The sequence below is a fragment of the Thermocatellispora tengchongensis genome, assembly GCF_014202315.1.
In the GTDB taxonomy this organism is placed as follows: Bacteria; Actinomycetota; Actinomycetes; order Streptosporangiales; family Streptosporangiaceae; genus Thermocatellispora; species Thermocatellispora tengchongensis.
Map to the genome: position 1 here is coordinate 413881 of NZ_JACHGN010000005.1, position 54825 is coordinate 468705.

Sequence of the window (54825 nt, forward strand, 5' to 3'; positions counted from 1 at the left end):
GTTCGCGATCTTCCCCGTCTACTGGATGGTCGCCACCGCCTTCAAGCCGACCGACGAGATCTTCTCCACCGAGTTCCAGCCGATCCCGCTCAACCCGACCCTCGACCACGTGGAGCGGGTGTTCACCAAGGGCGTCGCCGGGCACTCGATCTGGACGTACCTGTTCAACAGCGCGGTCGTCGCGCTGGGCGCGGTGCTGATCGGCGCGGTGATCGCGCTGCTGGCCGCGACCGCGGTCGCCCGCTTCCGGTTCAAGCTCCGCACCTCGTTCCTGATCCTGCTGCTGATCGTGCAGATGGTGCCCGCGGAGGCGCTGCTGCTCCCGCTGTTCCTGATGGTGCGCAGGCTCGGCCTGTACGACCAGCTCCTCGGCCTGATCGTGATCAACGTCGGCCTGACGCTGCCGTTCTCCGTCTGGATGCTGCGCACCTTCGTGGCCGCGGTTCCCAAGGACCTGGAGGAGGCCGCCTGGATCGACGGCGCGGGCCGCTGGGCCACCTTCTGGAAGGTGCTGTTCCCGCTGGTCGCGCCCGGCCTGGTGGCGACGAGCATCTTCTCCTTCATCACCGCGTGGAACGAGTTCGTCTTCGCGCTGACGCTGCTGGACGACCCGGCCAAGTTCACCATGCCGAGGGCGCTGCAGTTCTTCATCGGCCTGCGCTCCACCGACTGGGGCGCGATCATGGCCGCCTCCACGCTGATGACGATCCCGGTCCTGGTGTTCTTCCTGCTGGTTCAGCGGCGCATGGTCTCCGGCCTGGTGGCCGGCGCCGTCAAGGGCTGAACCGGCCCTACCCCCGGCACGTACGCCACCCGCCCACCGGGCGGGCGGCCGTACCGGCCCTGCCCACACATGACCCCCTACACAACCTGAGGAGCCATGGCTGACTACCCGGCGCGTGCCGACGACGACCGCGAGCTGTACCGCCTGGCCGCGGGCACGCTGCTCGTCGCCTTCCAGGGCACGACCGCGCCCGGCTGGGTCCTGCGCGAGCTGGAGCGGGGGCTCGGCGGCGTGACGCTGTTCGGCTTCAACGTGGCCGGCCACGAGAAGCTGGCCGAGCTGACCGCGGCGCTGCGCACCGCCGGCGAGCCGGTCGTCTCGCTGGACGAGGAGGGCGGTGACGTCACCCGGCTCGCCTACCACGAGGGCAGCCCCTACCCCGGCAACGCGGCGCTCGGGGCCGTGGACGACGTCGAGCTGACCCGCGAGGTCTACCGCTCGATCGGCGAGGAGCTGGCGGCCTGCGGCGTCAACCTGGACATGGCGCCCGACGCCGACGTGAACACCGCCGACGACAACCCGGTGATCGGCACCCGCGCGTTCGGCAGCGACCCGGCCCTGGTCGCCCGGCACACGGTCGCGGCCGTGGCGGGCCTGCAGTCCGTGGGCGTGGCGGCCTGCGTGAAGCACTTCCCCGGGCACGGCGCCACCCGGCAGGACTCCCACCTGGAGGTCCCGCTGGTGGACGCGGACCTGGAGCTGCTGCACGAGCGGGAGCTGGCGCCGTTCCGGGCCGCGATCGAGGCCGGGACCCGATCGGTCATGACCGCGCACGTGCGGGTGCCCGCGCTCACCGGAGACGCCCCCGCCACCCTCTCCCCCGCCGCGCTGACCGAGCTGCTCAGGGGCGAGCTCGGCTTCGACGGAGTGGTGATCACCGACGCGCTGGACATGCACGCGATCACCAAGAGCGTCGGCCTGGTCGGCGGCGCGGTGCGCTCGCTGGCCGCGGGCTCCGACCTGCTCTGCCTGGGCCCGCTGCCGACCTACGACGACATTCAGGCGATCATCGCCGGGATCGTCGCGGCGGCGCGCCGGGGAGAGCTGCCGGTGTCGCGGCTGGAGGAGGCGGCGGCGCGGGTGGCGAAGCTGCGCGCCTGGATGGGCGAACCGAGGCCGGGCGAGGCGGGGAACGGCGTCATCGGCCTGACCGCCGCCAGGCGCGCGGTCAGCCGGTACGGCTCGGCGGCCCCGCTGGTGGACCCGCTGGTGCTGGAAGTGGAGACGCCGCCCACGATCGCGGTGGGCACGGTGCCGTGGGGTTTCGCGCCGTGGCTGCGCGAGGCGGAGGTGCTGCGCGTCGCCCCGGACGCCGGGCAGGTCGCGCCGATGCTGGAGCGGGCCGCCGGGCGGTCGCTGGTGATCGTGGTCAAGGACGCGCACCGGCACGAGGAGACGCGCGCGTACGTCACGGCGCTGCTCGCCGTCCGTCCGGACGCCACCGTCGTGGAGATGGGGCTGCCCATCTGGCGGCCGGAGGCGGCGGCGTACATCGCGACGTACGGGGCGGCGCGCGCCAACGCGCAGGCCGCCGCGGAACTGCTCGGAGCCTGACGCCGTTCGGCGTCAGGAGGCGAAGACCTCTTCCCTGGCCCGGTCCAGCGCGGCGAGCACGGCGCCGCGCAGGACCGGCCTGCCGCTCACCTGGCTGACCACCACCTCGGGCCGCACCGGGCAGATGCGGGCCACGGCCTCCTCCACCCGGGAGGCGAGCGCCTTGCCGCCGGCCATGCTCACCTCGCCGCCCAGCACCACCAGGCCGGGGTCGAGCACGACGCAGACCGAGGCCACGCCGAGGGCGAGCCGGGCGGCGATCTCGTCGAGCAGCGGCTCGCCGGGGGCGCCCGCCTCGACCGCGGCGGCCACGCGCTCGGCCTTGCTCGCGCCGGTGAAGCCGTAGGTCTCGGCCAGCTCGGCGACCACATCGGCGCTGATCAGCCGGCCCAGGCCGCCGGCCAGGGACGGCATGCGGCCGGGCACCGCGCGTACGTCCTCGGCGAGCGGCACGCCGGGGACCGGCAGGTAGCCGATCTCGCCGGCGCTGCCGGACCGGCCGCGGTGCAGCCGCCCGCCCAGCATGATCGCCAGGCCCAGGCCGCGGCCCACCCAGACCAGGACGAAGTCGTCCACGCCCTTGGCCACGCCCGTGGAGTGCTCGGCGACGGCGGCGAGGTTCACGTCGTTCTCGATGACGACCTCGCGGCGCAGGTCGCGGGCCAGCGCCTCGTGCACGCCCTCGTGCCAGCCCGGCAGGTCGAAGGCGAAGCGGACGTCGCCGGTGTTCGGATCGACGACGCCGGGGGTGCCGATGACGACCGCGTGCAGCTTCGACAGCGACATCTTCGCCGCCCGGCACGCCTTCACCAGCGCGCCGTGCACGACCGGGACGGGATCGTCGCTGCCCTCCTGCGAGACGGTCACCTCGGCGACGATATCGCCGTTGATGTCGGCGATGGCGGCCGTGACGAATTCGGGGGCGACATCGAGCCCGGCGACATATGCGGATGACGCGACGAGCGCATAAAGCGCCGCATTGGGCCCCCTGCCGCCGCCCTGCTCGCCGACGACCTCGACCAGCCCGCGCTCCTCCAGCCGGGCCAGGGTCTGGGAGGCGGTCACCTTGGACAGGCCGGTCAGCTCACCGATCTGTCCCCGGGTCAGCGGGCCCGAGGTGAGCAACAGCTCCAGGGCCGCCCGGTCGTTGATCTCCCTCAGCAGCCGGGGCACACCAGGACGTCGCTCCATATCAGTGCTTTCTGTCGGGGTATCCCGCCATATTCACTCAGCCGGGCGGGTCATTCAATCAATAAACCTTGCTGAAAGTTTAGCCTCCAGCCGAAGCCCTCGGTGAAACCGCGTCCCGTCCGGAATCGCGGAAAAATACGAGCCTCCCTCACCATCGTCGCCCTCACGCGGTGCGGGGCGCCGTGGCGGCGCGGCGCATGGCGCGGGCCCGCCAGACGGGATAGCCGATCGAGGTCACCAGGAAGAACAGCGGGGCCGGATGGCCGAAGACCAGCGTGGCCAGCAGGTAGTCCAGCACCGGCACCGCGAGCACGTACGCGGTGAACCAGGCGGGCGGCGCGGGCGGGGTGATCCGCGGCGCGGCCCAGGGGGTGCGCTTCCACGGCTTGGCCACCGACAGCCATGCCTGGAACGCGATGGCCGAGACCATCAGCAGGGTTCCGGTCAGCAGGAACGGGTCGGGCTCGGCCGCCCCCTCCGCGCGGGCCGTCAGGCGCGGGCTGAGCAGGAAGATCGCCACATGGACCTGCGACAGGGTGATGGCGAACTTCACCAGCACCCACCAGTACCTGAAGTAGCCCCATCTGGTCAGCGCCGACAACATCAGCCCGGTGAAGAACGCGGCCTCGGCGAGGTGCAGCAGCACGCTCTCGTCCAGGAACTCGGCCATGTCGTAGCCGCGCGGATCGCCGGTGGTGGCGCTGTACAGGCCGAGCGCGAACAGGCCGAGCGCCTGGCTCATCCACGCGACGGTGGTCACCACATGCAGCCACACGAGCAGGTCTCGCCAGGTCGGCGCCATCACGCCCCTCCTATGCATAGGCTGTCTACGTGTAGACAGCCTACATAAGTCGGTGAGCGCGGGAGCCGCCTAACCAGTGATGGCAGGCGGGATAATGGACAACATGCGCCTATCTGCTCGTGTTGACTACGCCCTACGCGCCGCCGCCGAGCTCGCCGCCGCGGGTGACGGCCCGACGACCGTGGGCGAGCTGGCCAAGGAGCAGGACATGCCCCCCAAGTACCTGGAGAACATCCTGCTGCAGATGCGCCGAGCCGGTCTCGTGCGCGGGCAGCGGGGCCCCGAGGGTGGCTACGTCCTGGCCCGACCGGCCTCGGAGATCTCGCTCGCCGACGTCATCCGCGCCGTGGACGGGCCGCTGGCCAACGTGCGCGGAGAGCGCCCCGAGCACGTCGGCTACCGCGGCGCCGCCGAATCGCTGCAGGAGGTGTGGATCGCCCTGCGCGCCAGCGAGCGCGCCATCCTGGAGGAGGTCACGCTGGACAACGTGGCCACGGGCAAGCTGCCCGAACGCGTACGCAAGCTCGCCGCCGACCCCGCCGCCTGGGACTGACCCTCCGCGCTCCGCCATGCCCGAGGGCGACGCCGTCTACCGCACCGCCGCGCGGCTGCGCGCGGCCCTCGACGGCCGCCCGCTGACCCGCTCCGACTTCCGCGTGCCCCGGTACGCGAGCGCCGACCTGTCCGGGCGCATCGTGCTGGAGACCGTCTCCATGGGCAAGCATCTGCTCACCCGGGTCGAGGGCGGCCTGACGGTGCACACCCACCTGCGCATGGAGGGGTCGTGGCGGGTCCTCCCCGCCGGCCGCCGCCCGCCCCCGGGCGACGTGGTGCGGCTGGTGCTGGCCAACGCGAGCTGGGTGGCGATCGGCGTACGGCTCGGCATGGTGGACCTGGTGCCCACCGCCCAGGAGGACCGCCTGGTCGGGCATCTCGGCCCCGACCTGCTCGGCCCCGGCTGGGACCCGGCCGAGGCCGTACGCCGCCTGAGCCGGGCGCCCGACACCACGATCGGCGAGGCCCTGCTCGACCAGCGCAACCTCGCCGGAATCGGCACCATCTACCGCGCCGAGACCCTGTTCCTCAGCGGCCTGTCACCCTGGCGCCGCATCCGCGACATCCCCGACCTCACCTCGGTCGTGACCCGCGCCCAGCGCCTCCTGGAGGCCAACAAGTCCCGCGCCGCCACCGTCACCACCGGCGACACCCGTCCCGGGCGCACCACCTGGGTCTACGGCCGGGGCTCGCGCCCCTGCCGCCGCTGCGGCACCCCCATCGCGACCGGCGCCCTCGGCGGCCCCGGCACCGCCGCCAAGGAGCGCCTGATCAACTGGTGCCCCCACTGCCAACCGCAGTGAGGAAGCCCGTCAGGTCCAGCACCACGATGTTCTCCTCCAGGTGAAGCGTGAGAGGAGGTGCCCAGGACGGCTGGCCTGACCGGCGAGTGCCCGACCAGCCAGGCGGGGCCACCTGGCCCCGGGTCCCGCCGTACCAGGCGGCGATCTCGTCGAGCGTGTCATGCTGCTCCGGCGACGGGGCCATGCCCGGACACAGCATCCCGGCCGCGAGCGGGAAGCACGCGGTGAAGGCGATCCCGCCGGCCTCGCACGCCGCCGGCACGCCCGCGCCGGAGCGGTCGAAGATGTGGAACCGGTTCTGCACCGCCACCACGGGGGCGGTCGCGCGCGCCTCGGCGAGCCGGGCCGTCGTCGCCCCGCTGAGCCCGAGATGGCGGAGGAGCCCACGCCGCCACAGCTCCGCCAGGCCCCCGAACGACTCGGCGAACGGCGTATCCGCCGGATACAGCGGCCCGGCGGCGCGACGGACGACCCTGCCGGGGCCGAGCCAGGCGGCATGCCGGATCGCCGTGTCGGGGCAGAGCCGGGGCGACCCTGCGCCGGCCGGGTCGGCGTCGTGCGGCAGAAGACGCGGTGTGCGCGCAGGGGGAGCCACGGTCAGGGCTCGGCGCGCCTCCGGGTCCTCATCGGCGGCAAGCGCCTCGCGGGGAGCGGGGAGCGCCCGCCGGCGGCGGCCACGTCGGGCATGGGAGGCGCGGCGGCCCTGTAGGGGGTGGGGCTGCGACGGCGCCGGACCGGGCACGGCGCCGAACCGGACACGGCCCGGGGCGGGCAGGGTCCCGCTGGGGCGGGTCGGCCGTCTCGGGGCAGGGCGGGATCGCCGTGTGGCGACCGGGATGGCGGGCGCGGCGGCCCCGCAGGGCGGAGGGCTGGGACTGCGCCAAGCCGGATATGGCGGGGCGCGCACGGTCCCGCTGCGGCAGGCCGACCGTCCTGGGGCAGGACGGGATCACCATGTGGCGACCGGGCGTGGGGGGCGCGGCGGGCCCTGTAGGGCGTGGGGCTGGACTGCGCCGGGCCGGGCATGGCCGGGGCGCGCGTGGGCCCGCTGGGGCGGGCCGGCCTTGTTGGGGCAGGGCGGCATCGCCGTGTGGCGACCGGGTGGGGGACGGGGGTGGGGCGTGGTGCAGGACGCCCTTGCCCGAGGGCTTGGCGGGGGCGGCGCGTGTGGGTGCGCGCGCCGGGGGCCGTTGCCCTTTGGTCACGGTCGCATGCAGGGCTGGGGCTCGGGCGGCGATGACCGAGCGGGTGCCCGGGTCAGGCCGCGACCATGTCCTTTACTTCGGGGAACACGGAGTCGGAGATCGCGCCCGGCACGGCGTCGCCCAGGGGCAGGCGCTCGCGTTCGGGGACGTCGGCCATCACAGGGGCGGCCTGGAGTTCGGCCAGCGCGAACTGGTCGGAGACCTCGCGCAGGACCTGGGACAGCGGCACGCCGAGCGCCCCGCAGATGGAGGCGAGCAGCTCGGACGACGCCTCCTTCTGACCGCGCTCGACCTCGGACAGGTAGCCGAGCGAGACGCGGGCCAACGTGGACACTTCTCTCAGAGTGCGGCCCTGCCGCACCCGCAGCCGCCGCAACACGTCACCGAGCAGCTGACGCAGCAGGACCATCTGTCGCTCCCTCCCCGGCGCGGGTTCCTTCACCACGCTCCGCGCGATCGGTTCGTGCCGCCCGTTCTTCAACCTACCTTGGTGCATACTCCTCGCCGTCATCACCGTCTTCGTGGGCCCGCCGGCCGGGCTCCCGCTGTATTCGCTTCTCGCCGATGGCTTACGGACCTCACTCACAGCTCCACCGTACCCGTATCCACCGACAGCGCGGCAGACCGCGCGGACCATGTTCGCTGGTGACGTAACACGGTAATCATCCGGAATGTTCCCTCATGTTCGCTTGGACGACGGCAAGGAGAAGATCGACGGCCTCCTTTACCGTCTTTACCCGAATCTGCTCCCGTGATCCGCTCAACCTCACATCCCGGTGGGAGATTTCGCCGCCGGGGCCGCAGGCGGCGACGTGCACGGTCCCCACGGGCCTGCCGTCCTGCGGGTCGGGCCCCGCCACGCCGGTCACCGCGAGCCCGTACGTCGCCCCCGCCAGCGCCCGTACGCCCGCCGCCATCGCCGCCGCCACGTCGGGGTGCACGGCGCCCTCGCGGGCCAGCAGGTCGGCGGGGACGCCCAGCAGGCGCTCCTTGAGGTCGGTGGCGTAGGCGACGACGCCGCCGCGGAACGCGGCCGAGGAGCCGGGCACGGTGGTGATGGTGGCGCCGATGAGGCCGCCGGTCAGCGACTCGGCCACGGCGAGGGTCGCCTGACGGCGCACGAGGAGGGCGAGCAGTTCGGCCGCGACCTCGGCGGCCGGGGCGAGCGTCATGTGTCCTCCTGCTATTCCCCTCGGGCCCGCTTGGCCACCTGGCGAAGACGGATGGCCCGTACGACGTAGTCGGCGCCGGTGCCGACCGTGACGATGAGGGCCGCGCCCATGGTCGCCCAGCGCAGCGGCTCCCAGACCCCCGGCAGGATGTACAGCCCGATCGCGACGATCTGCAGCACCGTCTTGACCTTGCCGCCGTAGCTGGCCGGGATCACGCCGTGCCTGATCACCGCGAACCGCAGCGCGGTGATGCCCAGCTCGCGGCCGACGATCACGATGGTCACCCACCACCACAGGTCGCCCAGGATGGACAGGCTCACCAGGGCCGCGCCCATCAGCGCCTTGTCGGCGATCGGGTCGGCGATCTTGCCGAAGTCGGTGACCAGGCCGTAGCGCCGGGCCAGCTCGCCGTCGAGCAGGTCGGTGAGCGAGGCGACCACGAACACGACCAGGGCGGTGATCCGCCAGCCGGTGCCGGGCAGGAACAGGCAGGCCACGAAGAACGGGACGAAGACCAGGCGGACCACGGTCAGGACGTTGGCGATGTTCCACGGGCTGGCGCCCCTGCCCTTCGCCGACGAGGTCGCGCCTGGTGTCTCGGTCATGGACCGGCCTTGATCCGCGCGATCAGATCGACGCCCTCGGCGTCGACCACGACGGCACGCACGATCTGGCCCGGCACCAGGCCGATGCCCTGCACGGTCACCGAGCCGTCCACCTCGGGCCCCTGGTGCGCCGCGCGCCCCTCGTAGCCGCCGTCGCCCAGGTCCTCCTCGATCAGGACCTCGACGTCGGTGCCGATGCGCTCCTCCGCGCGCTGCGTCGTCAGCTCCTCGGCCAGCTCGGTGAGCACGGCCACGCGCTCGTCGATGACCTCCTGCGGCAGCTTGCCGGGCAGGCGGGCCGCCTCGGTGCCCTCCTCGTCGGAGTAGCCGAACACGCCGGCGACGTCGAGCCTGGCCTGCTCCAGGAAGCCGACCAGCTCGGCGAACTCCTCCTCGGTCTCGCCGGGGAAGCCCACGATGAAGTTGGAGCGCACGCCGGCCTCGGGCGCCTGCTCGCGGATGCGTGCGAGCAGCTCCAGGAAGCGCTCGGGGTCGCCGAAGCGGCGCATGCGCCGCAGCACGGTGCCGCTGGCGTGCTGGAAGGACAGGTCGAAGTACGCTGCGACGCCCTCGGTGCCGGCGATGGCCGACAGCAGGCCGGGGCGCAGCTCTGCGGGCTGCAGGTAGCTCACCCGCACCCGCTGGATGCCCTCGACGGCCGCGAGGCGCGGCAGCAGCTTCTCCAGCGCGCGCAGGTCGCCCAGGTCCTTGCCGTAGGAGGTGGAGTTCTCACTGACCAGGACCAGCTCGCGCACGCCCTGCTCGGCCAGCCAGGCGGCCTCGCCGAGCAGCTCCTGCGGCGGCCGGGAGACGTACGCGCCGCGGAAGGCCGGGATGGCGCAGAAGGAGCAGCGGCGGTCGCAGCCCGAGGCGAGCTTGAGCGAGGCGACCGGACTGTCGTCGAGCCGTTTGCGCAGCGGACGGGGGCCGCTGGCGGGGGCCAGCCCCTCGGGAAGCGGGTCGTGGCCGTTGCCGGAGGAGGCTCCGTGGCCGTTGCCGGAGGGGGACCCGTGGCCGGGGATGTGGGCCTTGGGCGCGGCGGCTCGGGCTACCGGCGAGATCGGCAGCAGGGTGCGCCGGTCGCGGGGGCTGTGCGGCACCAGCGGCCGGCCCGCCACCACGTCGTCCAGGCGCTCGCCGATCTCGGCGTAGTCGTCGAAGGACAGCACCGCGGACGCCTCCGGCAGCGCCTCGGCGAGCTGCTCGCCGTAGCGCTCGGCCATGCAGCCCGCGGCGACCACCTTGGCCCCGGAGTCGGCGGCGGCCAGCAGCGTGTCGATGGAGTCCTTCTTCGCCGAGTCGATGAAGCCGCAGGTGTTGACGACGATGACGTCGGGGTCGTCGTCGCCGACCTGCCAGCCGGCAGCCTCAAGTCGCGCGGCGAGCTCTTCGGAATCGACCTCGTTGCGCGCGCAGCCCAGTGTGATCAGCGATGCGGTTCGGCGGGTTGACATGGTGCACACTACGGTATCGGCACTCGGCCACCACCGAAGCACCCGGGCTGTTTTTCGCGCTCAGCGCGCCGGGTCGGCCGGGCCGAAGGTGCGGCGTACGGTCTCGCCGTCGCGCCCCAGGGTGCCGAGGTCCTTGCCGTTCACCTCCAGCGAGACGGCGCCCGCGTTGCCGATCGTGACCTTTACCTGCTTGCGGGCCTTCCAGGTGGAGGTCTTGCCCGCCTTGAGGGTGCCGTTGAACAGGCGCTTGCCCTTGGAGTCCTGGACCCGTACGAAGGACGACTCGCGGGCCTTCATCCGGATCTCCACCACATCGCCGCGCTTGGGGATGGCCACGGCGCCGCCCGGACGGGGCGCCGGGCTGCTCGTCCGGCGCGGGTCGGCCTGCTGGCCCGCCGGGACCGAGGCCGGGCGCACGTCGGAGGCGCGCCGCTCGCCGTCGCCGCCCATCACCCGCACCACGCCGAAGACCACCACGATGGCCAGCGCCACGCCGAGCGCCATCGACCAGTTGGGCGAGCGGCGCTCGCGCAGCTTGATCGGGTTGTCGGCCTGGAACACCCGAGCGGCGCGCACCGACGGCGGCTCGCCGCCCAGGCTCTCGTCGTAGCGCTGCGCCATGGCGTCGGGATCGAGCCCGAGGGCCTTGGCGATGCTCCTGATATGGCCGCGGGCGTAGAAGTCGCCGCCGCACACGGCGAAGTCGTCGCGCTCGATACCGTAGATCAGCGCCTCGCGGATCCGCGTCCGCGCGCTCAACTGCCCCACCGTCAGCCCCGCCGACCGCCGCGCCTCGGCCAGAATCGAACCGATCGTCTCACCACGCGCACTCATGGCCACGCCTCCCGCCCCCCGACGTTGCGTAGTGAGTCACATTCAATCAGTAATCGGTCGTAGTCCGCACACTGGGGTCACCCTGTGCCGGGAATCCGTTACCCTTCGCCGCGCAACTGGGCGAGCAGGCCGGGCAGATCGTCCGGCTTGACCAGAACCTCACGCGCCTTGGAGCCCTCGCTGGGGCCGACGACCTCGCGGCTCTCCAGCAGGTCCATCAGCCGTCCGGCCTTGGCGAAGCCGACGCGCAGCTTGCGCTGGAGCATCGAGGTGGAGCCGAACTGGGTGGTCACCACCAGCTCGGCGGCCTGGATGAGCAGGTCGAGGTCGTCGCCGATGTCCTCGTCGATCTCGCGCTTGGCGCCGGCCGGGGCGGAGACGTCCTCGCGGTACTCCACCTGCATCTGGCTCCTGCAGTGGTTGACGACCTCGACGATCTCCTTTTCGGAGATGAAGGCGTTCTGCAGCCGCATCGGCTTGCTGGCGCCCATCGGCAGGAACAGCGCGTCGCCCTGGCCGACCAGCTTCTCGGCGCCGGGCTGGTCCAGGATGACCCGCGAGTCGGAGAGCGAGGAGGTGGCGAAGGCGAGCCGCGAGGGCACGTTGGCCTTGATCAGGCCGGTCACGACGTCCACGCTGGGCCGCTGGGTGGCGATGACGAGGTGGATGCCGGCGGCGCGGGCGAGCTGGGTGATGCGGACGATGGAGTCCTCGACGTCGCGCGGGGCCACCATCATCAGGTCGGCCAGCTCGTCGATGATCACCAGCAGGTAGGGGTAGGGCTGGTAGACCCGCTCGCTGCCCGGCGGCGGCACCAGCTTGCCCGCGCGCACCGCCTTGTTGAACTCGTCCACGTGCCGGAACCCGCTGGCCGCCAGGTCGTCGTAGCGGCGGTCCATCTCGCCGACCACCCACTCCAGGGCCTCGGCGGCCTTCTTGGGGTTGGTGATGATCGGCGTGATGAGGTGCGGGATGCCCTCGTACACCGACAGCTCGACCCGCTTGGGATCGACCAGCACCATGCGCACCTCGTCGGGGGTGGCGCGCATCAGGATCGAGCTGATCAGGCCGTTGACGCAGACCGACTTGCCCGCGCCGGTGGCGCCGGCGATGAGCAGGTGCGGCATCTTGGCCAGGTTGGCCACTATGGTGCGGCCCTCGACGTCCTTGCCCAGGCCGACGATCATGGGGTGGTGGTCGGCCTGCGCGACCTGGGAGCGCAGCACGTCGCCGAGCGCCACGAGGTCCTTGTCGGTGTTGGGGATCTCCACGCCGATCGCCGACTTGCCGGGGATCGGCGACAGGATGCGCACGTCGGCCGACTTCACGGCGTACGCGATGTTCTTGGTGAGCGCGGTGACCTTCTCCACCTTGACCGCGGGCCCCAGCTCGATCTCGTACCGGGTGACCGTGGGGCCGCGGGTGAAGCCGATCACCTGCGCGTCGATCGCGAACTGCTCCAGGACGCTGGTCAGCGCGTTGACCACGACGGTGTTGGCCTTGGTCTGCGGCTTGGGCGCGGAGCCGGGCCGCAGGATCTGCAGGTCGGGCAGCGCGTACGGCCCCGCCTGCGGCGACAGCACGAGCTGCTCCACCTTGCGGGGCGCGGGCGTCGGGTCGGGCGGCTCGGGGCGGCGTTCGGCCACCGCCGGGGACGCGGCGACCGGCGGGGCCGCGTCGTCGTCCACCAGGCCGGGCACGATCTCGGGCGAGTGCTCGTTCTGCTTGTCGGTGAGCACCGGCGTGTCGTACGGCTTGACGGTGTCGCCGCCGTCCTTGGAGTCCTCGCCCGGCTTGGGCTTGCGCTTACGGGGCGCGCGGGGCTTGGCGGTCCCGGGCTTACCGCTCCCGCCGCCCTTGGTGAACAGCATGTGCTGGATCTCGGCCAGCCGCTCGGGGATGCGGTGGACCGGCGTGGCCGTGATCACCAGTACGCCGAAGCCGGACAGGATCAGCAGCAGCGGGATCGTGATGAACGCCGGCAGGATGCTCGCGGGCGGCGCGGACACGATGAAGCCGATCATGCCGCCGGCCGCGGAGATCTTGTCGATGCCGTCGTTGGGCCCGCCCGACGGGTACGGCACGTCGTGCGCCACGTGCACGATGCCGAGGACGCCGACCACCAGCGCGCCCCATCCGATGGACATCCGGCCGGTGTCGGCGCTCTCCTCGGGGTGGCGCAGCAGCCGCCAGGCCAGCAGGGCGAGCATCAGCGGCAGCGCCCAGAACAGCGAGCCGAACACGCCGCGTACGACCGCGTTGACGACCTCGGAGAAGGTGTTCTGCGCCTCGCGCCAGGTCAGCGAGGCCAGCACGATCGCGCCCGCCAGCACCGCGAAGCCGAGCCCGTCGCGGCGGTGGGCCGGGTCGAGCTCGCGCGCGCCCTGGCCGAGCGCGCGCACCGCGCTGCCCACGCCGTGGGCGAACAGCAGCCACACGCCGGCGAACAGCCTGCCGATCAGGGTGAACACCATGCTGATGGGGTCCTGGTGCAGCGGGCCGCCGCCCCTGCGCGAGGGGGACGCGCTCTTGGCTTTCCCGGTGGACGCCCGGCGCGCGGCTGCCGGGCGGGCGGAGCCGGTTCGCTTCGCCGGCCCCTTCTGCGGGCCGTGCGACGCGCCCTTGGACGTACGGGTGGCCATGATGACCAAGGTACGCGGGAGGCGCACCGGGAATCACGCAGGCTCGCCGGAATGCCCGCGGCGGCCGGCCCGGGTCAGGAGGGCCGGCCGCCGCGGAGTCCGGCGGACGAGGTGCCTCAGATGGAGATCCGGCCCGCGCCCGCGCCCGCGGTCACCCTGTCCTTGACGGTGCTCGGGGTGTCCAGGGTGTAGGGGTACGGGATGGAGCCGACGCTGCCGCCCGCGTCGCCGGCGCCGGAGTTGACGAAGTGGTTGTTCCGCGCGACCAGGTTGGCCGGCGGCGAGTCGCCCTCACCGCGGTGGTAGGGGTCCTCGGTGTTCTCGAAGTAGTTGCCCTCGACGAGCACGCCCGCCTCCATGGTGGACGCCACGCCGTAGCCGGTCACGCCGTCGTAGTAGTTGTTGAAGACGTGCACCGGGTTGCCGAAGCGCACCCGTGGGTGCCGCTGGTTGGTCCCGTCGAACCAGTTGTGATGGTAGGTCACGCGCAGGTGGCCGCGGTCCTCCGAGCCGTTGCCGTCGTCGTGGCCGAGCAGCATCGACTTGTCGTGGTCGAAGATGCGGTTCCAGGAGATGGTCACGTAGTCGCTGGCCCGCTTGACGTCGATGGCGCCGTCGCCGCCGTTGCTGAGCGTGTTGTGGTCGATCCAGACCCGGGTCGAGTACTGGACGTTGATCGCGTCGTCGCCCCAGTCCCTGAAGGTCAGGTTGCGGATGATGACGTTGGACGCCTGCGAGACGTTCAGGCCGCAGCCGGCGATCGTCGCGCCCGGGTTGCCGATGATCGACTTGTTGGAGCCGACGCGGAGCATGCCGGAGCACGAGATCGTGCCGGAGACCCGGACCACGGAGGCGGTGGTGCCGCTGATCGCGCTGGTCAGCTCGGCCGATGTGTCCACGGTGACCGCGGCGGCGCTGCCGCCGCCGGTGGTGCCGCCGCCCTGGGTGGCCCAGCCGACCAGGCCGGTGGGCGGGTTGGTCGTCGGGGTCACGGTGGGGGTGACCGTGGGGGTGACGGTCGGGGTGGGCCCGGAGGCGGGCGCCACGTTCCACTGCTTGGTTGCCACCGAGTCGCAGGAGTTGGTCTGCACGACCGCGCCGGAGGAGCCGGAGCTGTCCTTGATGTTCAGGCACTTGCCGCCGTTGGCGTTGACGATGCGCCAGTTGGAGCCCGAGGCGGTCATGGTCCAGGTCTGCGAGGCGGCGCCGGTGCAGCTCTCCTGCTGCACGGCCTTGCCCGCGGAGGTGCTGGCGTCCCGTACGCCGACGCACAGGCCGCTGTGCGCCGAGGTGATCCGGTAGCCGTTGCCCTGGGCCGACAGGGTCCAGCGCTGGCCGGCCGCGGTGCCGCAGGTGTTCTGCACGAGCTGCACGCCGGTGGCCGTGCTGCCGCCCGGGACGTCCAGGCACAGCCCGCTGCCGCCGTTGACCAGCGTGTACGTGCCGGGCGCCGGGGCGGCGGCCGCACCGGTCGCGCCGGCGACCAGGGCCCCGCACACGGCGAGCACCACGGTCAGGCCGGCCGTGAGCGCGAGGCCCGCACGCGTGCGGCCCCGCGCCATGGAGGTGCGTTGCACGGTGATCTCCTCTCTCGGAAAGCGCTTACCGGAGCCACAACATAGGACATCGTTCGATGTAATGGAACACCTCTGACTCGAAAACTTTCGCCGACCTCGGTCGCGGCGGTCAGATCCGATGAAACTTCCACGCAACAGACCTCGTGTCGTCCTATGTATTGACATGGTGTTCTATGTAGTGGAACCTCCTTGGCAGCGGTGCGTGAAGGAGGAGCCCATATGTCCGCACTCGACTGGTCGGTTCTCGGCGCGTACTTCCTGGTCATGATCGGCATCGGCATCTGGTCGAAGAACCGGATCAGGACGGTCATGGACTTCTTCACCGCCGGGGGCCATGTCCCCTGGTGGCTGTCCGGCATCTCCCATCACATGTCGGGCTACAGCGCGATCATGTTCGTCGCGTTCGCGGCCGTCGCCTACGAGTACGGCCTGGCGATGTACGTCTGGTGGGCCCTCACGATCGGGATCGGCGTGGGCATCGGCGCCTTCGTGTGGGCGGCCCGCTGGAACCGGATGCGCTCCAAACTGGGCGTGGCCTCGCCGCTGGAATACCTCGCCCGCCGGTACAACCTGCCCACCCAGCAGGTGCTGGCCTACAGCGGCGCCCTGCTGAAGGTCGTGGACATCGCCGCCAAGTGGGTGGCCATCGCGGTGCTGCTGCGCGGGTTCGCGGGCATCCCCATCCAGTGGGGCATCCTGATCACCGGCGTGGTGACGCTGGTCTACATCACGGCCGGCGGCCTGTGGGCGGACGTGCTGACCGACTTCGGGCAGTTCGTGATCCAGGGAATCGCGGGCGTGGCGATGTTCGTCGCGATCATGGCGCACCTGGACGGCGTGGCCACTCTGTGGACGATGTGGGACCGGCTGCCCGAGGGGCACGGCGACCCGTTCGCCGGGCCGTACACCGTGACGTTCTTCCTGGCGCTGCTGTTCATCAAGACCTTCGAGTACAACGGCGGCATGTGGAACCTGGCCCAGCGCTACATGGCCGCGCCGTCAGGCTCGGCGGCCAAGCGCTCAGCGCTGCTGTCCAGCGTGCTGTGGCTGGTGTGGCCGCTGATCCTGTTCATCCCGATGTTCGCCGCGCCGCTGATCGTGCCGGGCCTGGCGAACGCGGAGGAGGCGTACGTGCGGCTGGCCGAGACCCTGCTCCCGCAGGGCGTCATCGGGCTGGTCCTGGCCGGCTTCTTCTCGCACACCATGGCCATGGTCTCCTCCGACGCCAACGTGATCAGCTCCGTGATCACCCGGGACATCGCACCCGTCGTCGTACGCAAGGTGCGCGAGTTCTCCTCCGCCGCGCAGCTCACCTTCGCCCGGGTCACCACCTTCACCTTCGTGCTGATCAGCATGGTGATCGCGATCTCCACCGAGGGCCAGGGCGTGGTGCTGAAGATCGTGGTGGACCTGGTGGCGGCCACCATGGGCCCGATCTCGATCCCGCTGATGCTGGGCATGCTGCCCTGGTTCCGCCGCAGCGGCCCGACCGCGGCGATCGTCTCCTGGGCGGCCGGGCTGAGCGTGTGGGCGGTGATCAAGTGGATCATCGGCTCCACCGACCAGGCCATGGTGGTCGGCGTGCCGCTGGTGACCTCACTGGTGCTGTACGTCGCGATCGGCCTGCTGAAGCCGGAGGAGACGGCGCAGGGCGACGAGCTGATCGACACCCTCGGCACCGAGGAGGAGCGGGAGAAGGCCACGGCCTGAACCCTCGCGGAAGGGGAGAAGACGACGGTCCTCGCGGAGCGGGAGAAGGCGACGGCCTGAACCCCCATGGACCGGGCGCGGGCCGGGGAGGATGCCCCCCGGCCCGCGTCCGCATGCCCGCCGCGGCGCTACTTGTCCGACTCCAGCAGGCCGCCGTTCGCCACGTCCGACTTCTCGATCTCCTGAAAGACGATGCGCACCGACTCCTTGCGTGCCTTCAGGATGCCGACGGCCGCCTCGGTCACGGCGGACACGAACTCCCTGCGCTGGTCCATCGTGCGCCCCGACAGCAACTCGACGGTGATGTTCGGCATAATGGTCCTCCATTGGTGTCGTTGCATGACATGACACCATATTTCACTACATGGAACAAGGAGGGGCGGAGTGGACGTCGTTGTGCTCGGGGAACCGCTGGTGGAGTTCTCCGCGGAGCGGGCGCTGACCGAGGCGGACACCTTCCGGTTGTCGTTCTCCGGAGACGCGCTGAACGTCTCCGTGGCCGCGGCGGCGTGCGGCGCGCGTACGGCGCTGGTGACCCGCGTCGGCGCCGACGAGTTCGGCCAGCGGCTGGTGCGCTTCGCCGCCGAGCGCGGCGTGGACACCCGCTGGATGGCCACCGGCGAAGGCTCGACCGGCGCGTACGCCGTGGGCGCCGACCCGTCCGGCGAGCGCGCCTTCTGCTACATGCGCCAGGGCAGCGCCGCCTCCCGAATGGGCCCCGCCGACGTGGACCGTTCCCCCGCCGCCGAGGCCCGGGTGGTCGTGCTCAGCGGCATCACGGCCGCGCTGTCGGAGTCGTGCGCCGAGGCCGTGCGACACGCGGCGCGCACGGCGTCCGGCCGCATCGTGTACGACCCCAACTACCGCTCCCGCCTCACCGGCCCCGAGCCCGCGCGGGCCGTACTGGAGGCGGTCGCCCCGCACGCCGCGCTGATCAAGATCTCCACCCCCGGCGACAGCGGCGCGCTGCTCGGCGTCACCGACCCGGGCGAGGCCGCCCGCGCCTGCCTGGCCCTGGGCGCCCCGGCCGTCGCGGTCACCATGGGCGAGCAGGGCGTGCTGCTGGCCGAGCGCGGCTCCGTGCCGGTGGCCGTGCCCGCCGTCCCGGCCGAGACGATCGTCGACCAGACCGGCGCGGGCGACAACTGGACCGGCGCCCTGGCCGCCTGGCTGGCCGCGGGCGCGCCCCTGACCGAGGCCGTACGCGCCGGCGCCGCCGCCGCGTCGATCAGCCTGGCCGGCCAGGGCGGCACCGGCAGGGTCGCGACCAGAGCCGAGATCGCCGCCACGCTCGGCCAATAACGCCCGACACCGCGGCCCTGCCCCCAGGCCCCAGGCCCCAGGCCCCAGGCCCCAGGCCCCAGGACACCAGAACCCAGGACACCAGAACCCAGGACACCAGGACACCAGAACCTCAGGACGGCTACACCGCGGGCGCGCCCTGCGCGATGGACACCTCTCGGGCGGCCTTGACGACCTCGGGGGCCAGGGCCTCCAGGTCGGCCAGGCTCATGTCCATGGCCAGCGCCGAGATCGAGATGCCGCCCAGCACCCGTCCGGTGTGGTCGAAGACCGGGGCGCCCACGCACAGGATGCCCGGCTGGTTCTCCTCGTCGTCGATGGCGTAGCCGGCGGCGCGCACCCGGGCCAGGTGCTCGAGCAGCGCGTCGGGCGAGGCGATCGTGTTGGGCGTCAGCCGGGCCAGCCCGGTGCGCGCGGCGATGGCGCGCACCTCGTCCTCGCCGAGCTGCGACAGGATCGCCTTGCCGATCGCCGTGGAGTGCAGCCGCAGGCTCATGCCCACCCGGGAGGGCATCTGGTAGGGCCTGCGGCCCTCCAGCTTGTCCACGTAGACGGCCTCGTCGCCGCTGCGGATCGCGAAGTGCGTGGTGTAGCCGGTGCGCTCGTGCAGGTGCCGCAGCGCGCCCGCCGCGGCCCGCGCCGGATCGAAGCGGGTCATCACCCGGCCCGCGAGGGTGAGGATTCGCGGGCCGGGCTCGTAGCCGCCCGCGCCGTCGCTGCGCGCGAAGCCCCACTCGACCAGCGACTGGAGGATGCGGTGCACGGTGGACTTGGAGACCCCGGTCACCGCGGCGATGTCGGTCACGCGATGGTGCTCGGCTATCGCCTCCAGCACCGCCAGCGCCTTGTCGATGGAACTGCCTTCCCTGACCACGATGAAAGCCTACTAACGGGCCAGCCACCCGCCATCGACCGCGAGGACGTGCCCGTTGACGTACTCCGAGGCGCGCGAGGCCAGGAACACCGCCGCGCCCGCGACGTCCTCGGGCTCGCCCCACCGTCCGGCGGGGATGCGGGAGACGATCTCGGCCGAGCGGACGCGGTCGGCCCGCAGCGGCGCGGTGTTGGCGGTGGCGATGTAGCCGGGGGCGATGGCGTTCACCTGTACGCCGTGCGCCGCCCACTCGCAGGCCAGCGCCCGGGTCAGCCCGGCGACCGCGTGCTTGGCGGCGGTGTAGCCGGGCACGTTGACCCCGCCCTGGAAGGACAACATGGAGGCGATCATGATGATCTTGCCCTCGCGGCGGGCCAGCATCGGCCCGCCGACGGCCTGGCTGAGCAGGAACACCGCGTCGAGGTCCACCGCGACGACCTCGCGGAAGTCGGCGTAGGAGTGGGCGGCGGCGGGGGCGCGGCGGATGATCCCGGCGTTGTTCACCAGGATGTCCACCCGGTGCTCGGCCAGCAGCTCGGCGGCGGCGCCGGGGATCGCGGCCGGATCGGAAAGGTCCAGCACCCACCGGACGCTCTGCCGCCCGCTCTTGCGCACCTCCGCCTCCACCTCGTCCAGGTCGTCGCGGTGCCCGTGCAGCACCAGATCGGCCCCCGCCTCGGCGAGCGCGACCGCCACCGCCCGCCCGATGCCCCCGCGCGCGCCGGTGACCAGGGCCGTACGCCCGGCCAGCGAGAACAGCCCGTTCTCGCCCATCAGCGCATCTCGGTGATCGCGACGGGCTCCATGTCGTCGTACGCCTGGTTCTCCCCGCCCATGGCCCACACGAAGGAGTAACTGCGCGTGCCGAACCCGCAGTGCACCGACCAGCACGGCGAGATGACCGCCTGCCGGTCGGCGACGATCAGGTTGCGCGTCTCGTCGGGCCGCCCCATGAGGTGCACCACCCGCTCGCCCTCGGGCAGGCCGAAGTAGAAGTACACCTCGGTCCTGCGCTCGTGGGTGTGGCACGGCATGGTGTTCCACATGCTGCCGGGCTCCAGCACGGTCACGCCGAGCACGAGCTGACAGCTGCGGATGCCCTGGGCGTGGATGTACTTGTAGATCGTCCGCTCGTTGGACCCCTCGCGCCCGCCCAGCCGCACCGGCTCGGCGTCCTCCATGGTCGCGTGGGCAGTGGGGTAGGCGGCATGGGCCGGCGTGGACACCAGGTAGTACGGCCCGCCCTCGAACACCACCTCCCGCGCGCCGCGCCCGACGTACAGGCACTCCCGCGCCCCCATCTTGTACGCCGCGCCGTCCACGCTGACGGTCCCCGGCTCCCGCCCCACGTGCACCACGCCGAGCTCCCGCCGCTCCAGAAAGAACCCGGCCCGCAACGCCTCCGGATTCGGCAGCCGCGCACTCCCGGCGGCCCCGCCCACGACGATCCGGTCCTCGTGCGAGTAGACCAGCCTCACCTCGTCCTCCCCGAACAGGTCCTCGACCAGGAACCTGTCCCGCAGCGCCCGGGTGTCCATCCCCCGCACCTGCTCAGGCGCCGTCGCATACCGCACCTGCATGCCGCCTCCGTTCCACTACACAGGACATCGGGTTACTACATAGAACATAGACGAACCCACAGGCAAGCGCCATCCGCAATCCCCAAGGGACGGGCCGGGTGCACCCCGGCAGCTCTCCGCCAGCCCGCCCGACGACGTGCACGAGCCGGCATGGGGAAGGCACAACACGCCGGGCCCCCAGTCCGGCCCCGCCGAGCAACGCCCCGACGCCGACCAGCCCTCACGCGAACGGCGCGCCCGCAGGCGCGTCCAGGACCGCGCCGCCACAGCCGACCGGCCTGATCACAATGGTCGCCGCTGTGATCGTCAGGCCATGAGCCCGCTTCGCGACGAGCTCCACACGCTCGTCGATCGGCTTCCCGAGGACCGGGTGCAACCGGTGCTCGCACTCGTGCGCGACAACCTCGATTCCGCCCGCCGCAAGGCGCAGGCCGCGGTGGATCTGGAGCGCATCCGGGAGCGGATGCGCGGGGTGACGGGCGTGGACGAGGAACTGGAGCTGCTACGGGGTGGACGCCCCGGAGCCACCCAGGCGCTCCGGCGGCTCACCTCCGACACCACCGCGAGGAGCCGCCGCGCCGATCGGCGGCGAGACCCACCCCCTCCCCCCTGCCAGGCGGTCAGCCCGGATAGGGGCTCCTCATCGCACCGAAGTAGACCTCAGGAGCCCCTTCCAGGTGCTGGGGCAGTTCCGTCATGAAGTCGCGCAACAGCGAGGTGGCGTGGTGCCGGTCGAGGTCCTCCTGCGACCGCCACACCTCGTACAGGAAGAATCTGCCGTCTTCCTGCTCATGAAGGTGATACTGCAGATTCCCCTCCCGCTCCCGGGACGGCTCGACGAGCCCCATCAGCAGCCTCCTGAGCTCATCGGCGTGTCCGGGCTTGGGGGTCAGGAATCCGTACAGCGAAACCGGCGTCGGTGTGATCGATGTCGTCATGCACGTCACGTTAAGATGTGACATCCATGTCACATTCAAGCCGCTGCCCTGTGAGGTGGGTCACATGAAAATCGGCGACCTCTCCCGCGAGACCGGCGTGCCCGTACGCCTCCTGCGCTACTACGAGTCGCAGGGGCTGCTCACCTCAGAGCGCACCGAGGGCGGCCACCGCCGCTACCACCCCGACGCGCCCATCACCGTCACCCGCATCCGCACCCTCCTCGCCGCCGGCCTCCCCACCCGGGTCATCCGCGACCTCCTCCCCTGCTTCGCAGGCGACGGCGTCGCCCTCCAGTCCTGCGTCCACGACCACCTCAGAACCCAACTGGCCGACCTGGACTCCCGCATAGCCGACCTCACCCAGGCCCGCACCGCCCTCAACGACATCCTCGAAGCCTCCACCCGAACCCTCACCCCCGCCTGACCGTCCGGGTCCACCGCCCCCTGCCGGATCGCGTCCACCGACCGCGCCGGACGTACTCCCGAGACAGTAGAGCCCACACCGGGTATGGTCGCGGTATGATACAGAAGTTCTCCGTCAGCCTGCCCGACGACGTGTACGAGCTGGTGCAGAACATGGCCGCGCGAGAGGGCACCACTGTGTCCGGCTTCCTGGCCCGGCTCGCCAAGCAGCGCGCCGACGCCGACCGCGCATCGCGTGAATGGCTCGCCCGGAGAATCGAACAGGACCGCGCCGCCGACCCTGAGGGGTACGACCGGCGCCGCGCCGAGATCCGCGAGCGTATGCACGCCGCCAAGCAGGCCGCCGCGGCGAAGAAGGCCGGCGCCGCGTGATCAGTGGTTACGTCGCGGACCTCACCGCCACTCTCCGCTTCTTGGCCCGTGACGACGACGGCGGCGAAGATGCGCGTACCGCGCTCGACGTGCTCACCGAGGACGGCGACACCCTGCTCCTACCGAGCACGACCCTTGCCCAGGCGATCATCGTCGGCGACCCGGACCCGGAGAACGTCATGTGGCTGTTCGGGTTCCACTCGTGCATCGTGGCGGGCCTGACCGAGCAGGACATCTTCCGCGTCGCCCGCCAGGCCCGGCGCGCGCCCCGCCCCCAGGACGTGCCCTCACACCACGCACACACCGCCTATCTGGCCATGGACCGCGGCTGGCCCGTCCTCACCGGCGACGCCGCGAGCTGGGCCGGGTACGGCCATCTGGAGTTCTTCCAGGTCTAGCGAAGCTCATCGCGTGACCGCGTCCACACGCTTGCGCATCTCAGCGAGCTGCGCGCCGCGAAGCTCGGCCCGCAACTGCTCGCGACCGGCCTCTCTGTCGGCGACGCGCTCTGGCGAGTCCCACTCTGGATCGATCTCGCGAATCTTGGCCTTGGTGTCAGACCACTGCACGAACTCGCTGTGCTTGTCAGCGAGGCATGCCGCATAGCGTTCCTCGGCCAAGAGGAATCGGATCAGTGTCTCGCCTTCAGGGACGTTGCCGCCTTCCGCAGGGGTGGCAGCGTCGACGACGGTGAAGCCGTGGAGGGTGCAGGCGTCCCCGTCGTCCCACGCCATACCCCTCCGGCGGCTACGAGTGGATCGGTCGCGTGGGTATGCGCGCCCTCCGCTCCAGCCGGGTCTCCTCTTGGAGGTGACGGCGCAGTTCCCCGAGGTCGCCGCCGCAACGGACGACGGAGACTCCGCTGGGTTGAGCGTCGGCGGACAGCCCGCCCCGGCGCAGCGCGATGTAACCTCCCCCAACGCCGGGCGAGATGTCCCAGGCGTGCCCATAGTCCCTCAGCGCCAGCCCGTGCCCCTCGTGTATGTCGGAGGGGATGCCCAAGCCGGTCAGCGCCCGCTGCAGTTCCTCCGCTGCCCGCGCCTGCCTCTGATCGTCAGCCGAGTTGCGCATACCGGCGAAGGTAGGCCCGCGTCACCTCGTGATGTTCACGACCGTAAACCGAGCGCAGTCATGCGACTACGCCACACCGAACCGGTAGGCCAGGCCCCGCAGATCTCGCCCCGCCCAAGGACCACGCCCGTGCGACAACAGGTGGCTCACCGACTCCCGGACCAGTGCCGTCTCGGCCGCCTCTCCAAGGTGGCTCTCGGCGTGCTCGAAGCGGTTCAGGCTCACTGCCGCCAGCGCGGCCGACAGGTGCAGCATGCCGTACAACTCGACGGCCGGACCGTCGGGGACGTGCTGTAGCCGGTCCGCCGCCCGTTCGGTGCTCTTCAGCGCGGCGTCGTAGACACCGGCGGGTAGCAGGGCATGCGTCCGCACGAACGCCGCCAGTCCGCTCAGAGCCGGGTCCTCAAGCCGCGCCGCGGCCTCCCGCGCCTGCTGGACGGCGATCTGCGCCAGGTCCAGATAGCCGAGATCCTTCAGCAGGTAGAACGTGGTGTGGCAGGCCCGGATCAGCGCCCGCAGCGCCTCCACTCGCTCGCGCTCATCGCCCGTCGTCGCGAGCATGTGCAACTCGGGCAGCAGGTCCGGCAGCAGCTTGCCGAAGTCGCCGTACCGGGACGCCGCGCACAGGCTCTCGACCGTGGCCGTCTCCCGCAGCAGGTCCGCCAGCGGCCGGGCCGGGACGTCGGCGGGTTCATCGAGCGAGGAGCCGAGCAGCGCCACGCGTACGCGCGGGATCGCATGATGCCCCTCCGATGCCTGCGCCCGTCGAGGGGGAGGCACATACGGTTGCCCGGTCAGCTCCGCGACCGAGACCTCCAGGGCGGCGGCCAACGCGGCGATGTGCGAGCGCCGGTCCAGAGATCGCCGACCGTTCTCCACCATCGACAGGAAGCTCTTGGACAGCCCACTGCGGTCCGCGAGCACCTGGAGGCTCATCCCGCGATACCGCCGAGCCCGCCGGAGCCGCTGTCCCATCGTGTTGCCCTCGCTCAAGGCGGACACCTCACTCGGCCGAAGTCGTCGCCTGCTGCCAGGCTACGACTCGGAAGCGACCGGACGAGGATCTTCCGGAGAGCGCCAGACTGTTGGGCGCTCACTCCGCCGCTACTCGAAGCGTTCGGGCCTCACAGCCGGCACCGCTTCACGGCACGCATGGGGCCCAGAGCCCCCCGCCCGCACCTCCCCGCAACGCGCCACCACGGCGGGCCTGAGGGGCCCGCCCGGTAGGGCGGGGGGTGGCGGGTGGGTCAGCCGCCTTCAACCCATGCGCGGCCGCGCGAGGACACGCGGGCGGGGCTCAGCAGCCCGCCACCTGTGCGCGGCCGCGTGAGGACACGTGGGGTCAGAGGGTCGTGAAGCGGTAGATGGTGGTGCTCTGGTAGGTCTCGCCGGGGCGGAGGACCGTGGTCGGGTAGTCGGGGTGGTTGGGGCTGTCGGGGAAGTGCTGGGTTTCCAGGCAGAGGCCGGCGTGGGGGCCGTATCCGCTGGCTTCCGGGTCGAGGGAGTTGCCGGTGTAGAACTGGACGCCGGGCTCGCTGGTGAGGACCTCCATGACGCGGCCGGAGCCGCCGTCCACCACCCTGGCCTTGACGCCGTCGCCCTCGTTGAAGACCCAGCAGTGGTCGTAGCCGCCGCCGATGATGAGCTGGGGGTGTTTCTCGTCGATTCTGGCGCCGACGGCGGTGGGGATGGTGAAGTCGAAGGGGGTGCCGGAGACCTGGGCGGGGTCGCCTAGGGGGATCTTGTTCTCGTCCACGGGGAGGTAGGCGTCGGCGTCGAGCATGACGACGTGGCCCAGGATGTCGCCGTGGCCGGCGCCGGCCAGGTTGAAGTAGGAGTGGTTGGTCAGGTTGACCACGGTGGGGGCGTCGGTGGTGGCGGCGTAGGTGATGCGCAGCTCGTCCTGGGGGGTCACCTCGTACGTGACCGTGGCGGTGAGCGTGCCGGGGTAGCCCTCCTCGCCGTCGGGGCTGGTGTAGGAGAGGGTCAGGGTGACGTCGTCGGCCTCGTGGACCGACCACAGGCGCTTGTCGAAGCCCTGCTCGCCGCCGTGCAGGTGGTTGGGTTCCTGGTTGCGGGCCAGGGTGTAGGTGACGCCGTCGAGGGTGAACCGGCCGCCGGCGATGCGGTTGCCGTAGCGGCCGACGAGGGCGCCGAAGTAGCGGCTGCGGGTCAGGTAGTCCTCGATGGTGTCGCAGTGCAGCGCGACGTTGGCCCGCGTCCCGCGGGAGTCGGGCACCTCGATCGACTGGATGATCGCGCCGTAGGTCAGCACGCCCACCCTCAGGCCGCCGCCGTTGTCCAGGACGTGGCGCTCGACGGGCTCGCCCGACGGCAGGTGACCGAAGCTTTCCCTCACGTACGACCTCCAGATGGTGGCGGGGCGGTGGACTCCCGGACGACCAGGCTGGTCTCCAGGGTGGCGAGCGCCGGGGTGGCCGCCTCGCCGGCGCCGACCGCCTGCAGCAGCAGATCGACGGCCGTGCGGCCCGCCGCCGACGTGGGCATGGCGACCGTGGTCAGCTTGGGGCGGTTGAGGCGGCCGGGCACTATGTCGTCCACACCTATCACGCTGATGTCGCCGGGCACCGACACGCCACGCTCGGACAGGCCCTCGATCAGGCCGATCGCGACCATGTCGTTGTAGGCGAGGACGCCGGTGGCGCCGGACCTGCGCACCTGGGCGGCGGCGGCGAGGCCGCCGCGTTCGGTGGGCGCGTTGGGGCCGAGGATGACCAGTTCGATGCCGGCGTCCTTGGCGCGCTGGGCCGCGGCGGCGCGCATCTCGCCGCTGGTCCACGAGCCGCTGGGGCCGGTGACGAGCGCCAGCCTGCGGTGGCCGAGCGCGAGAAGGTGCTCCACGGCCAGGCGGGCGCCGTGGGCGACGTCCATGAGCACCGCGGACATGCCCTTGACCCTGCGGTTCACCACGACGAGGGGGATGTCGGCGGCCAGCCGCTCGATGGCCCGGTTGCCCAGCCGGGGGCTGCACAGCAGCACGCCGTCCACCTGCTTGGCCAGGGTCTGGATCAGTTCTTCCTCGACCAGGTGGTCCTCGTCGGTGTCGGCGACGAAGACGTGGTAGTCGCGCTCCCTGGCGTGGGCCTGGGCCGACTTGATCAGCGGCGGGAAGAACGGGTTGGCGATGTCGGCCACGATGAGGCCGAGGTTGTTGGTGCGGCCGGTGGTGAGCGCGCGGGCGACCCGGTTGGGCCGGTAGCCGAGGTCTTCGGCGGCGGCGAGCACGCGGTTGCGCGTGGCGGGGTTGACGAGGTGGGGCGCGGAGAAGGTGCGCGACACGGTGGACACGTGCACGCCGGAGGCGTTCGCCACATCGCGGATCGTCGCCGCCACCTGCTGCTCCCCCTTCCGCCGCCGTGCACCGTTCTACCGGACCCGCGGCATCCCTGCTCGACACTACTGCAACCGGTTGTAGTACTGTCAATCTGCTGCTGGGCGGCTTCTGGGCGATTTGTGCTATTTGTCGGGGTTCGATGGGTACCGGGAAGCGTTTACCAAACTGGGTCTTGACGCTGATGTCACACGGCTGAAATCTTCTTTGCAACCGGTTGCAGCTCGGAATCCGCTAGGCACCTGCTAAGGAGTCACCGGCCCATGGCAATCGCCCAAGCACCACCGAGAGAACGCGCGCGGCCGGCGCGCGCGCCGCGCACGCCGTACGTCCTGATCGCCCCCGCGGTGATCGCGATGCTGGCGTTCCTGGTCTACCCGATGGCCAGCGTCGTCTACTACAGCCTCCAGCACTACAACGTGTCCAAGCCGTGGGACAACGCGTTCGCCGGCCTGGACAACTTCCGCACCCTGCTGTTCGACGACCCGCTGTTCTGGCAGAGCCTGGCGTTCAGCGCCAAGTGGGTCGTCACCGAGGTGGCGCTGCAACTCGTGTTCGGGCTGGCCCTGGCGCTGATCGTGAACGAGACCTTCATCGGCCGGGCCGTCTCGCGCGCCCTGGTGTTCTCGCCCTGGGCGGTCTCGGGCGTGCTCACCACCGGCATCTGGGTGCTGCTGTACAACCCCACCACGGGCGTCTCGCGCTACCTGGCCGACCTCGGCCTGATGAACTACGGCGCCGCGCCGCTGGCCAACCCCGACACGGTGTTCTGGGCCGCGGTGCTGGCCGAGCTGTGGCGCGGCGTGCCGTTCTTCGCGATCCTGCTGCTGGCCGACCTGCAGACGGTCTCGCGCGACCTGTACGAGGCCGCCTCCGTGGACGGCGCGAGCCGCCTGCGCCGCTTCCTGCACATCACGCTCCCCCATCTGAAGGACGCGATCATCCTGTCCACGCTGCTGCGCGCGGTGTGGGAGTTCAACAACGTGGACCTGCTGTACACGCTGACCGGCGGCGGCCCGGCGCACCAGACCACCACGCTGCCCCTGTACGTCGCCACCACCGCCGCCCAGTCGCACAACTTCGGCTACGGCTCGGCGCTGACCACGGCCGCGTTCCTGATCCTGACGTTCTTCTCCATCGCCTACCTGCGGTTGAGCAAGTTCGGAGCCCGCTGATGATGACGACCCAGACCACGGGCAGGACCCTGGACCGCCCCGCCCTGCCGGAGCCCGTACGCCTGCCGCGCCGACGCCACCGCAGGCGCTCGGCCCAGCGGGTCGCCAGGTGGCAGATCTACGTGCCGCTCGGCCTGTACCTGCTGTTCACGCTGGTGCCCTTCTACTGGATGCTGGTCTTCGCGGTGCGCCCGCGCGGCTCCGACTCGCTGCTGCCCTGGCCCATCACGCTGGAGAACTTCGACACGGTCTGGAACGGCCTGGGCTTCGGCATCTTCTTCCAGAACAGCCTGATGGTCGGGGTGGCGTCGCTGATCGCGACCACGGTGATCGCCCTGTCCGGCGGATACGCGCTGGCGCGCTACAACTTCCGCGGCCGGCAGCTATTCATGATCGCGATGCTGTGCACGCAGTTCATCCCGGGCGCGATGATGCTGATCCCGCTGTTCGAGATCTTCCGCACGCTCGGCCTGGTGAACACGCTGTGGAGCCTGGTCATCGCGGAGACGGTCTTCCAGCTCCCGCTGTCGCTGATCCTCATCAGCGGCTTCATCCGCAACATCCCGATGGAGCTGGAGGAGGCGGCCTGGGTGGACGGCTGCTCCCGGCTGCGCGGGTTCTTCGCGGTCGTGCTGCCGATGCTGCGGCCCGCGCTGGTCGCCGTCGGCTCCTTCGCCTTCATCCACAGTTGGAACAACTTCCTGTTCGCGCTGATGTTCGTCAGCGAGCAGGAGAAGTTCACCGTGCCCGTCGGGCTGGCGTACACGCTCGGCGAGTTCTCGGTGGACTTCGGCGCGCTGGCCGCGGGGGGCGTGGTCGCCGCGCTGCCCGTGGTGCTGGTGTTCGCGGTGATCCAGAGATACCTGGTGCAGGGAATGTCCGCGGGAGCGGTGAAAGGATGACGTTGGAAGCCGGAATGAGGATCCTGGTCACGGGGAGCGCGGGCCGGTTCGGCCGCAGCGTGGTGCGGGCGTTGAGCGACGCCGGCCACGAGGTGGTCGGGGTGGACACCAAGCCGGGCACGCCGCACGACTGCGCCGAGGTGTTACCGGCCGACCTGACCGACCTCGGCGAGGCGTTCGAGGTGATGGCGCGCTACCGGCCGCGGGCGGTGGTGCACCTGGCCGCGATAGCGACCCCGTTCAGCCGGACCGACGCCTTCACCTACCGCGTGAACACCCAGCTCGCGTTCAACGTCTGCGAGACCGCGGTCGCGCTCGGCGTGGAGCGGATGGTGGTGGCCAGCAGCCCGACCGTGATCGGGTACGGCGCGCCGGGCGGCTGGGCGCCGGCACGGCTGCCGATCGACGAGGAGCACCCGGCCGCCCCGTGGAACGCCTACAGCCTGTCCAAGCTGGCCGCCGAGCAGACCATGGCGATGTTCGCGCGCAGCTCGCCCGGCACCCGCTTCGCCGCGGTGCGCCCGTGCTTCGTCATCGCCCCCGAGGAGTGGGAGGGCGCCCCGACCCAGTCGGGGCACACCGTCCGCGAGCGGCTGGACCATCCGGAGCTGGCCGGGGTGTCGCTGTTCAACTACATCGACGCCCGCGACGCCTCGGAGATGGTGCTGACGCTGCTGCACAAGCTGCCCGAGCTGGACAGCGGCGAGGTGTTCTTCGCCGGCGCGCCCGACGCGCTGGCCCGCGAGCCCTTGTGCGAGCTGCTGCCCCGGATCATGCCGTCCACCGCGGCCCACGCCGCCGCCCTCACCGGGACCGCGCCCGCCTTCTCCTCCGAGAAGGCGGGGAGGCTGCTCGGCTGGCAGGCCAAGCGGAGCTGGCGCACCGAGATTGGAGACATCTAGCGATGCACCTCAGCGGAGTCCTCTTCTTCCCCGTCACCCCGTTCGGGGCCGGCGGCGGGCTGGCCGAGGACGTGCTCGCCGAGCACATCTCGCGCGGGCTGGAGCACGGCCCCGGCGGGATCTTCGTCGCCTGCGGCACCGGGGAGTTCACCTCGCTCTCGCAGGACGAGCACGCGCGGGCCGTGCGGGTCGCCACCGAGACCGCGGCGGGCCGCGTGCCGGTGATCGCGGGGGCGGGCGGACCCCTCGGCGCGGCGCTGGCCCAGGCCGCCGCGGCGAAGGACGCCGGCGCCGACGGGCTGCTGCTCATGCCGCCCTACCTGGCCCAGGGCCCGGTGAGCGGCCTGGTGGCCTACGTCAGGGCGGTCGCGGAGGCCGGGCTGCCGGTGATCGTCTACCAGCGCGGCCCGGTGGTGCTGGAACCGGAGACGGCGGTGGAGCTGGCCCGCATCCCGGGCGTGGTGGGGCTGAAGGACGGCGTGGGCGACATCGACCGGATGCAGCGCATCGTGCTGGCGATCCGGGCCGAGATCGGGCCGGAGTTCACCTTCTTCAACGGGCTGCCGACCGCCGAGCTGACCATGCCGGCGTACCGGGGCCTGGGCGTGGAGCTGTACTCCAGCGCGGTGTTCTGCTTCGCCCCCGAGATCGCCACGGCGTACCTGCGCGGCGAGGAGCGGCTGCTCACCGAGTTCTACGCGCCGCTGGTGGCGCTGCGCGCCAAGGTGCCGGGCTACGCGGTCTCGCTGGTCAAGGCCGGGGTGCGGCTGCGCGGCCTGGACGTCGGCCCGGTACGCCCGCCGCTGACCGAGCCGGCCCTGGAGCACCTGGAGGAGCTGTCCCGGCTGCTGAAGTCGGGGCTGGAGATCGTGGGGGCGGCCTGATGGGCGAGCAGGTCATCGCCCGGATCGGGGTGCGGGCGCGTACGGTGCCGCTGTCGCGGCCGTGGGGCCCGGACGTGCGCTTCCAGCACGTGCTGATCTGCACGGTCGAGCTGGACGACGGGCGTACCGGGACGGGGTTCTCCTGGACGCCGCAGATCGGCGCGGGCGCGGTGCGCGCGCTGCTGGAGGGCGAGATCGCCGAGGCCGCGGCCGGACTGCCCGCGCACCCCGAGGTGGTGTGGGACCTGCTGTGGCGGCACCTGCGCGAGGCGGGCGGCGGCGGGCTGACCACAATGGCGCTGGCCGCGGTGGACCTGGCGCTGTGGGACCTGCGCTGCGGCGGGCGCGGCCTGGCCGACGTGCTGGGCCGGCGGCGCGACAGCGTGACCGTCTACGGCAGCGGCGTCAACCGGCACTACCCGCTGGAGGACCTCGTCGCGCAGGCCAAGCGGTGGGTCGCGGCGGGCTACCCGGCGGTCAAGGTCAAGGTCGGCCTGGACGACCTGCGCGAGGACGTGCGGCGGGTCGCCGCGGTGCGCGAGGTGATCGGGCCCGAGCGGCTGCTCATGATCGACGCCAACCAGAGGTGGGACCTGCTGCGGGCGCGCGCGGCCATCGCCGAGCTGACGCCGTTCGAGCCGTACTGGGTGGAGGAGCCGCTGCCCGCCGACGACGTGGCCGCGCACGTGCGGCTGCGCGAGAGCGTGGACGTGCCGATCGCCGTGGGCGAGAGCGTGTACACCACCTACGGGTTCCGCGACCTGCTGGTGGCGGGGGCGTGCGACGTGGTGCAGCCCAACGTGGTGCGCGTGGGCGGGATCACCCCGTTCCTGCGCATCGCCGAGCTGGCCCGGACGTTCGGGGTGCCGGTGCATCCGCACCTGCTGCCCGACATCTCCGGGCAGCTCGCGCTGGCGCTGCCGCTGGAGCCGATGGTCGAGGACGTCGAGGACGCCTCGTTCGCGGCGCTCGGCCTGCTCGACCCGCCGTACCCGGTCACGATCGAGGACGGGGTGCTGCGGGCGGGCGGCCATCGGGGACACGGATTGGTGTTCGCATCCGGAGGTGCGTGATGGACCGGCCCGCGCGGGTGGTGCTCGCGGGAGCGCACGGCCACGGCTGGTGGCACCTGGACAACCTGCGCAGGCTGCGCGCCGCCGGGCTGGCCGAGCTGGTGGGGGTGTGCGACCTGCGTCCGGTGGAGCCGGAGAAGCTGCGCGGGCTGGGCGAGCCGCCGCAGTCGCCCGACCTGACCGAGCTGATCGAGCGCACCGGGGCCGAGATCACGGTCCTGGTCACCCCGATCCACACCCACGCGGAGCTGGCCGTACGGGCGCTGGCCGCGGGCTCGCACCTGCTGCTGGAGAAGCCGCCCGCCTCCAGCGCCGCCGACTTCGACCGGATCGCCATCGCGGTGGCGCGCAGCGGGCTGGCCTGCCAGGTCGGGTTCCAGAGCCTGGGGTCGGCGGCGGTGCCCGCGGTGCGCAAGCTGATCGCCGACGGCGCGGTGGGCCGCGTACGCGGGATCGGCGCCGCGGGCGCGTGGCCCCGGCCCGCGACCTACTTCACCCGGTCGCCGTGGGCCGGGCGGCGCCGGATCGACGGCGTCGAGACCACCGACGGCGCGCTCACCAACCCGTTCGCGCACGCCGTGGCCACCGCGCTGGCCCTGGCCGACGCGCCGGTGGAGGCGTACGAGATCGAGCTGTACCACGCCAACCCGATCGAGGCCGACGACACCTCCTCCATCCGGCTGCGGCTGAGCGACGGCACCGTGGTCACGGTGGCGGTCTCGCTGTGCGCGCCCGAGCGGCACGAGCCGTACGTCGTGGTGCACGGCGACGCGGGCCGGATCACGCTGACGTACACGATGGACGAGGTGCGGGTCGGCGACGGCCCGCCCACCCGCCACCCCCGCGTGGACCTGCTGGAGAACCTGATCGAGCACATCCGCGGCGGCGCGGAGCTGCTGGTGCCGCTGCACCGCACGGCCGGGTTCATGGGCGTGCTGGAGGAGATCCGGCGCGCCCCCGACCCGCTGCCGATCCCGGACGAGTTCCAGGAGCTGATCCGCGAGGACGGGGAGGTGACGCGGCGGGTGCTGCCCGGGATCGCCGAGCTGACGGCGCGCAGCGCGGAGCGGCTGGCGCTGTTCGGCGAGCTGGAGGACGCGCCGTGGTCGGCGTCCGGGGTGGCGCTGCGCGCGGGCGGGCGCACGGTGGCCCGGTACGTGTGGCGGCACCCGGACGTGCCGGTCACGGTCTCGCCCCGGCCCTTCCTGCACCCGGTGCGGACGCTGGGCGGCGTCGAGGTCAGCGAGACCCGCCCGGCCGACCACGTCCACCACCTGGGCGTGTGCGTGGCCATCGCCGACGTCGGGGGCCGCAACTTCTGGGGCGGGCGCACCTGGGTGCCCGGCGAGGGGCCGCGCTGGCTGGACGACCACGGCGTGCAGCGGCACGTCGAGTTCACCCGCCTGGCCGAGGACGGCTTGGAGGAGCTGCTGTCGTGGACCGGTCCCGGCGGCGAGGAGGTGCTGCGCGAGCGGCGCGCCGTACGGGCCGTGCCGCTGCGCGACGCCTGGGCGCTGGACCTGCGCTTCACGCTGGCCAACGCGACCGGCGCCCCGTTGGAGATCAGGAGTTCGGCCACCAAGGGCCGGGCCGGCGCGGCGTACGGCGGGTTCTTCTGGCGGGCCCCGGGCTCCGCCACCGCCCGCGAGGTGTTCACCGCTGAGGCGGAGGGCGAGGAGGCCGTGCACGGCTCCGCGACGCCCTGGCTCGCGCTCACCGGCGCCGCGCCCGACGGCCGGGAGTGGACGCTGGTCTTCGTACGGCCGGGCCCGCCGGAGCGGTGGTTCGCCCGGGTGCGCGAGTACCCCGGGATCGGGGTCGCGCTGGCCTGGGAGCACCCGCTGCTCCTGGAGACCGAGCTGAGCCGGCGGGTGGTCACGGTCGTCGCCGACGGGCGGCTGGACCGGGCGACGGCCGCCGCGTACGCCGCGGAGGTGACGGCATGATCCCGGAGCGGAACCGGCCGCCGCCGCACGCCCTTCGGGAAAGCCTTTTCCCTGCCCGGACGGCGTAACGCGCACCCAAGGAGACGCACCACTTGCACGTGAATCGGGGGGACCACCGAGAAGAAGGGTGAAGATCAATGATAGGACGCCGATCCCGGCGCCTGCCGGCCGTGCTCTCGGCGCTCGCGACCGCCACCTGCCTGACCCTGGCGGGTTGCGGCTCCGGCTCCGATTCGGGCTCGTCCGGGAAGACCGAGCTGACGTTCTGGGACGACAACGGCGGCGAGGCCCGCACCCCGGTGTGGAAGCACATGATCGCCGAGTTCGAGAAGGCCAACCCGACGATCAAGGTGAACTACGTCGGCATCCCGATCGCCCAGGCGCAGCAGAAGTACGACACCGCCATCGCCGGCGGCGGCCTGCCCGACGTGGGCGGCGTGTCCACCGCGATGCTGGCCAACCTGGTGGCGCAGAAGGCGCTGGACCCGCTGGATGACAAGATCGCGGCCAGCTCCCTGAACGGCAAGCTGAACGCCCAGGTGACCGCCACCGTGAAGGGCACCGTGCCCGACGGCAAGCTGTACATGGTGCCGATGTCCACCAACATGGGCGTCTTCTGGTACCGCACCGACTGGTTCAAGGAGGCCGGCATCGAACCGCCGGCCACGTGGAGCGAGTTCTTCACCGCGGTGGAGAAGCTGACCGACACGAGCAAGAACCGCTACGGCTTCACCATCCGCGGCGGCGCGGGCTCCATCGCCCAGATGCTGGAGGTCGTCTACGGCCAGTCGGGCATCACCGAGATCTTCGACGCCTCCGGCAAGGCGACGGTCAACGACCCCAGGAACGTCGCGGCGCTGGAGAAGCTGACCGGGCTGTACAAGAAGGTGACGCCCGAGGCCGACCTGAACAACGACTACGTCAAGATGGTGGCCCAGTTCGACGGCGGCAACATCGCGGTCATGCAGCACAACCTCGGGTCGTACAACGACCACGTCAAGACGCTGGGCAAGGACAAGGTGGCCGCCATGGCGGTGCCGAAGTCCGACTCGGGGGTGCACGCGATCCTGTCCAACCCCGTCACCGGCGTCGGCGTCTTCGCCACCGGCGAGAAGAAGGACGCCGCGTTCAAGTTCGCCGAGTTCGTCGCCTCCAAGGCGATGAACAGCTACTGGGCCGAGAAGACCGGCGTGCTGCCCGCAAACACCGACGTCAACGGCGAGCCGTGGCTGACCTCGCTGCAGCACATCGACATGGCCACCAAGGTGCTCAACGACCCGGCCACCAAGGTCGTGCAGCTCCCCTACCACCTGCCGGAGTTCAACTCCATCACCAAGGCCGAGACCGAGCCTCTGTTCCAGAAGGTGCTGCTCGGCGAGATGACCGCCAAGGCGTTCCTGGACGAGATGGCGAACAAGCTGACCGCGGCGCAGGCGGCGTACAAGCAGCGCAACGGAGGCTGAGCCTCCCCCCGGCGGCCCCGTCCCGACCGCGGGGCCGCCCTTCTCCTCACCTGACCTGTGGAGGACGTCCCATGTTCCGAGCCCTCGCGCTCACCACCGCCCTCGCCCTGCTGATGACGCCCGTCGCCGCGCACGCCTCCTCCTCCGGCGGGCCGCCGCTCGGCCGCCAGGTGCTGCCGGCCGGCGACGGCTGGGGATCGGCCGGCACCGGCACGACCGGCGGCTCGGCCGCGCCCGCCCGCAACGTGCACGTGGTGTCCACCCGGGCCCAGCTCGTGGCCGCGCTGGCGGCCCCCGGCCCGCGCATCATCCTCGTCAAGGGCACCATCGACGGCAACGACTCGATGACCTGCGCCGACTACGCCACCGGCGGGTACACGCTGGAGGCGTACCTGGCGGCGTACGATCCGGCCGTCTGGGGCCGCGACGCCGAGCCGTCGGGCCCGCTCGAAGACGCCAGGGCGGCCTCGGCGGCCCGGCAGACCGCGCAGATCAAGCTCAAGGTCCCGGGCGACACCACGATCGCCGGCCTCGGCGACGACGCCGTGCTCAAGGGCCTGAACCTGCACATCGACAAGGTCGACAACGTCATCGTGCGCAACATCACCTTCGTGGACGCGGCCGACTGCTTCCCGCAGTGGGACCCGACCGACGGCGCCGAGGGCAACTGGAACTCGCTGTACGACAACATCTCGGTCACCGGCTCCACGCACGTGTGGATCGACCACAACACCTTCACCGACGGCGACAACCCCGACTCGGCGCAGCCTCGGTACTTCGGCCGCCCCTACCAGGTGCACGACGGCCAGCTCGACATCACCGCGGGCTCGGACTTCGTCACCGCCTCGTGGAACCGGTTCTCCGGCCACGACAAGACCATGCTGATCGGCTCCACCAACAACCCCGCCACCGACGCGGGCAAGCTGAACGTCACCGTGCACCACAACCACTTCGAGAACGTGCTGCAGCGGCTGCCGCGGGTGCGCTTCGGCAAGGTGCACGTCTACAACAACTACTACGAGCTGGGCGAGGACCTGGTGTACGCGCTGGGCGTCGGCGTGCAGTCGCAGATCTTCGCCGAGAGCAACGTCTACCGGCTCGCCCGCGCGGTGGAGCCGTCCCGGCTGGTGTACGACTGGGGCGGCACCGCGCTGACCGCCAGGAACGACCTGCTGCGCGTCGGCGGCAAGACGAAGCCGATCGACGTCGTGGCGGCCTACAACGCCGCCCACGACCCCGACCTCGGCACCGACGCCGGCTGGACCCCGACCCTGCACACCGGCATCGACCCGGCGTGGTCGGTGCCCCGCTCGGTGTCCCGGCACGCCGGCGCGGGCGAGGTCGGCTGAGGTGACCCGCGCGGCCCGGGGGCGGCGCCCCCGGGCCGCGCCGTGTCAGACCTCCAGGCGGCCGTCCACGCGGCGCGGGATGCCGAGCGGGTTGGCCTCGCGCAGCTCGTCGGGCAGCAGTTCCTCCGGCCAGTCCTGGTAGGCCACCGGGGTGAGCCAGCGTGCGATGGCGCTCGCGCCCACCGAGGTGTGGGCGGGCGAGGTGGACGCGGGCCAGGGGCCGCCGTGGTGCATGGACCAGTTGACGGCCACGCCGGTGGGCCAGCCGTTCCAGATCAGCCGCCCGGCCGTGCGCCGGAGCACCGCGGCCACGTCGCCGGCCTCGCCGGGGTCGGTGGCGTGCACGGTGGCGGTGAGCGAGCCGGGGATGCGGGCCAGGACGTCCGGCAGCAGCGCCGGGTCCTGGTAGGTCACCACGATGGACGCCGGGCCGAAGCACTCCTCGGCGCTCAGCGGCAGCGCGTCGGCGAAGGAGGCCAGGTCGGTGACGAACACCCGCGGGGTCGCGCCCCACGGCCCCGGTCCGGGCTTGCCCTCGGCCAGCACCGAGGCCAGCCCGGCCAGGCGCTCCACGCCGCCCGCGAAGCCCTCGCTGATCCGGCCGCTCAGCATCGGGCCGCCGGAGGACCCGGCCACGGCCTCGGCGATGGCGCCGCGCAGGCCCTCGTCGTCGGGCACGAACACCAGGCCGGGGCTGGTGCAGAACTGGCCCACCCCGAGCGTGAGCGAGGCGGCGTACGCCTTGGCCAGCGCGGCGACGTCGCCCTTGAGCGCCGACGGCAGCACGACGACCGGGTTGACGCTGCCCAGCTCGCCGTAGAACGGGATCGGCGTGTCACGCTCGTCGATCAGCTTCTGGATCGCCTTGCCGCCGGGGATCGAGCCGGTGAAGCCGACCGCGGAGACCAGCGGGTGCTGCACGAGGAAGCGGCCGGCGTCCATGCCGTGCACCACGCCGAGCAGGGCCGGGTCGGGCAGCGCCGAGCGGATCACCGACGCGCTCAGCTCGGACGTGCGCGGGTGGGCCGGGTGCGCCTTGACCACGACCGGGGTGCCCGCGGCGAGCGCGGAGGCGGTGTCGCCGCCCGCGACCGAGAACGCGAAGGGGAAGTTGCTGGCCGCGAAGACGCCGACCACGCCGGGCAGCGGGTGGTTCATCCGGCGCACGTCGGGGGCGGGCGGGGTGGCGTCGGGCCTGGCGTGGTCGATGACGGCGCCGGCGTACGCGCCGTCGCGCAGCACCTTGGCGAACAGCTTGAACTGGCCGGCCGCGCGGGCCACCTCGCCGCGCAGCCGCACCTCGCCGAGGGCGGTCTCGGCGTCGCCGGCCGCCCACAGCTCCTCCACCTGGGCCGTCAGCGCGTCGCCCACGGCGTCGAGCACGTCGGCGCGCTCGGCCGCGGACATCGCCCGCCACGCCCGCCCGGCCGCGTCGGCGGCGCGTACGGCGGCGTCCACATCGGTGTCGGTGGCCTCCTCGAAGGGCTCGCCCACCGGTTCGCCCGTGCGCGGGTCGTATCCGTGAATCATCCGCTTCCACCTCTCGTCAACAGGTAGCATGTCACACCGTACAAGGGCTCACACGGCCCCGGTACGCAGCAGGTCCGTGATCCGCCGTCCTCCGCGCAGCAGCGCCGCGACGATGCGCTCCTCGTGCGCCTCGTCCAGCCGCGCCAGCGGCACCGACACGCTCAGCGCGTCGGTCACCGGCTCCCGGTACGGCAGCGCCACCCCGAAACAGCCGACCCCGGGCACGTTCTGTTCCCGCTCCCGGGCGAACCCGCGCACCCGGACCTCCCCCAGCTCCCCGGTCATCAGCGCGCGCCGGTCGGTGAGCGTGTCCGGGGTGAGCGGGGCCAGCACCTGCGGCACCAGCTCCTCGGCGTCGGGGCGCCGCGCCAGGATCGCCCGGCCCAGCGCGGTCGCGTACGCCGGCTGCCTGCGGCCCACCCGCGACCCGGAGCGCAGGTGGTGCAGCGACTCGCGACTGGCCAGGTAGACCACGTCGTGGCCGTCCAGCCGGGCGAGGTGCACCGTCTCGTTGACCTCGGCCCGGATCTCCTCCAGCACCGGCGTGCCGACGCGCACCAGCGGGTCGCGGTCGAGGTAGGACGTGCCCACGAGCAGGGCCCGCACCCCGATCCCGTACGCCGAGCCGGCCGGGTCGCTCTCCACCCACCCGCGTCCGACCAGGGTCTGCAGCAGCATGTACAGGCTGGACTTGGGATAGCCGAGGTCGCGCTGCAGCTCCGCCAGCGTGAGCCGGCGGTCGGCCCGCGCCAGCGCCTCCAGCAGCTCGACCGTGCGATCGGCGGACTTCACCGGCGCTCTGCCGGTCTCCGTCGCTGCCATCTACGCCCCCTCGCCCGACGACGCCTCCCGCGGCTGCCGTGGATCGGCGCACCGATTCTCACAGCCGGCTACAAACGTTCACAAGTCTGAACAAGGTTTTACGTTGGCGAACAAATCCGGACTTCAGGCTAAGACCAGCCGAAAGCCCGCTTCGCCGGTCGCGGCGAAGCGGGCTCCACGCTCAGACCTCGACGACCACGGGGATGATCATCGGGCGGCGGCGGTAGGTGTCGCTGACCCAGCGGCCGACGGTGCGGCGCACGACGCGGCGAAGCTGCTGCACGTCGTTGACGCCGTCGAGGGCCGCCTCCTCCAGCGCCTTCTCCAGTTGCGGCAAGACCTCGTCGAACGCCTCGACGTCTATGCCCGAGCCCCGGGCGTGCACCTCGGGGCCGCCGGTGAGCTTGCCCGTGGTGGAGTCGACGACGATGACGATCGAGATGAACCCCTCGTCGCCCAGAATGCGCCGGTCCTTCAGCGCCACGTCGGTGATGCCGCCCACCGAGAGCCCGTCCACGTAGACGTACCCCGCGGGCACCGCGCCGACGATCCGCGCGCGTCCGTCGATCAGATCGACGACCACGCCGTCCTCGGCGATGACGATGTGATCCTCCGGGACCCCGGTCAGCGCGGCCAGGCGCGCGTGGGCCCGCAGGTGCCGCCACTCGCCGTGCACCGGCATGAAGTTGGACGGCCTGGTCAGGTTGAGCACGTACAGCAGCTCGCCGGCGGCGGCGTGGCCGGAGACGTGCACCCGGGCGTTGCCCTTGTGGATGACCCGGGCGCCCCAGCGGGTGAGGCCGTTGATCACCTTGTTCACGGCGGTCTCGTTGCCCGGCACCAGCGAGGACGCCAGCAGCACCGTGTCGCCCTCGGCGATGCGGATCTGGTGGTCGCGGTTGGCCATGCGCGACAGCGCGGCCATCGGCTCGCCCTGCGACCCCGTGCAGATCAGCACGACGTCCTCCGGCGGCCACTCATCGATCTCGCGGGAGTCGACCATGAGCCCCGGCGGCACCTTCAGGTAGCCCAGGTCGCGGGCCACCCCCATGTTGCGCACCATCGACCGGCCCATCAGGGCGACCTTGCGGCCGTGGGCCTCGGCGGCGTCGAGCACCTGCTGCACGCGGTGCACGTGGGAGGCGAAGCAGGCGACGATGATCCGCTTCTCGGCGCTGCGGAACACGTCGTCGATCACCGGTGCGATGTCGCGCTCGCTGGTGACGAACCCGGGGACCTCGGCGTTGGTCGAGTCGGACATCAGCAGGTCCACGCCCTCGCTGCCGAGCCGGGCGAATCCCCCCAGGTCGGTCAGGCGGCCGTCCATGGGGAGCTGGTCCATCTTGAAGTCGCCGGTGTGCAGCACGATGCCGGCGGAGGTGCGGATCGCGACGGCGAGCGCGTCGGGGATCGAGTGGTTCACCGCGAAGAACTCGCAGTCGAACGGCCCGAACCCGTGCCGCTCCCCCTCGGCGACCTCGCGCTTGACCGGCTGGATGCGGTGCTCGACGAGCTTGCTCTCGATCAGGGCCAGCGTGAGCCGGGAGCCCACGAGCGGGATGTCGGGCCGCTCGCGCAGCAGGTACGGCACCGCGCCGATGTGGTCCTCGTGCGCGTGCGTGAGCACCACGGCCTCCACATCGCGCAGGCGGTCCCTGATGTACTCGAAATCAGGGAGGATCAGGTCGATCCCCGGCTGGTCCGGCTCGGGGAACAGCACGCCGCAGTCGACCACCAGCAGGCGGCCGTCGTACTCGAAGACCGCCATGTTGCGGCCGATCTCGCCGAGTCCGCCGAGCGCCACGATCCGCAGCGCGTGGGCGGGCAGGGGCGGCGGCGGGCCTAGCTCGGGGTGCGGGTGACTCATGCCCGCCCTCCGAACCGGTTACGGGTTTGTCTGTCTCTCAAGCTGTCCTTTCCTCCCCATGGGTTGACTTCACACGACTCCATCGGAAGGCTTCACGCCTCCCGCTACCAGGTCTTCCCTGAGCACGCCGATCTGCTCCTCGGTGGCGTCCACGAGCGGCGGGCGTACGTGCCCGCCCGGCCGGCCCATCAGGTTCAGCGCGGCCTTGGCCATGATCGCACCCTGGGTGCGGGTCATGATCCCCGTGACGACCGGCAGCAGCCGCCGGTGCACCTCGCGCGCCCCCGCCACGTCGCCCGCGCGGTACAGGTCGATCATCGCGGCCAGGTCGGCGCCCACCACGTGCCCCACCACGCTGACGAACCCGGCCGCGCCCACCGACAGCCAGGGCAGGTTCAGCGCGTCGTCTCCGGAGTAGTACACGAGATCGGACTCGGCCATCACCTGCGAGCCCGCGAACAGGTCGCCCTTGGCGTCCTTGACGGCCACGATGCGCGGGTGCTCCCCCAGCCGCAGCAGCGTCTCGGTGTGGATCGGCACCCCGGTGCGCCCCGGGATGTCGTACAGCATGACGGGCAGCCCGGTCGCGTCGGCCACGGCGGTGAAGTGGCGGTAGATGCCCTCCTGCGGCGGCTTGTTGTAGTACGGCGTGACCAGCAGCAGCCCGTGCGCCCCCGCACGCTCCGCGGCCCGCGCCAGCTCGACGCTGTGGTGCGTGTCGTTGGTCCCGGCCCCCGCGACCACGCGGGCGCGGTCGCCTACCGCCTCGACCACGGCGCGCAGCGCGCGGTCCTTCTCCTCGTCGGAGGTCGTCGGGGACTCGCCGGTCGTGCCGTGCACGATCAGCCCGTCGTTGCGCTGCTCGTCCACGAGGTACGCGGCGAGGTGCTGGAGCGCGTCGTAGTCGAGCGCGCCGTCGGCGGAGAACGGGGTGACCATCGCGGTCAGCATGCGGCCGAAGGGGGCGTCAGAGGTTCCAGTGGGCGATGCCATAAACCGAACGGTACCCGGAAGCGCTGCACCCTATGGACCCCGCCACCCCGCCACCTCCCGGGCAGCGCCCCCCGGAACGGAAAGAGGTCGCCGATATGTGCTCGGGGGTACACACATCGACGACCTCTACCGGAGAATCGGCGGCCCTATGGCCGGCGTTACACAGATCCTCGGAAATTTTTTGCCCGGGGCCGCCACAAGGGCAAAGTTGGAGTACCAACCGACCCCGGTCACGCCCTGTCGTCACACGGATACGCCAAGATTGAGCCACCGTTCACGCAAGCGGCCCCCTCATCCTGTCCTCCCCCGCCCCCCGACACGAGGATGTACAGACACGTGGCAAGCTCCGATCCGGTCTACCTTCGCGTGGTCGAGGACCTCCGTCGCCAGATCCGCGACGGCCTCCTGCCACCGGGCGCCTCGATCCCCTCGCGGGCTCAGCTCACCCGCAAGTACGGCGTCGGCGAGACCGCCGCACGGCACGCCCTGCGGGTGCTCGCCGCCGAGGGACTGATCTACGGGCGGGTGGGCTCCGGCCACTACGTGCGCGACAGGCCGGTGCTCACCCCGCTCCACCGCTGGCGGCACCACGACCACCACGCCCCCATGGCGGCCGACCTGCAGAACCAGAACCGCCGCATCACCTGCACCTGGCGGGTGGAGCGGGCCGAGGCGGGCCGCGCGATCGGCCAGCGCCTGCGGGTGCCCGAGTCGGCCCCGGTCGTCCGCACGCGCTACGTGATCCGCGACGACAACTCGCCGGTGCAGATCGCGTGGTCGTACGAGCCGATGGGGCCCGGCGACGCCGCCGAGGGCCAGATCCTGCCCACCGAGGGCTCGGGCGACCGCCAGGGCCTGGTGACCCGCATGGCCGCCCAGGGCATCAAGATCACCGAGATCGTCGAGACCGTGCGCACCAGAATCCCCGAGCCCACCGAGATCGACGCCCTCGACCTCGTGGCCGGCGCCCACGTCCTCCACGTCGAGCGCACCCACCTGGCCGGCGACCGCCCGGTCGAGACCAGCGACATCATCGTCTCCGGCGACCTGTTCAGCCTGGTCTACAGCATCCCCGTCCCGACCTGACCCCGCCCGCGCCCCGGGGCGCCGGGCGGCGCCCCGGCACCGTCCGCCCGCCTGAGACGGTCGTCTCAGGCGGCCATCGCGGGCGGCCATCGCGGGCGGCCGTCTCAGGCGGCCGGAGGGTTGAGCCGGGCGAAACCCTCCTGCCGGCGGTAGGGGAAGTGGGGATAGGGGACGGTCACCGCACTGGCCGCGTCGAGGCGGGCGATCTGGTCCGCGGTCAGGGCCCAGCCCACCGCGCCGAGGTTGGCCCGCAACTGCTCCTCGTCACGGGCGCCCATGATGACCGACGACACCGTCGGACGCCGCAGCAACCAGTTCAGCGCGATCTGCGGCACGGTCCTGCCCGTCTCCTCCGCGATCTCGTCGAGGGCGTCCACCACCCGGTAGAGGAGCTCGTCGGCGACCGGAGGCCCGTACGCGGCGGTGCGGTGCAGCCTGCTCCCGGGCGGCAGCGGCCGGCCCCGGCGTACCTTCCCGGTGAGGCGTCCCCAGCCGAGCGGGCTCCACACCAGCGCGCCGACGCCCTGGTCCAGGCCGAGGGGCATCAGATCCCACTCGTAGTCGCGGCCCACCAGCGAGTAGTAGACCTGGTGGGCGACGTAGCGCGGGTAGCCGTACCTGTCGGAGACGTCCAGCGACTTCATCAACTGCCAGCCCGAGTAGTTGGACACGCCGATGTAGCGGATCTTCCCGGCCCGGACGAGCTCGTCCAGGGTGGCCAGGGTCTCCTCGACCGGGGTGCGGGCGTCGAAGGCGTGCAACTGGAACAGATCGATGTAGTCGGTGCCGAGCCGGCGCAGCGCCCGTTCCACCGCCCTGACCAGGTGCTGACGCGAAGCGCCGGCCTCGTTGGGCCCCTCGCCGACCGGCAGGCCGGCCTTCGTGGACACGATCACCTGGTCGCGCCGCCCCTTGATCGCCTCGCCGAGGATCTCCTCGGAGGCCCCGTCGGAGTAGACGTCGGCGGTGTCGAAGAGAGTGACCCCCGCCTCCAGGCAGATGTCCACCAGCCGCCGCGCCTGGCGGGCGTCGGTGTCGCCCCAGGCGGAGAACAACTCGCCGCTGCCGCCGAAGGTGCCGGCCCCGAAGCTCAACGCGGAGACCATGAGCCCGGAAGCCCCCAGCCGTCGTTGTTCCATGGTGTGACCACCTCCCCATCGAGCCACTAACGGTTCCGTGGTTCCGTTAACATCGGGGATGACGCTAGCACGAGGAGGGTCATTAATGGAACTGGAGTCCCGTGAAGCGGAGCCGGGGACCGTACGGCCGGGCGGGCGCACCGCCCGGGTGCGCGCGGCGGTGCTGCAGGCGGCCGGCGACGTCCTGGCCGAGCGGGGCTTCGCCCACCTCGACCTCGCCGACGTCGCCCGCCGCGCCGGCGTGGGCAAGACCACCGTCTACCGCCGCTGGGGCACCGTGACCGCCCTGGTCGCCGACCTGCTGGTGGACATGGCCGAGCAGTCGCTGCCCCGCTCGCGCACCGGCTCGCTGATCGGCGACCTGAAGGCCAACGCCCGGCTCGTGCAGCGCACACTGACCGACCCGCGCCAGGGCCCGCTGTTCAAGGCCGTGATCGCCGCCGCCACCTGCGACCCCCGTACCGCCGAGGCCCTGCGCCGGTTCTACGACACCCGCATCTCGGAGTGGGCCCCCTGCGTACAGGAGGCGGTCGAGCGGGGCGAGCTGCCCGAGGGCACCGACCCCCGCGAGGTCATCCGCGCCGTCTCCGCCCCCCTGTACTACCGCCTGCTCGCCAGCGGCGACCCCCTCGACGAGGCCGCGGCCGACCGCGCCGCCGAAGCCGCGGCCGCCGCGGCCCACGCCGGCGTCTACGCCCGCTGAAGACGGCCGGCCGCGTCGTCACCTCGCAGAAGGTGCCGGGCGAAGAAGCGCAGCGAGCTGTCCGGCTCGAACGCCGGTACGTCCGCGTGGCGGCCGGGATTGGCGTGCAACGTCTTCTCCCGCGAGGCGAAGGCGTCGAACAGCGCCAGGCCCGAATCGCGCGGCACCAGTTCGTCGTCCCACTGCAGCAGGAACTCGACCGGGATCGTGACCCGCGCCGCCGTCCCGGCCAGGGTCTCGTGGCCCGCGAGACCGAAGACGGCGGCGGTGATCCTCGGTTCTGCCACCGCGAACGGCACGCCGATCACGCTGCCCAGCGAAACGCCCCAGAAGCCCACCGGCCCGTCCGCGCCGACGCAGTCGAGGTGCTGCAGGGCGTCCAGGGTGGCCCGCCACTCGGGCACGGCCCGCACCGCCAGCGCGGCGTTGTGCCGCGCGATGTACGGGCCGATCGGCTCGCCCGCCGCCATCCGTTCCCTGATGCCCTCGCCGAACCGCTCGTCCTGCCCGGTTCTCGGCCGGTCCCCGTGCCCGGGCGCGTCGATGGCGGCCACGGCGAAGCCGCAGCCGGTCACGTAGCGCCGGGCCCGGGCCACCAGCCCTGGGGCCCTCTTGTGCTGGCCGCCACCATGGGCCAGCACGACCAGGGGCCGCCCTCCGGTGGCATCGGCGGGCGTCCAGAGCACGCCGGGGATGCCGTCGAGGGTGAAAAGACGTTCCGAGACGCCGTCGAAGGTCGTCTCCGAGATGAAACGCATAGGTGCGTTGCCTTCCGGGAGTGTCCTGCGGGCGCTCCCACGGCCACCTATGTCAGATGAACCACCCACTCGCAGCAGAGGGGAGCACCCGGCCTGATCCAGCGGTAATGGGTCTCACCTCCTCGGGTCGATCACGAGCACGGCGATGCTAGCAAACCCACCCCCCAGAGCCAGACCGACGAGACGTGACGGTCAGACAACAGACGGCGATCAGCAGAGGTCAGGACACGGCCCGTGACCGGGCACGAACTGCAGACTGTCGGCCCCTCCTGGTAATCCTTTCTCCAGGCCCCGACCCCGGGAGGTACCGATGCGCGTCAAGGACATGCCCGCCCGCGACCAGCCTCGCGAGCGCCTCCTGGCCGAGGGCCCGGCGGCCCTGGCCGACCGCGAACTGCTGGCCCTCCTGCTCGGCTCGGGCAGCAAGGGCACCAACGCCGTGGAGCTGGCCTCCCTGCTGATCGCCCACTGCGGCGATCTGGAGGAGGTCGCCCACTCCGAGGCCCACCGCCTCCTGGCCGTCCCCGGCATCGGCCCCGCCAAGGCGGCCCGCGTGGCCGCCGCCTTCGACCTGGTCCGCCGCACCTTCACCGCGCCAGAACGCGGCAAGATCACCTCCTCCGCCGACCTCGCCAACGCCGCCGCCCCCATGCTGCGCGGCATCGGCCACGAACGCATGGTCGCCGTCATCTGCGACACCGCCGGCCGCGTGATCCGCAACACCGTCATCAGCACCGGCGGCGCCGACCACTGCCCCGCCTCGGTGCGCGAAGTCATCACCAAGGTCCTCACCAGCGGCGGCGCCGCCTTCGGCCTGGCCCACAACCACCCCGCCGGCTCCCTGGAGCCCAGCCGGTCCGACCTCGACTTCACCGCCCACCTCGAAGAAGCCGCCGAAACCGTCGGCCTGCGCCTCCTGGACCACCTCGTCGTCACCACAAGAGCCTGGCGCGGCATCCCCCTGAAGCACCGCTGATCCCCGCCCCGGGCGCAGGCGCCGCACCGTCAGCGGGACCAAGACCGACCACCAGGCCCATAAATTCAACAAACGCCCACAAAAGCGGGGCATTACCGACTACCGAAAACAGTCAGGTTCACCCAGATAACGGCGCCGAGCGCCCGCAAATCCGACCTTGATCATTCAATCCCCCGCCCGGAAACGCCAGAAATGTCAAGCATCGCGCGTTCACAGGTAGCCGCGCGGGATCGCTAGGCTATGCGTTACCACCTCTTGGTCGTCCATACACGCGGGCGATTCGTGAAATGGTCGCCCGACGCGGCGACCGGACCGGACAGGCTCCGCCCGGGAGCCCCAGGCCGGTCGCTCTCCTGCCCCGCACGGGGGTAACGATCGAGGGGAGGTGATACTCATGGCGAAACACCGTCATGGTGCCGGAGACCAGAAAAAGGGGAGACCCCCCATCCGCCGCTGGGTCGGCCTGGGAGTCGCAGCCATCGGCTGCGGCCTCCTCCGCGGACTCGGCGAATGGATCTGGACGCATTTCTTCGGCCGAAACGGTGACGGCCCCGGACCCCTCTAGCCTTCAGGCCGGAGAGATCACAGGGCCGCCTTGAGTCGGCGCGGCACGAGCCCCGAATCCGGCAAGACCACGGGCTCGGCCACACCTCGCACCACGTGGTCTACCCGGCGCTCCAGTCGGGTAGACCCGCGGACGTCTGTCTACTCACAGTAACGACTCGTGCACGCATTGCAAGCACGACACCGTACGCCACCGTGGCCAACAGCAGCAACATCGCCACGACAGCAATGGTGCCGACATATCGTAACTTTCTCCACCAGGCGGTCCACGCAACCGTCCCCCATAGGGACGCAGAACCCCCCTCACCGGTTGCCCCGATTCCCCACTCGAAACAACCGAAGACGTGGCCCCGCGCCCGCCCGGAGACGCGGGACCACCACACCGGCGAGCCCGACGAGGGGGAAGGGGCTCGAACCCGCCGACACTTTCACCGCCCCCATTCAAAAACGACAACCCACCCAAGCCAACCCCAATAACCGGCCGACCCACCACCCCAACCCCCCGACCACGGCGATCAAACAGACATAACGCTCCAATCCATCAGTGCGCTTCCCCCGACAGCACCGCTTCCCAGAGTTCCTGCGCCTCCTCAATCTCCAGCAACCTTGTCTCGTGGACCAGGCTGCGGCTTCTGCCCCTCCTCGTCCGGCGGACGAAGAACGTCGAGCCCGCCTGACACAACTCGTAGAGCGTCGGCTCACACTCGCAGGTGTGCGCCAGGATTCGCACATGCGTCTTCCGTGTACTCCCCTCGTGCCACGGGATCTGCTCAGCCTCCTCCTGCCGGCAGGAAACCCGGAGACTTCCAGATAGGGCGCACATGGCAACCGCACTCCCTCCGACCGCCTCGAAGCCATCATACGTCTAGTTGTATCTATACGTAAGGCTTCCGAGATGATTCGCACGACTGGAGGAGGTGCATCGGGGCACCATATAACCGCTCATCTAATGTCCGATTGTGCTCGATTACGATGGAGACACCCACCTCTACCTGCAGGTGGCGGAGATCATCCGCCGGCGCATCGCCGAGGGAGACCTCGCGTCCGGCGACGCCATCCCGAGCGAGGCGGAGATCCAGCAGGAGTTCGGCATCGCCAGGACGACCGCCCGCCACGCAGTCCGCATGCTCCGCGAGCAAGGCCTGGTGTACACGGTTCAGGGCGAGGGCACCTTCGTCGGCCCACCCGGCAAAGCGCCCAGGTCATCGCGGAAAACGCCCATGTACCAGCACATCGCCAAAGAGATCGCGGATCGCATCAAGAGCGGCGAGCTGCGCCCGCGCCGTCCCATTCCCAGCGAAACCACCCTGATGCAGCAGTACGAGGTGGCCCGGGAGACGGCACGCCGGGCGGTGGCTCTGTTGCGGGACCAGGGCTGGGTCTACACCGTCCCGCAGCGGGGATCGTACGTCCGCCCCCAGGAGGAGTGGCCGGAACAGTAAAATCGGCAACCGCTGCTCCTAGACGTATCGGCACGCCTAGCATGTGAGCATGCTGGATCGGTACGGGCCCGTGCCCCTGTATCGGCAGATCGCCGATGTGGTGTGCGCCCGCATCAAGAGCGGCGAACTGAGGCCGGGCGACCCCATACCGAGCGAGGTGGAGCTCTCCGCCGAATTCGGCGTCGCACGCACCACGGCGCGCCGCGTCGCGCGCGACCTCCGCGACCAGGGACTGGTCTTCACCGTCCAAGGCGAGGGCACGTTCGTCGGCGATGCCGGCATCCCTCGCGGGCGGCGCACCATTCCGCTGTACCAACACATCGCCGCGCGGCTCGCTGAACGCATCCAAAAGGGGGAATTCCCGACGAACCGGGCAATCCCCAGTGAGAAGAAACTGATGGACGAGTACGGCGCCACCAAGGTGACGATCCGCAGCGCCGTCAGGCACCTTCGAGACCAGGGCTGGGTGTTCACCGTCGCCCACCGCGGCACCTACGTGGCCGACCCTGCACAGTGGCCCGCGCCCCCGGAGAACAGGCCATAGCGGCAATGGACGTTCACGTGGCCATCGAGCGGCTTGTGGAGCCGGGGAAGGAGCGGGGCATGCAGGTGGCCCTTTACGAGGACGGCTAACAGGTCGTGGGCGCCGTCGCGGGGTCGCCGCTCCGCCACCGGGGCGGCGACGTCCGGCCCGCCGTTCTAGAGCTGCGTGTGACCATCGCCGGTGGGGAGCTGTGGTGGGAGCCGGGGACGTTGGTGTCACGCACCCCCTCGGACGGCGTCCGCGCCAGGCCGTCCCCCGGCTTCCGCCGAGACCTTCACCAAGCACCGCGTGGCGGCGGGGGCAAGGGTGAGAGTTCCCTGGCGATCTGACCTGCCTCGAACCGGCTCTATCCGGTCAGGGTTTTGGGGACACTGTGGCGATGGACCAGGTGGCCAGCGTGCTCGCGTGCGCTGCGCAACTGCCGGGCGTCGTCGGCGTCGATGGCCATCCCGATGCGCTAGCTGAGCTAGCTCTCCAAGCTGGCGATGTGTGGTTGCGGGCACCGGAGTCACGCTCCCCGGTCCGCTTGCCGGGGCCGGTGGCAGCGCCGCAGCCACCGGCACCGCCATCGGCATGACGGTCGCCATCGGCAAGAATCGGCGGCATCCTCAGCCGACGCGGTCTGGTCGCGGGTGCCGGCAGTCGTGCTCCCTGGTCGGCTTGGCGGGGCCGGGGGCAGCGTCGCAGACGGTGACTTCGCCGGCGGCATTACGGTCGCCAGGGTCGGGAAGCGGCGGCATCGTCGGGGGCGGGTGGTCAGGTGAATGTGACGGTGGCGTTGGGGTGGCCGCGGAGGGTGGCCAGGGTTTGGGCTTCGGATTCGATTGTGCGGCGGTGGGGGGTGGGGATCGGGGTGAAGGGGGTGATCTCCACTGCCAGGGTCTTGCCCTGCTTGCGGGAGCGCCAGGTGGCCACGAGTTCGCCGTCGGCGAGGACGGTGCCGGGGGCGTGGAGGGAGCGCCAGATGGCGCGGTGGCGGGTGCGGTCGGGTACGGCGGTTTCGCGGTCGTGGAGTTGGGTGTAGGGGTCGTGCGGCGGGAGCAGGCGTACGCCCGAAGGGGGCGGGGGCGAGCGGAGCGCGTCGAGGTCGGTGGCCAGGAGCCAGCGTTCGCCGTTGTCGGTTTCGACGCTGTGTAGTTCGGGGGCGATCAGGCGCCACCAGGGGGCGGGGTCGGGGACGCCCAGCCAGGAGGCCAGGCCGGCGGGGGTCGCGGGGCCGTGGCAGCGCAGGTAGCGGCGGGCCAGCTCGGCCTTGGCGGTGTCGGGGGCGGGGTCGGGGGGCGGGGTGTCCAGCCACTCGTCGAGCAGGACGAAGGGGGCCTGGTTCCCCTGCCGGGGGGCGAAGCAGAGCTCGCGCCGCAGGGTCAGAATGCGGAGGCAGAAGTGGACGACTCCCTCGCCCAGCGGCTGGCCGCGGGCGTACGGGCCCTCCGCCTGCCAGCGTTCGCGCTGGGTCTTCGGGAGGCCGGGGGCGATGCGGGCGGCGATCTGCGCGCCCAGTTCGCCGATCGCGAGTCGGCTGCCGCCGAGCACCGGGCGGAGCTGCGCGGACGTACGCGCCACCGCATCCTCCAGGTCCATGTCGAGGGTGCGCAGCGCCTCCTCCACGCCCTGGAGTAACGCGCGGCGCGCCGGCTCGTCGTCCGGGAGCACGCCGGTGGTGAAGACGGCGGTGTCGGCCGTGGGGAACAGGTACGGCGCGCCGCGCATGCACCAGCTCCGCAGCAGGGTCTTCCGGTGCCGGATCAGGTCGTCGAGCGCCTCGGCCGTGAGGTCGCGGACGCGGGCGTGCAGGGCCACGGCGGCGGACCCGGGCGGAGTGTCCTGTACGCCGCACGCCCCCGCGGCGTCGGTCACGGCGGCGGGCGGCAGGCGGTCGCCCAGGTTGTGGGCGTCGATCCGGAAGGCCACGATGTCGGCTCTGCGGATGCGCGGCATGGGCTCAGAATACGGGGATGATGTCCTCGGGGTCGGTGACTTCGACGTTGACGCCGTCGATGTCCAGCTCGGGGATGGCGGGGAAGGCGATCCCCCAGCGGTTGACGATGGTGCGGATTCTGGCCATGGCGGTGCGCCAGTTCTCGGCCTGCTCGTCGTAGGACAGCACGCCCAGCCCGGCGTCGCGGGCGTGGTCGATGAGCACCCGGTGGTTGTGCAGGAAGTACGGCGGCAGCTCCCAGAAGCCCCGCGGCGGCTCCCACAGGATCATGGACAGGAAGACGAACCCGGCGCGGAGCTGGCGGGTGATGGTGGACTTGACCTCGTCGGTCAGGCCCGGCCACTCCTTTTCCAGGATGGTCATGCAGATCTGCAGGTGGCGCGACTCGTCGCGGCCGATGCGGTGGAACATCTCGCTGAAGACGGGATGGGTGGTGGCGGTGGCCATGCCGCGGAACAGGGTCGAGGCGGCCATCTCCCCCATCATGAAGCTGGTGAACAGGACGGGCAGGGTGTACTTGCCGACCGCCTTGTTGTAGCCGGTCCAGTAGCGCCCGCCGTTGTGGTAGAGCCAGGAGATGTTGTTGTGCGCCGCCGCCTCCAGGACGTCGGCGGGCCTCCAGTCGAGGGGGCCGCCCGGCCAGAGGCGGGCGATCGTACGCTGGCAGCACTCCTCGTGGTTCATCTCGTCGCGGGTGATGGAGAAGAAACACTTGCGGACCGGGTCCTCCTCGTGCTTCTCGAACGCCTGGATCGTCGCGCGGGCGAACACGGCCGGGCCGCTGGCGTCGAAGTTGGCCAGCACCGAGAACCAGTACATGACGCCCAGGCGCTGCGCCCGGGTGAAGTCGTCCGGGTCCAGGCCGTCCCAGGGGAGGTCGGCGGGGTTCCAGGCGAGGCGCTTGGAGCGCTCGTAGATCGCGGCCAGCTTCTCGGTCTCGACCCGCCACTCCATCGGGTAGATGTTGGGCTGCGGGATCTCGGGGGCGGGCCAGAAACCGCCCTCGGGAATCACGGGATCGGCCATGCTGCACCCCCCGGGCTCGCATCTCCCTGTCTCATATCCTTCGATCGGTTGTCATAACGTGCAAGGGCTAGTGCATGCGGGCTGCCCCTCCTCGCCGCGGTCGCGCGGTTGCCGGGTCGGGAGGCCGTGTCAGTGCTTGGCGGCTGGGGTGCGGGAGCGCTGGGTGACGGCCACGCACACCAGTACGGCCAGCGCGCCCGCGATCGTGACCGGGCCGATGGTCTCGTGCAGCAGCAGCCAGGACCACACCAGCGTGAGCAGGGGCTGGAAGAGCTGGGTCTGGCCGGCGCGGGCGATGCCGCCCCGGGCCAGGCCGGCGTACCAGGGGAAGAAGCCCAGGAACATCGACACCAGGGCGACGTAGGCGAAGCCGGCGACGGCGGGCGCGCTCGGGCGGGTGTCCGTGGTGAGGGCGAGGGCGAGCGTGACCGGCACGGTCACCGGGGCGGCGAAGACGACGGCGTACGAGATGACCCGCCAGCCGGGGGTGTCGCGGGCGAGCCGGGCGCCCTCGGTGTAGCCGATGGCGGCGGAGACCAGGGCCGCGACGAGCAGGAGGTCGGCGGCCGTGATGTGGCCGCCGCCGCGGGTGAGGGTGAAGGCGGTGATGCACAGCGCGCCGGCGGCGCAGGCGGCCCAGAACAGGGGGCGCGGGCGCTCCCCGGCGCGCAGCACGGCCGCGACCGCGGTGGTGGCCGGCAGCAGGCCGACGATGACGGCGGAGTGGGAGCTGCTGGCCCCGCCGTCCAGGGCCAGGCCGCTGAAGACGGGGAAGCCGAACACGACGCCGAGCGCGATGGCGGCGTACGAGGCCCACTGGCGGCGGGGCGGGAAGAGAGGTGCGCGAGCGGCGAGCAGGCAGACGAGCGCGGCGACGGCGGCGATGGCCGCGCGGCCGACGGCCACGAGGTACGGGTCGAAGCCGCGCATCGCGAACACCGTGGCCGGCAGCGAGCCGGAGAAGGCCACGACCCCCAGGAAGGCCAGCGCCGTGCCCTGCCACGCAGCGGAGATCCGGGGAACCGCTATCGGCGCGAGCACGGTAGCGCTATCGTTATCTCTCATGAAACACGATAGCAGTATCGCCGAGCTGGCGGCGGTGCTGCGGGAGCAGGTGGCGCGGCTGCGGCCCGGCGACCGGCTGCCGTCCAGCCGCGAGCTGATGCGCACCCACGGCGTCAGCCCGGTCACGGTCTCGCGCGCGCTCGGGCAGCTCGCCGCGGAGGGCCGGGTGGTGACGCGGCCGGGCAGCGGCACGTTCGTGGCCCACTCCTCCGCCTCCGCTGTGGCGACGGTCGACGTGTCCTGGCAGACGGTCGCGCTCGGCGACCGGGTGGTGGACGAGCACGGCCTGGCCTCGCTGCTGGCGCAGCCGCCCGATGGGGTCATCCCGCTGACCGGCGGGTACGCGAACCCGGCGCTGCGCCCGGCCAAGGAGCTGGCCGCCGCCGCGGGCCGGGCGGTGCGCCGGGCCGAGGCGTGGTCGATGCCGCCGCTGCCCGGCCTGCCCGAGTTGCGGCGCTGGTTCGCCGCCGAGGCCGGGGGCGACGTGACGGCCTCCGACGTGCTGGTCGTGGGCGGCGGGCAGGCGGCGTTGAACCACGCGTTCCGGGCGCTGGCCGCGCCGGGCACGCCGGTGCTGGTGGAGACGCCGACCTACCCCGGCGCGCTGGCCGCCGCCCGCGCGGCCGGGCTGCGCGTGGCCGGCGTGCCGATCGACCGCGACGGCGTACGCCCGGAGCTGCTGGCCGAGGCGTTCGCGGTCACCGGGGCGCGGGTGTTCTTCTGCCAGCCGACCCTGCACAACCCCACCGGCGCGGTGCTGAGCCGGGAGCGGCGCGAGCAGGTGCTCGCGGTCGCACGGGCGGCGGGGGCGTTCGTGATCGAGGACGACTACGCCCGCTACCTGACCGCGGCCCCGGTGCCGCCGCCCCTGGTGGCGCTCGACGCGCACGGCACGGTGGTGCACACCAACTCGCTGAGCAAGATCCTGGCGCCCAGCGTGCGGGTGGCGGGCGTCGTGGCGCGGGGGCCGGCGGCGCACCGGCTGCGGGCCGCCCAGCTCGTGGAGTCGTTCTTCGTGGCCCGGCCGTTGCAGGAGACGGTGGTGGAGTTCACCGGATCGCCCGCCTGGCGGCGTCACCTCGCGGCCATGGCCGCGCACATCGCGACCCGGCGCGACGCGCTGGCCGCCGCGCTCACCGCCCGGATGCCCGAGGCGGAGATCCACCTGGTGCCGCCGGGCGGGCTGCACCTGTGGCTGCACCTGCCGCCCCAGGTGGACGACCTGGCGCTGGCCGAGAGCGCGCGGCAGGCGGGCGTGCTGGTCAGCCCGGGGCGCATCTACTACCCGGCCGAGCCGCCGGGCCCGCGGCTGCGGGTCACCCACATCGCGGCCACGCACCTGCCGGAGCTGGCCGAGGGCGTCGATCGGCTCGCCACGGTGCTGCGGGCTCAGGCGAAGACGGTGTAGTGCCTGACCGTGGTCTCACGATCGATCAGGAACCGGTCGTCCTCGGGGTAGAACACGGCCCGCTCCGGGGCGTCGCCGGCGAAGGCGCGGATGGCGTCCCAGGACTCCCAGGTGGAGGTCAGCAGGAACTCCGTACGCCCTTCGGCCTCGTCGTCGCGGCGGGTGAAGACGACGCCGAGGTTGCCGGGCGTACCGGTATAGCCGACATATCCCGTTTTAAGGAGATATGCCGCATATTCCGCTGCGTCGGCCGTCCTGGTCCAGCCCCGCCACACCCTCATGATCATGCCGCATCACCCCGTTCCGCTCAACTCGGCGGTGGGGCGGGAACCCCACCCCCACCCTTCCGACACCATCTAAAACGCTATACCGGTGTCGGAATCGCAGCAACCCCTCACCCGCGTACAGTGGTTATCCGGAGGTGAGCGGGACGATGAACGGCGCAGCGGAGCTGGTCCGCGACTTCGTG

General features: G+C 71.7%; 54 protein-coding genes (2 of these 54 cut by a window edge). 24 read left to right on the forward strand and 30 right to left on the reverse strand.

What is annotated here, in order from left to right; genetic code table 11:
- A protein-coding gene (locus HNP84_RS13990) for a carbohydrate ABC transporter permease (protein ID WP_185050087.1) crosses the window boundary here: on the forward strand, positions 1–784 show its 3' portion. The gene continues 68 nt to the left of window position 1, outside the view; the window shows 784 of its 852 coding nt (coding positions 69–852); its start codon lies beyond the left edge, outside the window; the stop codon is at positions 782–784.
- 96 nt (positions 785–880) lie between these two features.
- Positions 881–2338: a glycoside hydrolase family 3 protein gene (locus HNP84_RS13995; protein WP_185050088.1), complete on the forward strand. Its 1458-nt coding sequence runs from the start codon at positions 881–883 to the stop codon at positions 2336–2338.
- A 12-nt stretch (positions 2339–2350) separates the two neighbouring features.
- On the opposite strand, the gene HNP84_RS14000 is transcribed toward HNP84_RS13995, so the two are convergent.
- Together HNP84_RS14000 and HNP84_RS14005 are read right to left on the reverse strand one after the other, a co-directional pair.
- Positions 2351–3529, reverse strand: coding sequence for an ROK family transcriptional regulator (locus tag HNP84_RS14000; protein WP_185050089.1), 1179 nt, complete (start codon positions 3527–3529; stop codon positions 2351–2353).
- Positions 3530–3692: 163 nt separating this feature from the next.
- Positions 3693–4331: a hypothetical protein gene (locus HNP84_RS14005; protein ID WP_185050090.1), complete on the reverse strand. Its 639-nt coding sequence runs from the start codon at positions 4329–4331 to the stop codon at positions 3693–3695.
- 103 nt (positions 4332–4434) lie between these two features.
- Between HNP84_RS14005 and HNP84_RS14010 the strand changes: the two genes are divergently transcribed.
- Positions 4435–4884: an RrF2 family transcriptional regulator gene (locus tag HNP84_RS14010; RefSeq protein ID WP_185050091.1), complete on the forward strand. Its 450-nt coding sequence runs from the start codon at positions 4435–4437 to the stop codon at positions 4882–4884.
- Positions 4885–4900: 16 nt separating this feature from the next.
- Complete coding sequence (locus HNP84_RS14015; RefSeq protein ID WP_185050092.1) at positions 4901–5689, forward strand: DNA-formamidopyrimidine glycosylase family protein; 789 nt, start codon at positions 4901–4903, stop codon at positions 5687–5689.
- On the opposite strand, the gene HNP84_RS52900 is transcribed toward HNP84_RS14015, so the two are convergent.
- The 8 genes from HNP84_RS52900 to HNP84_RS14055 form a co-directional block, all read right to left on the reverse strand.
- Positions 5658–6284, reverse strand: a complete 627-nt coding sequence (locus HNP84_RS52900; RefSeq protein ID WP_312924726.1) for an aldo/keto reductase — start codon at positions 6282–6284, stop codon at positions 5658–5660. The two genes, HNP84_RS14015 and HNP84_RS52900, sit on opposite strands and share 32 nt — an antisense overlap.
- 662 nt (positions 6285–6946) lie before the next feature.
- The gene (locus HNP84_RS14025) at positions 6947–7303 is read right to left on the reverse strand and encodes a helix-turn-helix domain-containing protein (protein ID WP_185050093.1); all 357 of its coding nucleotides are present in this window, start codon (positions 7301–7303) and stop codon (positions 6947–6949) included.
- A 253-nt stretch (positions 7304–7556) separates the two neighbouring features.
- Positions 7557–8066 (reverse strand): CinA family protein, encoded by a 510-nt coding sequence (locus HNP84_RS14030; protein WP_185050094.1) that lies wholly within the window; start codon positions 8064–8066, stop codon positions 7557–7559.
- A gap of 11 nt (positions 8067–8077) precedes the next feature.
- A complete protein-coding gene (gene pgsA / locus HNP84_RS14035) occupies positions 8078–8671 on the reverse strand; it encodes a CDP-diacylglycerol--glycerol-3-phosphate 3-phosphatidyltransferase (protein ID WP_185050095.1) in 594 nt (197 codons plus the stop codon).
- Positions 8668–10125, reverse strand: a complete 1458-nt coding sequence (gene rimO / locus HNP84_RS14040; RefSeq protein ID WP_185050096.1) for a 30S ribosomal protein S12 methylthiotransferase RimO — start codon at positions 10123–10125, stop codon at positions 8668–8670. The genes pgsA and rimO overlap by 4 nt, the downstream gene beginning before the upstream one ends.
- Positions 10126–10185: 60 nt before the next feature.
- Positions 10186–10959: a helix-turn-helix domain-containing protein gene (locus HNP84_RS14045; protein ID WP_185050097.1), complete on the reverse strand. Its 774-nt coding sequence runs from the start codon at positions 10957–10959 to the stop codon at positions 10186–10188.
- 98 nt (positions 10960–11057) lie between these two features.
- The gene (locus HNP84_RS14050) at positions 11058–13601 is read right to left on the reverse strand and encodes a DNA translocase FtsK (RefSeq protein ID WP_185050098.1); all 2544 of its coding nucleotides are present in this window, start codon (positions 13599–13601) and stop codon (positions 11058–11060) included.
- A gap of 116 nt (positions 13602–13717) precedes the next feature.
- A complete protein-coding gene (locus HNP84_RS14055) occupies positions 13718–15178 on the reverse strand; it encodes a pectate lyase family protein (protein ID WP_312924733.1) in 1461 nt (486 codons plus the stop codon).
- Positions 15179–15397: 219 nt separating this feature from the next.
- On the opposite strand from HNP84_RS14055, the gene HNP84_RS14060 reads away from it, so the two are divergent.
- On the forward strand, positions 15398–16888 hold the full coding sequence (locus tag HNP84_RS14060; RefSeq protein ID WP_185050099.1) for a sodium:solute symporter family protein: 1491 nt from the start codon (positions 15398–15400) through the stop codon (positions 16886–16888).
- A gap of 128 nt (positions 16889–17016) precedes the next feature.
- Here HNP84_RS14060 and HNP84_RS14065 read toward each other — a convergent pair whose 3' ends face one another.
- Positions 17017–17202, reverse strand: coding sequence for a tautomerase family protein (locus HNP84_RS14065; protein WP_185050100.1), 186 nt, complete (start codon positions 17200–17202; stop codon positions 17017–17019).
- A gap of 70 nt (positions 17203–17272) precedes the next feature.
- Between HNP84_RS14065 and HNP84_RS14070 the strand changes: the two genes are divergently transcribed.
- Complete coding sequence (locus tag HNP84_RS14070; protein ID WP_185050101.1) at positions 17273–18190, forward strand: sugar kinase; 918 nt, start codon at positions 17273–17275, stop codon at positions 18188–18190.
- Positions 18191–18311: 121 nt separating this feature from the next.
- Here the strand turns inward: HNP84_RS14070 and HNP84_RS56035 are convergent, their stop codons facing one another.
- The 4 genes from HNP84_RS56035 to HNP84_RS14090 form a co-directional block, all read right to left on the reverse strand.
- On the reverse strand, positions 18312–19064 hold the full coding sequence (locus HNP84_RS56035) for an IclR family transcriptional regulator (protein WP_185050102.1): 753 nt from the start codon (positions 19062–19064) through the stop codon (positions 18312–18314).
- Positions 19065–19076: 12 nt separating this feature from the next.
- Positions 19077–19838, reverse strand: coding sequence for an SDR family oxidoreductase (locus HNP84_RS14080; protein ID WP_185050103.1), 762 nt, complete (start codon positions 19836–19838; stop codon positions 19077–19079).
- A complete protein-coding gene (gene kduI / locus HNP84_RS14085; protein ID WP_185050104.1) occupies positions 19838–20644 on the reverse strand; it encodes a 5-dehydro-4-deoxy-D-glucuronate isomerase in 807 nt (268 codons plus the stop codon). Before kduI ends, HNP84_RS14080 begins: the two co-directional genes overlap by 1 nt.
- 620 nt (positions 20645–21264) lie before the next feature.
- Positions 21265–21582, reverse strand: coding sequence for a putative quinol monooxygenase (locus HNP84_RS14090; protein WP_185050105.1), 318 nt, complete (start codon positions 21580–21582; stop codon positions 21265–21267).
- A gap of 64 nt (positions 21583–21646) precedes the next feature.
- Here HNP84_RS14090 and HNP84_RS14095 point away from each other — a divergent pair, with 64 nt between their 5' ends.
- From HNP84_RS14095 to HNP84_RS14105, 3 genes are all read left to right on the forward strand, one after another.
- Positions 21647–22006, forward strand: a complete 360-nt coding sequence (locus HNP84_RS14095; protein WP_185050106.1) for a MerR family transcriptional regulator — start codon at positions 21647–21649, stop codon at positions 22004–22006.
- 95 nt (positions 22007–22101) lie between these two features.
- The gene (locus HNP84_RS14100) at positions 22102–22377 is read left to right on the forward strand and encodes a ribbon-helix-helix domain-containing protein (protein WP_185050107.1); all 276 of its coding nucleotides are present in this window, start codon (positions 22102–22104) and stop codon (positions 22375–22377) included.
- Complete coding sequence (locus HNP84_RS14105) at positions 22374–22775, forward strand: hypothetical protein (protein ID WP_185050108.1); 402 nt, start codon at positions 22374–22376, stop codon at positions 22773–22775. The genes HNP84_RS14100 and HNP84_RS14105 overlap by 4 nt, the downstream gene beginning before the upstream one ends.
- 6 nt (positions 22776–22781) lie before the next feature.
- Here HNP84_RS14105 and HNP84_RS14110 read toward each other — a convergent pair whose 3' ends face one another.
- The 5 genes from HNP84_RS14110 to HNP84_RS14130 form a co-directional block, all read right to left on the reverse strand.
- The gene (locus tag HNP84_RS14110; protein ID WP_185050109.1) at positions 22782–23111 is read right to left on the reverse strand and encodes a hypothetical protein; all 330 of its coding nucleotides are present in this window, start codon (positions 23109–23111) and stop codon (positions 22782–22784) included.
- Positions 23112–23124: 13 nt separating this feature from the next.
- The gene (locus HNP84_RS14115; RefSeq protein ID WP_185050110.1) at positions 23125–23448 is read right to left on the reverse strand and encodes a hypothetical protein; all 324 of its coding nucleotides are present in this window, start codon (positions 23446–23448) and stop codon (positions 23125–23127) included.
- A gap of 66 nt (positions 23449–23514) precedes the next feature.
- Positions 23515–24441, reverse strand: a complete 927-nt coding sequence (locus HNP84_RS14120) for a helix-turn-helix domain-containing protein (RefSeq protein WP_185050111.1) — start codon at positions 24439–24441, stop codon at positions 23515–23517.
- Between the two features lie 349 nt (positions 24442–24790).
- Positions 24791–25807 carry an aldose epimerase family protein gene (locus HNP84_RS14125; RefSeq protein WP_185050112.1) on the reverse strand — a complete coding sequence of 339 codons (1017 nt, stop codon included), beginning with the start codon at positions 25805–25807 and terminating at the stop codon, positions 24791–24793.
- Complete coding sequence (locus HNP84_RS14130) at positions 25804–26802, reverse strand: LacI family DNA-binding transcriptional regulator (protein ID WP_185050113.1); 999 nt, start codon at positions 26800–26802, stop codon at positions 25804–25806. The genes HNP84_RS14125 and HNP84_RS14130 overlap by 4 nt, the downstream gene beginning before the upstream one ends.
- 261 nt (positions 26803–27063) lie before the next feature.
- Between HNP84_RS14130 and HNP84_RS14135 the strand changes: the two genes are divergently transcribed.
- The 8 genes from HNP84_RS14135 (at position 27064) to HNP84_RS14170 (ending at position 36494) form a co-directional block, all read left to right on the forward strand.
- Complete coding sequence (locus tag HNP84_RS14135) at positions 27064–27975, forward strand: carbohydrate ABC transporter permease (RefSeq protein WP_185050114.1); 912 nt, start codon at positions 27064–27066, stop codon at positions 27973–27975.
- Entirely contained in the window at positions 27975–28877 is a 903-nt protein-coding gene (locus HNP84_RS14140) for a carbohydrate ABC transporter permease (RefSeq protein ID WP_185050115.1), read from the forward strand. The genes HNP84_RS14135 and HNP84_RS14140 overlap by 1 nt, the downstream gene beginning before the upstream one ends.
- Positions 28878–28891: 14 nt before the next feature.
- Positions 28892–29779 carry an NAD-dependent epimerase/dehydratase family protein gene (locus tag HNP84_RS14145; protein WP_185050116.1) on the forward strand — a complete coding sequence of 296 codons (888 nt, stop codon included), beginning with the start codon at positions 28892–28894 and terminating at the stop codon, positions 29777–29779.
- 2 nt (positions 29780–29781) lie between these two features.
- Positions 29782–30663 carry a 5-dehydro-4-deoxyglucarate dehydratase gene (locus HNP84_RS14150; protein ID WP_185050117.1) on the forward strand — a complete coding sequence of 294 codons (882 nt, stop codon included), beginning with the start codon at positions 29782–29784 and terminating at the stop codon, positions 30661–30663.
- A complete protein-coding gene (locus HNP84_RS14155) occupies positions 30663–31736 on the forward strand; it encodes a mandelate racemase/muconate lactonizing enzyme family protein (RefSeq protein ID WP_185050118.1) in 1074 nt (357 codons plus the stop codon). The genes HNP84_RS14150 and HNP84_RS14155 overlap by 1 nt, the downstream gene beginning before the upstream one ends.
- On the forward strand, positions 31736–33682 hold the full coding sequence (locus HNP84_RS14160; protein WP_185050119.1) for a DUF6807 family protein: 1947 nt from the start codon (positions 31736–31738) through the stop codon (positions 33680–33682). The genes HNP84_RS14155 and HNP84_RS14160 overlap by 1 nt, the downstream gene beginning before the upstream one ends.
- A gap of 137 nt (positions 33683–33819) precedes the next feature.
- Positions 33820–35145, forward strand: coding sequence for an ABC transporter substrate-binding protein (locus HNP84_RS14165; RefSeq protein WP_185050120.1), 1326 nt, complete (start codon positions 33820–33822; stop codon positions 35143–35145).
- Positions 35146–35216: 71 nt separating this feature from the next.
- Entirely contained in the window at positions 35217–36494 is a 1278-nt protein-coding gene (locus HNP84_RS14170) for a pectate lyase family protein (RefSeq protein WP_185050121.1), read from the forward strand.
- Positions 36495–36539: 45 nt separating this feature from the next.
- On the opposite strand, the gene HNP84_RS14175 is transcribed toward HNP84_RS14170, so the two are convergent.
- From HNP84_RS14175 to dapA, 4 genes are all read right to left on the reverse strand, one after another.
- A complete protein-coding gene (locus tag HNP84_RS14175; RefSeq protein WP_185050122.1) occupies positions 36540–38024 on the reverse strand; it encodes an aldehyde dehydrogenase (NADP(+)) in 1485 nt (494 codons plus the stop codon).
- Between the two features lie 48 nt (positions 38025–38072).
- Positions 38073–38846 (reverse strand): IclR family transcriptional regulator, encoded by a 774-nt coding sequence (locus HNP84_RS14180; protein WP_185050123.1) that lies wholly within the window; start codon positions 38844–38846, stop codon positions 38073–38075.
- Positions 38847–39027: 181 nt separating this feature from the next.
- Positions 39028–40713, reverse strand: a complete 1686-nt coding sequence (locus HNP84_RS14185) for a ribonuclease J (RefSeq protein ID WP_185050124.1) — start codon at positions 40711–40713, stop codon at positions 39028–39030.
- Positions 40714–40782: 69 nt separating this feature from the next.
- Complete coding sequence (gene dapA / locus HNP84_RS14190; RefSeq protein WP_185050125.1) at positions 40783–41706, reverse strand: 4-hydroxy-tetrahydrodipicolinate synthase; 924 nt, start codon at positions 41704–41706, stop codon at positions 40783–40785.
- 336 nt (positions 41707–42042) lie between these two features.
- Here dapA and HNP84_RS14195 point away from each other — a divergent pair, with 336 nt between their 5' ends.
- Positions 42043–42792 carry a GntR family transcriptional regulator gene (locus HNP84_RS14195; protein ID WP_185050126.1) on the forward strand — a complete coding sequence of 250 codons (750 nt, stop codon included), beginning with the start codon at positions 42043–42045 and terminating at the stop codon, positions 42790–42792.
- Between the two features lie 104 nt (positions 42793–42896).
- Here the strand turns inward: HNP84_RS14195 and HNP84_RS14200 are convergent, their stop codons facing one another.
- Entirely contained in the window at positions 42897–43931 is a 1035-nt protein-coding gene (locus HNP84_RS14200) for an aldo/keto reductase (protein ID WP_185050127.1), read from the reverse strand.
- Between the two features lie 85 nt (positions 43932–44016).
- On the opposite strand from HNP84_RS14200, the gene HNP84_RS14205 reads away from it, so the two are divergent.
- Entirely contained in the window at positions 44017–44634 is a 618-nt protein-coding gene (locus HNP84_RS14205; protein ID WP_185050128.1) for a TetR/AcrR family transcriptional regulator, read from the forward strand.
- On the opposite strand, the gene HNP84_RS14210 is transcribed toward HNP84_RS14205, so the two are convergent.
- A complete protein-coding gene (locus tag HNP84_RS14210; protein ID WP_185050129.1) occupies positions 44622–45392 on the reverse strand; it encodes an alpha/beta hydrolase family protein in 771 nt (256 codons plus the stop codon). The genes HNP84_RS14205 and HNP84_RS14210 overlap by 13 nt on opposite strands.
- 310 nt (positions 45393–45702) lie before the next feature.
- On the opposite strand from HNP84_RS14210, the gene radC reads away from it, so the two are divergent.
- From radC to HNP84_RS14225, 3 genes are all read left to right on the forward strand, one after another.
- The gene (gene radC, locus HNP84_RS14215) at positions 45703–46368 is read left to right on the forward strand and encodes a RadC family protein (protein ID WP_185050130.1); all 666 of its coding nucleotides are present in this window, start codon (positions 45703–45705) and stop codon (positions 46366–46368) included.
- A gap of 1523 nt (positions 46369–47891) precedes the next feature.
- On the forward strand, positions 47892–48374 hold the full coding sequence (locus tag HNP84_RS14220) for a GntR family transcriptional regulator (protein ID WP_185050131.1): 483 nt from the start codon (positions 47892–47894) through the stop codon (positions 48372–48374).
- Between the two features lie 49 nt (positions 48375–48423).
- Positions 48424–48918, forward strand: a complete 495-nt coding sequence (locus tag HNP84_RS14225) for a GntR family transcriptional regulator (protein ID WP_185050132.1) — start codon at positions 48424–48426, stop codon at positions 48916–48918.
- Positions 48919–49674: 756 nt separating this feature from the next.
- Here HNP84_RS14225 and HNP84_RS14230 read toward each other — a convergent pair.
- From HNP84_RS14230 to HNP84_RS14240, 3 genes are all read right to left on the reverse strand, one after another.
- Positions 49675–50856, reverse strand: a complete 1182-nt coding sequence (locus HNP84_RS14230; protein ID WP_185050133.1) for a winged helix DNA-binding domain-containing protein — start codon at positions 50854–50856, stop codon at positions 49675–49677.
- A 4-nt stretch (positions 50857–50860) separates the two neighbouring features.
- Positions 50861–51883: a hypothetical protein gene (locus HNP84_RS14235; RefSeq protein WP_185050134.1), complete on the reverse strand. Its 1023-nt coding sequence runs from the start codon at positions 51881–51883 to the stop codon at positions 50861–50863.
- Positions 51884–52012: 129 nt separating this feature from the next.
- Complete coding sequence (locus HNP84_RS14240) at positions 52013–52948, reverse strand: DMT family transporter (RefSeq protein WP_185050135.1); 936 nt, start codon at positions 52946–52948, stop codon at positions 52013–52015.
- On the opposite strand from HNP84_RS14240, the gene HNP84_RS14245 reads away from it, so the two are divergent.
- Positions 52947–54356, forward strand: a complete 1410-nt coding sequence (locus HNP84_RS14245; protein WP_185050136.1) for an aminotransferase-like domain-containing protein — start codon at positions 52947–52949, stop codon at positions 54354–54356. The genes HNP84_RS14240 and HNP84_RS14245 overlap by 2 nt on opposite strands.
- On the opposite strand, the gene HNP84_RS14250 is transcribed toward HNP84_RS14245, so the two are convergent.
- Complete coding sequence (locus HNP84_RS14250; RefSeq protein WP_185050137.1) at positions 54338–54643, reverse strand: hypothetical protein; 306 nt, start codon at positions 54641–54643, stop codon at positions 54338–54340. The genes HNP84_RS14245 and HNP84_RS14250 overlap by 19 nt on opposite strands.
- 146 nt (positions 54644–54789) lie before the next feature.
- Here HNP84_RS14250 and HNP84_RS14255 point away from each other — a divergent pair, with 146 nt between their 5' ends.
- Positions 54790–54825 carry the 5' end (the start) of a CGNR zinc finger domain-containing protein gene (locus tag HNP84_RS14255; protein WP_185050138.1) on the forward strand. It continues 540 nt past the right edge of the window, so the window shows 36 of its 576 coding nt (coding positions 1–36); it begins with the start codon at positions 54790–54792; the stop codon falls past the right edge of the window.

What these genes read in the sequence shown, in the direction of transcription:
- HNP84_RS13995 (WP_185050088.1), top strand. Translation starts at nt 881, where the DNA reads ATGGCTGACTACCCGGCGCGTGCCGACGACGACCGCGAGCTGTACCGC.
- HNP84_RS14000 (WP_185050089.1), bottom strand. Translation starts at nt 3,529, where the DNA reads ATGGAGCGACGTCCTGGTGTGCCCCGGCTGCTGAGGGAGATCAACGAC.
- HNP84_RS14005 (WP_185050090.1), bottom strand. Translation starts at nt 4,331, where the DNA reads ATGGCGCCGACCTGGCGAGACCTGCTCGTGTGGCTGCATGTGGTGACC.
- HNP84_RS14010 (WP_185050091.1), top strand. Translation starts at nt 4,435, where the DNA reads ATGCGCCTATCTGCTCGTGTTGACTACGCCCTACGCGCCGCCGCCGAG.
- HNP84_RS14015 (WP_185050092.1), top strand. Translation starts at nt 4,901, where the DNA reads ATGCCCGAGGGCGACGCCGTCTACCGCACCGCCGCGCGGCTGCGCGCG.
- HNP84_RS14025 (WP_185050093.1), bottom strand. Translation starts at nt 7,303, where the DNA reads ATGGTCCTGCTGCGTCAGCTGCTCGGTGACGTGTTGCGGCGGCTGCGG.
- HNP84_RS14030 (WP_185050094.1), bottom strand. Translation starts at nt 8,066, where the DNA reads ATGACGCTCGCCCCGGCCGCCGAGGTCGCGGCCGAACTGCTCGCCCTC.
- pgsA (WP_185050095.1), bottom strand. Translation starts at nt 8,671, where the DNA reads ATGACCGAGACACCAGGCGCGACCTCGTCGGCGAAGGGCAGGGGCGCC.
- rimO (WP_185050096.1), bottom strand. Translation starts at nt 10,125, where the DNA reads ATGTCAACCCGCCGAACCGCATCGCTGATCACACTGGGCTGCGCGCGC.
- HNP84_RS14045 (WP_185050097.1), bottom strand. Translation starts at nt 10,959, where the DNA reads ATGAGTGCGCGTGGTGAGACGATCGGTTCGATTCTGGCCGAGGCGCGG.
- HNP84_RS14050 (WP_185050098.1), bottom strand. Translation starts at nt 13,601, where the DNA reads ATGGCCACCCGTACGTCCAAGGGCGCGTCGCACGGCCCGCAGAAGGGG.
- HNP84_RS14060 (WP_185050099.1), top strand. Translation starts at nt 15,398, where the DNA reads ATGTCCGCACTCGACTGGTCGGTTCTCGGCGCGTACTTCCTGGTCATG.
- HNP84_RS14065 (WP_185050100.1), bottom strand. Translation starts at nt 17,202, where the DNA reads ATGCCGAACATCACCGTCGAGTTGCTGTCGGGGCGCACGATGGACCAG.
- HNP84_RS14080 (WP_185050103.1), bottom strand. Translation starts at nt 19,838, where the DNA reads ATGGGCGAGAACGGGCTGTTCTCGCTGGCCGGGCGTACGGCCCTGGTC.
- kduI (WP_185050104.1), bottom strand. Translation starts at nt 20,644, where the DNA reads ATGCAGGTGCGGTATGCGACGGCGCCTGAGCAGGTGCGGGGGATGGAC.
- HNP84_RS14090 (WP_185050105.1), bottom strand. Translation starts at nt 21,582, where the DNA reads ATGACGACATCGATCACACCGACGCCGGTTTCGCTGTACGGATTCCTG.
- HNP84_RS14095 (WP_185050106.1), top strand. Translation starts at nt 21,647, where the DNA reads ATGAAAATCGGCGACCTCTCCCGCGAGACCGGCGTGCCCGTACGCCTC.
- HNP84_RS14100 (WP_185050107.1), top strand. Translation starts at nt 22,102, where the DNA reads ATGATACAGAAGTTCTCCGTCAGCCTGCCCGACGACGTGTACGAGCTG.
- HNP84_RS14110 (WP_185050109.1), bottom strand. Translation starts at nt 23,111, where the DNA reads ATGGCGTGGGACGACGGGGACGCCTGCACCCTCCACGGCTTCACCGTC.
- HNP84_RS14115 (WP_185050110.1), bottom strand. Translation starts at nt 23,448, where the DNA reads ATGCGCAACTCGGCTGACGATCAGAGGCAGGCGCGGGCAGCGGAGGAA.
- HNP84_RS14135 (WP_185050114.1), top strand. Translation starts at nt 27,064, where the DNA reads ATGGCAATCGCCCAAGCACCACCGAGAGAACGCGCGCGGCCGGCGCGC.
- HNP84_RS14140 (WP_185050115.1), top strand. Translation starts at nt 27,975, where the DNA reads ATGATGACGACCCAGACCACGGGCAGGACCCTGGACCGCCCCGCCCTG.
- HNP84_RS14145 (WP_185050116.1), top strand. Translation starts at nt 28,892, where the DNA reads ATGAGGATCCTGGTCACGGGGAGCGCGGGCCGGTTCGGCCGCAGCGTG.
- HNP84_RS14150 (WP_185050117.1), top strand. Translation starts at nt 29,782, where the DNA reads ATGCACCTCAGCGGAGTCCTCTTCTTCCCCGTCACCCCGTTCGGGGCC.
- HNP84_RS14155 (WP_185050118.1), top strand. Translation starts at nt 30,663, where the DNA reads ATGGGCGAGCAGGTCATCGCCCGGATCGGGGTGCGGGCGCGTACGGTG.
- HNP84_RS14160 (WP_185050119.1), top strand. Translation starts at nt 31,736, where the DNA reads ATGGACCGGCCCGCGCGGGTGGTGCTCGCGGGAGCGCACGGCCACGGC.
- HNP84_RS14165 (WP_185050120.1), top strand. Translation starts at nt 33,820, where the DNA reads ATGATAGGACGCCGATCCCGGCGCCTGCCGGCCGTGCTCTCGGCGCTC.
- HNP84_RS14170 (WP_185050121.1), top strand. Translation starts at nt 35,217, where the DNA reads ATGTTCCGAGCCCTCGCGCTCACCACCGCCCTCGCCCTGCTGATGACG.
- HNP84_RS14175 (WP_185050122.1), bottom strand. Translation starts at nt 38,024, where the DNA reads ATGATTCACGGATACGACCCGCGCACGGGCGAACCGGTGGGCGAGCCC.
- HNP84_RS14180 (WP_185050123.1), bottom strand. Translation starts at nt 38,846, where the DNA reads ATGGCAGCGACGGAGACCGGCAGAGCGCCGGTGAAGTCCGCCGATCGC.
- HNP84_RS14185 (WP_185050124.1), bottom strand. Translation starts at nt 40,713, where the DNA reads ATGAGTCACCCGCACCCCGAGCTAGGCCCGCCGCCGCCCCTGCCCGCC.
- dapA (WP_185050125.1), bottom strand. Translation starts at nt 41,706, where the DNA reads ATGGCATCGCCCACTGGAACCTCTGACGCCCCCTTCGGCCGCATGCTG.
- HNP84_RS14200 (WP_185050127.1), bottom strand. Translation starts at nt 43,931, where the DNA reads ATGGAACAACGACGGCTGGGGGCTTCCGGGCTCATGGTCTCCGCGTTG.
- HNP84_RS14205 (WP_185050128.1), top strand. Translation starts at nt 44,017, where the DNA reads ATGGAACTGGAGTCCCGTGAAGCGGAGCCGGGGACCGTACGGCCGGGC.
- HNP84_RS14210 (WP_185050129.1), bottom strand. Translation starts at nt 45,392, where the DNA reads ATGCGTTTCATCTCGGAGACGACCTTCGACGGCGTCTCGGAACGTCTT.
- radC (WP_185050130.1), top strand. Translation starts at nt 45,703, where the DNA reads ATGCGCGTCAAGGACATGCCCGCCCGCGACCAGCCTCGCGAGCGCCTC.
- HNP84_RS14225 (WP_185050132.1), top strand. Translation starts at nt 48,424, where the DNA reads ATGCTGGATCGGTACGGGCCCGTGCCCCTGTATCGGCAGATCGCCGAT.
- HNP84_RS14230 (WP_185050133.1), bottom strand. Translation starts at nt 50,856, where the DNA reads ATGCCGCGCATCCGCAGAGCCGACATCGTGGCCTTCCGGATCGACGCC.
- HNP84_RS14235 (WP_185050134.1), bottom strand. Translation starts at nt 51,883, where the DNA reads ATGGCCGATCCCGTGATTCCCGAGGGCGGTTTCTGGCCCGCCCCCGAG.
- HNP84_RS14245 (WP_185050136.1), top strand. Translation starts at nt 52,947, where the DNA reads ATGAAACACGATAGCAGTATCGCCGAGCTGGCGGCGGTGCTGCGGGAG.
- HNP84_RS14240 (WP_185050135.1), bottom strand. Translation starts at nt 52,948, where the DNA reads ATGAGAGATAACGATAGCGCTACCGTGCTCGCGCCGATAGCGGTTCCC.
- HNP84_RS14250 (WP_185050137.1), bottom strand. Translation starts at nt 54,643, where the DNA reads ATGATCATGAGGGTGTGGCGGGGCTGGACCAGGACGGCCGACGCAGCG.